The sequence below is a fragment of the Pseudomonas sp. CROZ-RG-20F-R04-15 genome, from assembly GCF_022662375.1.
Taxonomy (GTDB): domain Bacteria; phylum Pseudomonadota; class Gammaproteobacteria; order Pseudomonadales; family Pseudomonadaceae; genus Aquipseudomonas.
The window spans coordinates 57672-114379 of sequence record NZ_JAKNQL010000011.1; the positions used below are offsets into that span (position 1 = coordinate 57672).

Annotated in this window: 56 protein-coding genes (2 of these 56 cut by a window edge); 31 read left to right on the forward strand and 25 right to left on the reverse strand. The window is 59.1% G+C overall.

The window, feature by feature from the left end; translation table 11 throughout:
- Positions 1–540, forward strand: partial view of a TSUP family transporter gene (locus L8H52_RS17575; RefSeq protein WP_242208090.1) — the 3' portion only. 240 nt of this gene lie to the left of the window's left edge; only the last 540 of its 780 coding nucleotides appear in the window; its start codon lies off the left edge, out of view; its stop codon occupies positions 538–540.
- Here L8H52_RS17575 and nudC read toward each other — a convergent pair.
- The 4 genes from nudC to L8H52_RS17595 all read right to left on the reverse strand — a co-directional run bounded on the left by nudC (position 508) and on the right by L8H52_RS17595 (position 4867).
- Entirely contained in the window at positions 508–1338 is an 831-nt protein-coding gene (nudC, locus tag L8H52_RS17580) for an NAD(+) diphosphatase (RefSeq protein ID WP_242208089.1), read from the reverse strand. The genes L8H52_RS17575 and nudC overlap by 33 nt on opposite strands.
- Positions 1339–1344: 6 nt before the next feature.
- Positions 1345–2157, reverse strand: a complete 813-nt coding sequence (locus L8H52_RS17585; RefSeq protein WP_242208088.1) for a crotonase/enoyl-CoA hydratase family protein — start codon at positions 2155–2157, stop codon at positions 1345–1347.
- 204 nt (positions 2158–2361) lie between these two features.
- Positions 2362–3285 carry a magnesium transporter CorA family protein gene (locus L8H52_RS17590; protein WP_242208087.1) on the reverse strand — a complete coding sequence of 308 codons (924 nt, stop codon included), beginning with the start codon at positions 3283–3285 and terminating at the stop codon, positions 2362–2364.
- Between the two features lie 7 nt (positions 3286–3292).
- Positions 3293–4867: a RimK family protein gene (locus L8H52_RS17595; protein WP_242208086.1), complete on the reverse strand. Its 1575-nt coding sequence runs from the start codon at positions 4865–4867 to the stop codon at positions 3293–3295.
- Positions 4868–4959: 92 nt separating this feature from the next.
- On the opposite strand from L8H52_RS17595, the gene L8H52_RS17600 reads away from it, so the two are divergent.
- Positions 4960–6060 carry a peptidase C39 family protein gene (locus tag L8H52_RS17600; RefSeq protein WP_242208085.1) on the forward strand — a complete coding sequence of 367 codons (1101 nt, stop codon included), beginning with the start codon at positions 4960–4962 and terminating at the stop codon, positions 6058–6060.
- A gap of 108 nt (positions 6061–6168) precedes the next feature.
- Here L8H52_RS17600 and L8H52_RS17605 read toward each other — a convergent pair whose 3' ends face one another.
- Together L8H52_RS17605 and L8H52_RS17610 are read right to left on the reverse strand one after the other, a co-directional pair.
- Complete coding sequence (locus L8H52_RS17605; RefSeq protein WP_242208084.1) at positions 6169–7323, reverse strand: PQQ-dependent sugar dehydrogenase; 1155 nt, start codon at positions 7321–7323, stop codon at positions 6169–6171.
- Between the two features lie 53 nt (positions 7324–7376).
- The gene (locus L8H52_RS17610; protein WP_242208083.1) at positions 7377–7697 is read right to left on the reverse strand and encodes a hypothetical protein; all 321 of its coding nucleotides are present in this window, start codon (positions 7695–7697) and stop codon (positions 7377–7379) included.
- Between the two features lie 189 nt (positions 7698–7886).
- Between L8H52_RS17610 and L8H52_RS17615 the strand changes: the two genes are divergently transcribed.
- The gene (locus tag L8H52_RS17615) at positions 7887–8753 is read left to right on the forward strand and encodes a Ku protein (protein WP_242208082.1); all 867 of its coding nucleotides are present in this window, start codon (positions 7887–7889) and stop codon (positions 8751–8753) included.
- Positions 8754–8917: 164 nt separating this feature from the next.
- Here L8H52_RS17615 and lpxO read toward each other — a convergent pair whose 3' ends face one another.
- Positions 8918–9817: a lipid A hydroxylase LpxO gene (gene lpxO / locus L8H52_RS17620; RefSeq protein WP_242208081.1), complete on the reverse strand. Its 900-nt coding sequence runs from the start codon at positions 9815–9817 to the stop codon at positions 8918–8920.
- A gap of 380 nt (positions 9818–10197) precedes the next feature.
- On the opposite strand from lpxO, the gene L8H52_RS17625 reads away from it, so the two are divergent.
- Together L8H52_RS17625 and L8H52_RS17630 are read left to right on the forward strand one after the other, a co-directional pair.
- A complete protein-coding gene (locus L8H52_RS17625) occupies positions 10198–11784 on the forward strand; it encodes an ABC-F family ATPase (protein WP_007914779.1) in 1587 nt (528 codons plus the stop codon).
- A gap of 681 nt (positions 11785–12465) precedes the next feature.
- The gene (locus L8H52_RS17630; RefSeq protein WP_242208080.1) at positions 12466–13653 is read left to right on the forward strand and encodes an MFS transporter; all 1188 of its coding nucleotides are present in this window, start codon (positions 12466–12468) and stop codon (positions 13651–13653) included.
- A gap of 125 nt (positions 13654–13778) precedes the next feature.
- On the opposite strand, the gene L8H52_RS17635 is transcribed toward L8H52_RS17630, so the two are convergent.
- Together L8H52_RS17635 and L8H52_RS17640 are read right to left on the reverse strand one after the other, a co-directional pair.
- Complete coding sequence (locus L8H52_RS17635) at positions 13779–14816, reverse strand: dienelactone hydrolase (RefSeq protein ID WP_242208079.1); 1038 nt, start codon at positions 14814–14816, stop codon at positions 13779–13781.
- A gap of 234 nt (positions 14817–15050) precedes the next feature.
- Entirely contained in the window at positions 15051–15662 is a 612-nt protein-coding gene (locus L8H52_RS17640) for an FMN-dependent NADH-azoreductase (protein WP_242208078.1), read from the reverse strand.
- 127 nt (positions 15663–15789) lie between these two features.
- Between L8H52_RS17640 and L8H52_RS17645 the strand changes: the two genes are divergently transcribed.
- Positions 15790–16698, forward strand: a complete 909-nt coding sequence (locus tag L8H52_RS17645; RefSeq protein WP_242208077.1) for a LysR substrate-binding domain-containing protein — start codon at positions 15790–15792, stop codon at positions 16696–16698.
- Positions 16695–17054, forward strand: coding sequence for an MmcQ/YjbR family DNA-binding protein (locus tag L8H52_RS17650; protein ID WP_242208076.1), 360 nt, complete (start codon positions 16695–16697; stop codon positions 17052–17054). Before L8H52_RS17645 ends, L8H52_RS17650 begins: the two co-directional genes overlap by 4 nt.
- 117 nt (positions 17055–17171) lie before the next feature.
- On the opposite strand, the gene L8H52_RS17655 is transcribed toward L8H52_RS17650, so the two are convergent.
- Together L8H52_RS17655 and L8H52_RS17660 are read right to left on the reverse strand one after the other, a co-directional pair.
- The gene (locus tag L8H52_RS17655; RefSeq protein ID WP_242208075.1) at positions 17172–17603 is read right to left on the reverse strand and encodes a DUF1294 domain-containing protein; all 432 of its coding nucleotides are present in this window, start codon (positions 17601–17603) and stop codon (positions 17172–17174) included.
- Positions 17600–18430 carry an undecaprenyl-diphosphate phosphatase gene (locus L8H52_RS17660; protein ID WP_034153937.1) on the reverse strand — a complete coding sequence of 277 codons (831 nt, stop codon included), beginning with the start codon at positions 18428–18430 and terminating at the stop codon, positions 17600–17602. Before L8H52_RS17660 ends, L8H52_RS17655 begins: the two co-directional genes overlap by 4 nt.
- A gap of 304 nt (positions 18431–18734) precedes the next feature.
- Between L8H52_RS17660 and L8H52_RS17665 the strand changes: the two genes are divergently transcribed.
- From L8H52_RS17665 to L8H52_RS17705, 9 genes are all read left to right on the forward strand, one after another.
- The gene (locus L8H52_RS17665; protein ID WP_242208074.1) at positions 18735–20369 is read left to right on the forward strand and encodes a methyl-accepting chemotaxis protein; all 1635 of its coding nucleotides are present in this window, start codon (positions 18735–18737) and stop codon (positions 20367–20369) included.
- Between the two features lie 255 nt (positions 20370–20624).
- Complete coding sequence (pnuC, locus tag L8H52_RS17670) at positions 20625–21188, forward strand: nicotinamide riboside transporter PnuC (RefSeq protein ID WP_242208073.1); 564 nt, start codon at positions 20625–20627, stop codon at positions 21186–21188.
- Entirely contained in the window at positions 21185–21709 is a 525-nt protein-coding gene (locus L8H52_RS17675) for an AAA family ATPase (RefSeq protein ID WP_242208133.1), read from the forward strand. The genes pnuC and L8H52_RS17675 overlap by 4 nt, the downstream gene beginning before the upstream one ends.
- A gap of 357 nt (positions 21710–22066) precedes the next feature.
- A complete protein-coding gene (locus L8H52_RS17680; RefSeq protein WP_242208072.1) occupies positions 22067–22519 on the forward strand; it encodes a hypothetical protein in 453 nt (150 codons plus the stop codon).
- A 1-nt stretch (position 22520) separates the two neighbouring features.
- Positions 22521–23096 (forward strand): adhesin, encoded by a 576-nt coding sequence (locus L8H52_RS17685; protein WP_242208071.1) that lies wholly within the window; start codon positions 22521–22523, stop codon positions 23094–23096.
- A 71-nt stretch (positions 23097–23167) separates the two neighbouring features.
- Positions 23168–24172 (forward strand): heme utilization protein, encoded by a 1005-nt coding sequence (locus tag L8H52_RS17690; RefSeq protein WP_242208070.1) that lies wholly within the window; start codon positions 23168–23170, stop codon positions 24170–24172.
- Positions 24173–24235: 63 nt separating this feature from the next.
- On the forward strand, positions 24236–24916 hold the full coding sequence (locus L8H52_RS17695) for a C39 family peptidase (protein ID WP_242208069.1): 681 nt from the start codon (positions 24236–24238) through the stop codon (positions 24914–24916).
- A 44-nt stretch (positions 24917–24960) separates the two neighbouring features.
- A complete protein-coding gene (locus tag L8H52_RS17700; protein WP_242208068.1) occupies positions 24961–25707 on the forward strand; it encodes a hypothetical protein in 747 nt (248 codons plus the stop codon).
- Between the two features lie 45 nt (positions 25708–25752).
- Positions 25753–27060: a hypothetical protein gene (locus L8H52_RS17705; RefSeq protein WP_242208067.1), complete on the forward strand. Its 1308-nt coding sequence runs from the start codon at positions 25753–25755 to the stop codon at positions 27058–27060.
- A 65-nt stretch (positions 27061–27125) separates the two neighbouring features.
- Here L8H52_RS17705 and L8H52_RS17710 read toward each other — a convergent pair whose 3' ends face one another.
- Positions 27126–28451 carry a sigma-54 dependent transcriptional regulator gene (locus L8H52_RS17710; protein ID WP_242208066.1) on the reverse strand — a complete coding sequence of 442 codons (1326 nt, stop codon included), beginning with the start codon at positions 28449–28451 and terminating at the stop codon, positions 27126–27128.
- Positions 28452–28806: 355 nt separating this feature from the next.
- On the opposite strand from L8H52_RS17710, the gene L8H52_RS17715 reads away from it, so the two are divergent.
- From L8H52_RS17715 to nhaB, 4 genes are all read left to right on the forward strand, one after another.
- Complete coding sequence (locus tag L8H52_RS17715) at positions 28807–29073, forward strand: hypothetical protein (protein WP_242208065.1); 267 nt, start codon at positions 28807–28809, stop codon at positions 29071–29073.
- Positions 29074–29352: 279 nt separating this feature from the next.
- The gene (locus L8H52_RS17720; RefSeq protein WP_242208064.1) at positions 29353–30642 is read left to right on the forward strand and encodes a hypothetical protein; all 1290 of its coding nucleotides are present in this window, start codon (positions 29353–29355) and stop codon (positions 30640–30642) included.
- 134 nt (positions 30643–30776) lie between these two features.
- A complete protein-coding gene (locus L8H52_RS17725; protein ID WP_242208063.1) occupies positions 30777–31709 on the forward strand; it encodes a hypothetical protein in 933 nt (310 codons plus the stop codon).
- 309 nt (positions 31710–32018) lie between these two features.
- Positions 32019–33521 carry a sodium/proton antiporter NhaB gene (nhaB, locus tag L8H52_RS17730; RefSeq protein WP_242208062.1) on the forward strand — a complete coding sequence of 501 codons (1503 nt, stop codon included), beginning with the start codon at positions 32019–32021 and terminating at the stop codon, positions 33519–33521.
- Between the two features lie 124 nt (positions 33522–33645).
- Here nhaB and L8H52_RS17735 read toward each other — a convergent pair whose 3' ends face one another.
- Genes L8H52_RS17735 through gnd form a run of 3 tightly spaced genes read right to left on the reverse strand, consistent with a single transcriptional unit; the run spans position 33646 to position 36964 of the window.
- Complete coding sequence (locus L8H52_RS17735) at positions 33646–34467, reverse strand: HAD family hydrolase (protein WP_242208061.1); 822 nt, start codon at positions 34465–34467, stop codon at positions 33646–33648.
- Positions 34464–35987: a glucose-6-phosphate dehydrogenase gene (gene zwf / locus L8H52_RS17740; protein WP_242208060.1), complete on the reverse strand. Its 1524-nt coding sequence runs from the start codon at positions 35985–35987 to the stop codon at positions 34464–34466. Before zwf ends, L8H52_RS17735 begins: the two co-directional genes overlap by 4 nt.
- Positions 35984–36964, reverse strand: coding sequence for a phosphogluconate dehydrogenase (NAD(+)-dependent, decarboxylating) (gene gnd, locus L8H52_RS17745; RefSeq protein WP_242208059.1), 981 nt, complete (start codon positions 36962–36964; stop codon positions 35984–35986). The genes zwf and gnd overlap by 4 nt, the downstream gene beginning before the upstream one ends.
- Before the next feature lie 272 nt (positions 36965–37236).
- Here gnd and L8H52_RS17750 point away from each other — a divergent pair, with 272 nt between their 5' ends.
- The 4 genes from L8H52_RS17750 (at position 37237) to L8H52_RS17765 (ending at position 42146) form a co-directional block, all read left to right on the forward strand.
- Positions 37237–37419, forward strand: coding sequence for a DUF6026 family protein (locus tag L8H52_RS17750; protein ID WP_064391122.1), 183 nt, complete (start codon positions 37237–37239; stop codon positions 37417–37419).
- A gap of 209 nt (positions 37420–37628) precedes the next feature.
- On the forward strand, positions 37629–39377 hold the full coding sequence (locus L8H52_RS17755; protein WP_242208058.1) for a phosphoethanolamine transferase CptA: 1749 nt from the start codon (positions 37629–37631) through the stop codon (positions 39375–39377).
- A 145-nt stretch (positions 39378–39522) separates the two neighbouring features.
- Entirely contained in the window at positions 39523–41751 is a 2229-nt protein-coding gene (locus L8H52_RS17760; RefSeq protein ID WP_242208057.1) for a TonB-dependent siderophore receptor, read from the forward strand.
- A gap of 185 nt (positions 41752–41936) precedes the next feature.
- Entirely contained in the window at positions 41937–42146 is a 210-nt protein-coding gene (locus L8H52_RS17765; protein ID WP_123375311.1) for a hypothetical protein, read from the forward strand.
- Positions 42147–42513: 367 nt separating this feature from the next.
- On the opposite strand, the gene L8H52_RS17770 is transcribed toward L8H52_RS17765, so the two are convergent.
- From L8H52_RS17770 to L8H52_RS17790, 5 genes are all read right to left on the reverse strand, one after another.
- Complete coding sequence (locus L8H52_RS17770) at positions 42514–43011, reverse strand: GNAT family N-acetyltransferase (RefSeq protein WP_242208056.1); 498 nt, start codon at positions 43009–43011, stop codon at positions 42514–42516.
- A gap of 101 nt (positions 43012–43112) precedes the next feature.
- Positions 43113–43694, reverse strand: coding sequence for a DinB family protein (locus L8H52_RS17775; RefSeq protein ID WP_242208055.1), 582 nt, complete (start codon positions 43692–43694; stop codon positions 43113–43115).
- 17 nt (positions 43695–43711) lie between these two features.
- Positions 43712–44827: a cell division protein ZapE gene (gene zapE / locus L8H52_RS17780; RefSeq protein WP_242208054.1), complete on the reverse strand. Its 1116-nt coding sequence runs from the start codon at positions 44825–44827 to the stop codon at positions 43712–43714.
- Between the two features lie 22 nt (positions 44828–44849).
- Entirely contained in the window at positions 44850–45191 is a 342-nt protein-coding gene (locus tag L8H52_RS17785; RefSeq protein ID WP_242208053.1) for a nuclear transport factor 2 family protein, read from the reverse strand.
- A 51-nt stretch (positions 45192–45242) separates the two neighbouring features.
- The gene (locus L8H52_RS17790) at positions 45243–45959 is read right to left on the reverse strand and encodes a YafY family protein (RefSeq protein ID WP_242208052.1); all 717 of its coding nucleotides are present in this window, start codon (positions 45957–45959) and stop codon (positions 45243–45245) included.
- A 201-nt stretch (positions 45960–46160) separates the two neighbouring features.
- Here L8H52_RS17790 and L8H52_RS17795 point away from each other — a divergent pair, with 201 nt between their 5' ends.
- Positions 46161–47213, forward strand: coding sequence for an aldo/keto reductase (locus L8H52_RS17795; RefSeq protein ID WP_242208051.1), 1053 nt, complete (start codon positions 46161–46163; stop codon positions 47211–47213).
- A 99-nt stretch (positions 47214–47312) separates the two neighbouring features.
- Here the strand turns inward: L8H52_RS17795 and speB are convergent, their stop codons facing one another.
- Together speB and L8H52_RS17805 are read right to left on the reverse strand one after the other, a co-directional pair.
- Positions 47313–48272, reverse strand: coding sequence for an agmatinase (speB, locus tag L8H52_RS17800; protein ID WP_242208050.1), 960 nt, complete (start codon positions 48270–48272; stop codon positions 47313–47315).
- Between the two features lie 16 nt (positions 48273–48288).
- Positions 48289–49380 (reverse strand): polyamine ABC transporter substrate-binding protein, encoded by a 1092-nt coding sequence (locus L8H52_RS17805; RefSeq protein WP_242208049.1) that lies wholly within the window; start codon positions 49378–49380, stop codon positions 48289–48291.
- A gap of 99 nt (positions 49381–49479) precedes the next feature.
- Here L8H52_RS17805 and L8H52_RS17810 point away from each other — a divergent pair, with 99 nt between their 5' ends.
- The 4 genes from L8H52_RS17810 to L8H52_RS17825 all read left to right on the forward strand — a co-directional run bounded on the left by L8H52_RS17810 (position 49480) and on the right by L8H52_RS17825 (position 53127).
- Positions 49480–50373 carry a LysR family transcriptional regulator gene (locus L8H52_RS17810; protein ID WP_242208048.1) on the forward strand — a complete coding sequence of 298 codons (894 nt, stop codon included), beginning with the start codon at positions 49480–49482 and terminating at the stop codon, positions 50371–50373.
- 132 nt (positions 50374–50505) lie between these two features.
- Positions 50506–51972 carry a nucleobase:cation symporter-2 family protein gene (locus L8H52_RS17815; protein ID WP_034156004.1) on the forward strand — a complete coding sequence of 489 codons (1467 nt, stop codon included), beginning with the start codon at positions 50506–50508 and terminating at the stop codon, positions 51970–51972.
- Positions 51973–52039: 67 nt separating this feature from the next.
- A complete protein-coding gene (locus L8H52_RS17820; protein ID WP_242208047.1) occupies positions 52040–52513 on the forward strand; it encodes an LEA type 2 family protein in 474 nt (157 codons plus the stop codon).
- A gap of 53 nt (positions 52514–52566) precedes the next feature.
- Positions 52567–53127: a GNAT family N-acetyltransferase gene (locus tag L8H52_RS17825; protein ID WP_242208046.1), complete on the forward strand. Its 561-nt coding sequence runs from the start codon at positions 52567–52569 to the stop codon at positions 53125–53127.
- Positions 53128–53243: 116 nt separating this feature from the next.
- Here the strand turns inward: L8H52_RS17825 and L8H52_RS17830 are convergent, their stop codons facing one another.
- A complete protein-coding gene (locus tag L8H52_RS17830; protein WP_242208045.1) occupies positions 53244–54167 on the reverse strand; it encodes a carbon-nitrogen hydrolase family protein in 924 nt (307 codons plus the stop codon).
- Between the two features lie 84 nt (positions 54168–54251).
- Between L8H52_RS17830 and L8H52_RS17835 the strand changes: the two genes are divergently transcribed.
- Positions 54252–55160: a LysR family transcriptional regulator gene (locus L8H52_RS17835; protein ID WP_242208044.1), complete on the forward strand. Its 909-nt coding sequence runs from the start codon at positions 54252–54254 to the stop codon at positions 55158–55160.
- A gap of 4 nt (positions 55161–55164) precedes the next feature.
- Here the strand turns inward: L8H52_RS17835 and L8H52_RS17840 are convergent, their stop codons facing one another.
- Positions 55165–55419 (reverse strand): hypothetical protein, encoded by a 255-nt coding sequence (locus L8H52_RS17840; protein ID WP_038363082.1) that lies wholly within the window; start codon positions 55417–55419, stop codon positions 55165–55167.
- 154 nt (positions 55420–55573) lie between these two features.
- On the opposite strand from L8H52_RS17840, the gene L8H52_RS17845 reads away from it, so the two are divergent.
- Entirely contained in the window at positions 55574–55891 is a 318-nt protein-coding gene (locus L8H52_RS17845) for a DUF883 family protein (RefSeq protein WP_085731107.1), read from the forward strand.
- Positions 55892–56084: 193 nt separating this feature from the next.
- Here the strand turns inward: L8H52_RS17845 and L8H52_RS17850 are convergent, their stop codons facing one another.
- On the reverse strand, positions 56085–56708 hold the 3' portion of the coding sequence (locus tag L8H52_RS17850; RefSeq protein WP_242208043.1) for an Ldh family oxidoreductase. 417 nt of this gene lie beyond the right edge of the window; 624 of the gene's 1041 nt are visible here — the last part of the coding sequence; its start codon lies beyond the right edge, outside the window — the gene reads right to left on this strand; it ends in the stop codon at positions 56085–56087.

A 56708-nucleotide genomic window follows, 5' to 3' on the forward strand; every position in this document is an offset into this window, starting at 1 on the left:
GTGCACGCGATTGTCGGCACGCTGGTCGGCGCATTGGCCGGTGCTATCGTCGCCCATTACCTGCCGGCCGAATGGCTGAACAAGATGCTCCCGGTCATCGTCTTCGCTTGCGGTCTGTATCTGTTGTTCGGCGGCACGCCAAAAGCGCCGCTGGACAGCGATGCGCCGATCAAAAAGAAATGGCAGTCGACCCAAGGCTTCAGCCTCGGTTTCTATGACGGTGTGGCGGGGCCTGGCACTGGCGCATTCTGGACGGTGAGCAGCCTGCTGCTTTACCCGATCGACCTGGTCAAGGCCAGCGGCGTGGCGCGCAGCATGAACTTCGTCAGCAACATTGCGGCGCTGTCGGTGTTCGTGTTTTCCGGGCAGGTGGACTGGATCATCGGCCTGAGCATGGGCCTGTCGGTAATGGTCGGCGCATTCTTTGGCGCGCGCACCGCGATCAGCGGTGGCGCCAAGTTCATTCGTCCGGTGTTCATCACCGTGGTGCTGGGTTTGACCGTGCGCCTAGCCTGGCAGCACTGGTTCAGCGTGGCCTAAGCGCCGCGCCACGTAGACGTCGATCAGGTAACGGGCAATCGACTTGGACGCCGGCAGCGGCGGCAGGTCGTGCACGTTGAACCACTGGGCGTCTTCGATCTCGTCTTCCTGACAGACAATCTCGCCACCGGCGTATTCGGCATGGAAGCCGAGCATCATCGAGTGCGGGAACGGCCAGCACTGGCTGCCCAGATACTGAATGTTCTTCACCTCGATCTGCACTTCCTCGCGTACTTCCCGAATCAGGCAATCCTCGGCCGACTCGCCCGGTTCGGCAAACCCGGCCAGCGTGCTGTAAACCCCGGTGACGAAACGCGGTGAACGTGCCAGCAGAATCTCGTCGCCGCGAGTGATCAGCACAATCATGCTCGGCGAAATACGCGGATAACTGCGCAAGTCGCACGGCTGGCAATACATCGCCCGCTCGCGCGGCACCTGCGTCATCGCCTGCCCGCAGTTGCCGCAGAAGCGGTGTTCGCGAGCCCAGGTGCCGATCTGCGCGGCGTAACCGAGGACTTTGTAGATCGTGTGATCGCCATCGAGCATGAACGCCCGCAGACCTTTCCAGTTGCAACCCGGCACTTCGCTGGCACTGCGCAGTTCGAGCAGGTACACCGGCTCGCCATCGAGATGGCCAATACCGTGCTCGGCGAGGATCGACAGGTCCTGACGCTTGAGCCATTCCCGAGGGAACAACGCGCCGTTGTCATCGAACAGAAAGCCGTCCGGGCTGCGCGCCACGGCCCAGCCGCCGGGTTGATCGGTATCGAGTACTGCAGTGGTCCAGCGAGATGTCATGGTTTCTCAGTCCAGAAATTCGGGTTTCTGTTTGCTCATATGGGCCGCCATGGCCACGCGCAAGTCGGTGGATTGCAACATGGCGGCGTTCCAGGTGGCAACGTATTCGAGGCCGTCGTCGATGCGATGGTCGCGCATGTAGCTGATCATTTCCTTGGTGCCGGTGACCGCGATCGGCGATTTCGAGGCGATTTCACGGGCGATGTCGAGCACGCCTTCGAGCAGCGCGTCCTTGTCGCTGTACACGCGATTGACCAGGCCAATGCTGCGCGCTTCGTCAGCGCCGAAGGTGCGACCGGTGTACGCCAGTTCACGCAGCATGCCGTCACCGATGATCCGTGGCAACCGTTGCAAAGTGCCAACATCAGCGGCCATGCCGATATCGATTTCCTTGATCGAGAATTGCGCGTCCTCGGCGGCGTAACGCATATCGCACGCGGCGATCAGATCGATGGCGCCACCCAGGCAATAACCCTGAATCGCTGCAAGCACCGGTTTGCGGCAGTTGTCGACGGCGTTGAACGAGGCTTGCAGGGTGAGGATCTTGCGGCGCAGCAGGCGCGCGTTGCGGCCGACGTCCTTGCCCAGTTCATTGGCCACGCCGGCCAGCATCATCAAGTCGATGCCGGAAGAAAAGTGTTTACCGTTGCCACTGAGCACCACCACGCGCACTTCATCGGTATCGTCGACCCACTGGAAAATCTCGACGATCTCGCTCCAGAACGCCGCGTTCATCGAATTGATCTTTTCCGGGCGATTGATCTGCACATGGGCGATGTTATCGGCCAGTTCGACGCTGAAGGCGGAGTATTGAGTCATGGCAGTGATCCTTTACCGGGCTGAAAATGAGGCCCGAACTATAACAAGGCATCACGGCGGCGGTTCGGCCAAATGCGGGACTGTCCTGAGATTTGTGTTGTCTGTGCCGACCTCTTCGCGAGCAGGCTCGCTCCCACATTTTGAAATGCGCTCCCCCTGTGGGAGCGAGCCTGCTCGCGAAGACGTCCGATCAGTCACTACAAATCATCGAGCCAACCGCCGCAGCCCAAACAACATCCCCCCCGCCCCCAGCAACATCACCGCCAGAAACAGCGGATAGGAAATCCACCACGGCGTCCCGGCCGTCATCATGCTGAACTCCGACATCCCGCCAATGCTCGCAATCAAATTCAACGGCAGAAACACCACGTTGATCAACGTCAGTTTGCGCAGCAGGTTGTTCATGCTGTTGTTCATCAGATTGCCGCGCGCATCGATCAACCCGGAAAACACCGTTGAGTAGATCTCCGCCTGCTTGTAGCACTGGTTGTTTTCGATGATCAGGTCGTCGATCAGACCGAGCGCTTCACTGCCGAAATGCTGCTTCTCGGCATGATTGCGCAGGCGCGTCAGGACTGCGCCGTTGCTGTGCAGCGCGTTGATGTAATAGATCAGGCTTTCGCTGAGGTTGAACATCTGCACCAGATGCTGGTTCTGCATCGAGGCGTTGAATTTCTGCTGCAGTTCGCGGGCGACCAGTTTGATCACCTTCAAATGGCCGAGGTAGTGATGGATGTTGTTGAACAGCAGGTCGAGCAACACATCCAGCGGCGTATTCAACGACTGGCGGGTGCCGAGGCCGTGCAGCGGCGTGTCGTCGGTGGCGATCACCAGAAGTTGTCCCGGCGCGAACAACAATCCGCACGACGACACTTCAAACGCCAGACTGCCGCCACCGGAATAGTTTTCCGGACGCTTCCAGATCAGGAACAAATGGTCGGGGTGAAACTCGATGCGTGACACCTCGTCGGGGTCCAGCGCTGACGCCAGTGCATGCTCATCGACCTTGAAATGACTGTGCAGCAAGTCGCGCTCGGCGGCATCCGGGTTGCTGAAGAGCATGACCTCGGCGTCCAGTCGCTCGACCCGCTGCAAGGCGCCGTGGCTCAGTGCAAAGCTGTTGATCATCGGTGTTTCACCAGGCCTGACCGCGACGTTTGAGTTCCAGACGGCGCACGAACTCATCCAGCACCAGTGAATACAGATCGTCGTGCAAATAAGCGTCTTCGATGCCGGCGTCGAGGTTGGGGTTGTCGTTGACTTCGATCACCACAACCTTGTCGCCCGCCTGTTTCAGATCGACGCCGTAGAGGCCGTCGCCGATCAGATTGGCAGTCTTCACCGCCAGCTCGACCACCGCGCGCGGTGCTTCGTGGATCGCCATCGTCCGGCATTCGCCGTTGACGTCCTGGCCTTTGGCCTTGTGGTTGTAGATTTGCCAGTGACCTTTGGACATGAAGTATTGGCAGGCGAAGATCGGTTTGCGGTTGAGCACGCCGATGCGCCAGTCGTACTCGGTGTAGAAAAACTCCTGAGCCAGCAGCAATACCGAGTGTTCAAACAGTTCGGCGGTGGCTTCAAGCAAGGCCTGCTGGCTTTCGACCTTGATCACCCCACGGGAAAAACAACCGTCGGGGATTTTCAATACCAACGGAAAGCCAAGGCGCTCACCCACACGTTCGAAGTCTTCGGGTCGCTCCTTGTAGAGGATTTCGGTGGCGGGCATGCCCAACTGATGGCTGTTGAGCAGATCGGTCAGATAGACCTTGTTGGTGCAGCGCAGGATCGATGTCGGGTCGTCCATCACCACCAGACCTTCGCTCTCGGCCTTCTTGGCGAAGCGATAGGTGTGGTTGTCGACGCTGGTGGTTTCGCGGATCAGCAAACCGTCGTACTCGGCTAGCCGTGCATAATCCTTCCGTTCGATCAGCTCGACATCAATACCCATGGTTTTGCCAACCCGGACGAAATTCGCCAGTGCCTTGCTGTTGGAGGGCGGCAACGCTTCCTGTGGATCGTGCAAAATTGCCAGGTCGTAGCGCGCTACTTGCGGCGAGCGCGGCACTCGCCAGACTTTACGGCTGAAGCCGTCCAGCGCATTGGCGAATTGATCTTCCTGATCATCGCGCAACTTGTGCAAGGCGCCGGACTTTATACCTTCGATGTGCCAGCCGTTAGTTCGGCGAAACTCAACTAACAGAATCGGACAGGGAAACACTTCAAACAACTGCCGCGCCAGATCCTGTAATGGCTCGATATGTGTTCGGCCAAAATACAGGGTCAGCGTAAAACCTTCGGTATCACTGTAGAGATGATGACTGAGGGCTTTCTCCAGGGTTTTGTCGAGATCGTCCAGTGCCAGGCCGTAGAGTGATTTTTTCGTCAGTTCGCTGATGGTGCGCACCGACGGAATCACCTTGTGCCCGCGGGCTTCGGCCAGCAACGAGCAGTAGTAGCCGTGGCCGAGGTACTTGTAGCTGCGGCACAGATTGATCACCTGCACACGTTTTCCCGTCTCGCTGTCGCAGCTGTGCTCGAGGTACTCCTGAGCCGTCACGATGTCTTCACTGGGGAAGTATGAAGCCCAGTCTTCCTTGCGCTCGACAATGATTACAACCTGGCTGGATGTTTTGATCGCCGAGTTTAAATAAGTTGCCGCCGGCAAACTTTGCTCGGATACTTCGCGCCAATGACCCTGTACCGCTGACATAGAGATTGATCCGTTGGAGAACAAGACCTTTTCTATTAAGCACGAAGTTTTTCGAAAGTCTCGTTTCGTTACGTAACTTTTACGGTGGTCATATGAAGGCTGTTTTTCGTTTGGCGGTAGTTGAAGACTTGCCGGCGCTGCTGGCACTGGAAATGCAATGTTTCACCACGGACCGGCTCACCAGTCGCAGCTTTCAATGGATGATCACCCGCGCTCACGGGCGGCTGCTGGTGGCCGAGTGCGACGGGCAATTGCTGGGTTACGCGTTGGTGTTGTTTCATCGCGGCACTTCACTCGCGCGGCTGTATTCCATCGCGATCGCGGTTGAGGAGCGAGGCACCGGTCTCAGCAAACAACTGCTGCAACGTATCGAGGCGCTGGCGCTGGAGCACGACTGCGCGTACCTGCGCCTGGAGGTGCGTACCAACAACCCTGCCGCGATTGCGCTGTATGAACGCAATGGCTACCGGCGCTTTGCACTGATTCACGATTACTACGAAGACCACGCCGATGCGCTGCGCCTGGAGAAACGCATTCTTCAGCATCGCGACACGCGCAGCATCAAGGTGCCTTACTACCCGCAAACCACCGACTTCACCTGTGGCCAGGCGTGCCTGTTGATGGCCATGGGCGCACTGCAATCGGATCGTTTATTGGAGCGCCGAGAAGAACTGCAGATCTGGCGTGAAGCGACCACGGTGTTCATGACGTCCGGCCATGGCGGTTGCAGTCCGCAGGGATTGGCGTTGGCGGCGTGGCGTCGGGGCTTCAAGGTGTGCTTGCAGTTGAGTCTGGCTGGGCCGCTGTTCCTCGACGGTGTGCGTGATGCGCATAAAAAAGACGTCATGCGTTTGGTGCACGACGAGTTCACGGCGCAATTGCAGGACACCGATGTCGCGTGCGTGATCGGTGCGGCGCTGGATCTGCCGCGCTTGCTCGCTGCCGGCGGGCAGCCGCTGGTGTTGATCAGCAGCTATCGGCTGACCCGTTCCAAATCGCCGCATTGGGTGGTGGTGACCGATTGCGACGAAGATTTCGTATACCTGCACGACCCGGATGTCGACCACAGCCAGCATCGACAGCCTATGGACTGCCAGCATGTGCCGGTGAGTCATGGCGAGTTCGACAAGATGTGCCGGTTTGGCCGGGGCAAATTGCGTGCGGCGGTGGTGGTGTATTCCCGCGAAACGTAAGCGTCCACATGCAGGAGTTGCCGCAGGCTGCGATCTTTTGATTTTGAAAACCAAGATCAAAAGATCGCAGCCTCGTTGCACTCGACAGCTCCTACAGGGGAATAGCCGTCAAGGTGCGGGCTTCAGACCGATCTTGTACAGCGAGCCCTTCTCTTCATCCGTCAGCACATACAAATAGCCGTCCGGCCCTTGCCGCACATCGCGGATGCGCTGCTTGAGTTCGCCGAGCAAGCGCTCCTCGTGCACCACTTTGTCGCCATCGAACTGCAGGCGAATCAGTTCCTGAGTTACCAAGGCGCCGATAAATGCGTTGTGCTGCCACGGCTTGAAGCGGTCGGCATCGTAGAACGCCATACCGGTGACGCCCGGCGACCTCTCCCAGACATGGTGCGGCGCGACAGTGCCTTCGGCAGTTTTACCCTGGGCTTCCGGGATCGGCTGCATCGAGTAATTGATGCCGTGGGTCGCCAGTGGCCAGCCGTAATTCTTGCCGCGCTCGATGATGTTCACCTCATCGCCACCACGCGGGCCGTGCTCGTTTTCCCACAACGTACCGGTCCATGGGTTGAGCGCCGCGCCCTGCGGGTTGCGCAGGCCGTATGCCCAGATCTCGGGACGAACGCCGGACTGGCCGACAAAGGGATTGTCGTCCGGCACCTTGCCGTCCGGATAGATGCGCACGACCTTGCCTTGCAGCTTGTCGAGATCCTGCGCCGTTGGCCGGTCATTGTTCTCGCCCAGGGTAATGAACAGATAGCCATCACGGTCAAACACCAGCCGCGAGCCGAAATGGTTGCCAACCGAAAGCTTCGGTTCCTGACGGAAGATCACTTTGAAATCCTTCAGCGTCTTCAAGTCATCTGAAAGCCGTCCCCGCCCGACGGCGGTGCCTGCCTTGTCGCCGGCACCGCCGCCTTCGGCATAAGAAAGATAGACCAGGCGATCCTCTTTGAAGTCCGGCGACAGCACGACATCCAGCAACCCGCCCTGCCCTTTGGCCCAGACCTGCGGCACCCCGGAAATCGGCGCCGACAATTTGCCGTCGGCGCTCACCACGCGCAGATTGCCGGGACGTTCGCTGACCAGCATGCCTTGGCGATCCGGCAGGAACGCCAAGGCCCATGGATGCTCAAGGCTTGCGCTGATGGTCGTGACTTCGAGGGTGCCCTGTTCGCTTTGCAGCTCTTTAGCGGCGGCGGCGAATACCGGAGCGCTGATCAGCGCGCCGGCGCAGACAGTGGCTAGAAGGGTTTTACGCAACATGCACGATTCCTTTTGTTCGTTTGCAAAGGCCGGCAGAACCTCTGTTCTGCCGCTCAACGGTTGCTGTCTCCGCTACGCGAAGGAGGGTTGGGAATGAACGTGGGGGGTGTGCCCGGCACCGAGCGGATCGGCTGGCCGTTGCCAATGCCTCGGTTCTCGACCGTAGGCTGACGTGGCGTCGGCACAGTGTTCGGTCCCCGAACGGGGGGAGCGCTCGGCTGGGTGCCCTGCATGCTGTTGGGGTTGGCCCGGCGAATCGGACTGTTGTAGGGGTTATTGCTGTTGCCGGTCGGGCTTTGCGCCAACAGGACGTCGGCATGAAACAGACCGCCACTGAGGGTCAGGACGACGATGCCAAGCAGAATGCGGTTCATGACGCTGCCTCTCGATGGGCCAGGGATAGAGCCTTCGAGTCCACGCTACGCCGAGGGTTCGGATTTGTTAACCCACAAGCCTTAAACAACATGTAACACGACTTGACCGAGTCCTGGGAAACCCGCGCATTTCGGGGAAACTTTCAGCCACAGCCGCAGGTCATCCGATCATCACTCGGAGAACGCATCATGGCTCGGGCAATCTGGAAAGGCGCGATCAGTTTCGGACTGGTACACATCCCTGTCGCACTGGTCTCGGCGACCTCTTCGCAGGGCGTCGATTTCGATTGGCTCGACAGCCGCAGCATGGACCCGGTGGGCTATAAACGGGTGAACAAGGTCACCGGCAAGGAAGTCACCAAGGAGCACATTGTCAAAGGTGTGGCCTATGAAAAAGGCCGTTATGTGGTGCTCAGCGAAGAGGAAATCCGCTCGGCGCACCCGGTTTCAACGCAGACCATCGACATCTTTTCTTTCGTCGACGCCGAGCAGATTCCCCTGCAAAACATCGACACGCCCTACTACCTGGCCCCCGACAAGCGTGGCGGCAAGGTCTACGCGTTACTGCGCGAAACCCTGAGCAAAACCAATAAGGTCGCCCTCGCCCGCGTGGTGCTGCATACGCGCCAGTACTTGGCGGCGTTGATGCCGCTGGAAGATGCATTGGTGCTGGTGAAATTGCGCTGGCCGCAGGAGGTGCGTGGCCTCGATGAGCTGGAATTGGGTCCTGAAGTGACCAAGCCACAGCTGGCCAAGGGTGAACTGGACATGGCCAAGCGGTTGGTGCAGGACATGAGCGCCGACTGGAAGCCCGAGGATTACAAGGATGAGTTCGAAGACAAGATCATGGCGCTGGTCGAGAAAAAGGCCCATGAGGGCGAGATCGAGGACGTTGAAACGGTGGGTGGCGAGGAAGAACGCAAAACCGCTGATGTGATCGACTTGACCGAGCTGCTCAAACGCAGTCTGGGCGGGAAAGCGGCGGCCAAGCCGAAGGCGAAGCCTGCCAACAAGACAGCGCCAGCCAAGAGGACTAAGAAAGCCTCCGGCGAATGAGAATCCAAGTAACGTCAGGCAAATGACAGGTTGTATTTGAGAAAGTCTTCGCGAGCAGGCTCGCTCCCACAGGGTTCTGAGTCGAGTGCGAAATTCGCATTCACCCAATTCCACTGTGGGAGCGAGCCTGCTCGCGAAGGGGCCAGCCAAAGCAATGCAAAAACTCAGATCAGAATGAACACCGCCAGCAAACCGCCGAAGATCGCCCACTTTTCCATGTAGTAACGCTTGCGATTGCGCTTTTTCAGTTCTTTGCCACGCAAACGGATCTTGTAGATCCGGGTAAACAAGCGGTTGATCCCGCCAGTGCGGTCGCCGGCATCGTTCGGTGCACCGGCAGCGGACATCACCGTACGGCTGAACCAGGCGTTGCACGCTGCAGCCCAGCGGTACTTCATCGGCCGTTCAATGTCGCAGAAGAGGATGATGCGGTTCTTGTCGGTGGTGTTTTCGGCGTAATGAATAAACGTCTCGTCGAACACCACCGCTTCGCCGTCACGCCAGTGGTAGCTCTCACCATCGACGTTGATGTAGCAGCCGGCGTCGTTCGGCGTGTCCAGACCGAGATGGTAACGGTAGGAACCTGCATACGGGTCACGGTGGCGTACCAGCTTCGAACCCGGCGGCAGCTCGGCAAACATCGCCGCCTTGATCGAACCGATGCTCTGCACCAGCTCGGTGGTACGCGGGCACAGTTTCATGGCCGACGGATGGCTCTCGCCGTACCACTTCAGATAGAAACGCTTCCAGCCGCTCTTGAAGAACGAGTTGAAGCCAACATCGTCGTATTGGTTGGAGCGCTTGATTTCGCCGGCACGCAGCAGGTTTTGACCTTCTTCACGGATTTCTTCCCAGTGCGCCTGCAACGGGCTCAGATCAGGGAACTCGGCCGGGTCGAGATAAGGCTTGTTCGGCTTTTTCGAGAACAGGTACAGAAAGCAGTTGATCGGCGCGAGAAACGTCGAATGGTCGCTGAGCTGTCGACCCAGTTTGTGGCGCACACGGCCACGCAAATGAACGTATGCAATCGAAATGACATAAATAGCAGCAATGATGAGTTTCACGGAAATCGTCACACGTCAGAAGTGAACAAACTGCGCGCTTGGCGGCCTGGGGCCCAGCGTCTTATGCAGTGGTCTGAATACACATGGCACGTCCTTGAGCCCGCGCCAGAAACCGGGCGCTCGGTGAAAGATGGCATTTTAGCCACAGTTTGTAACCGATAGTGAATCTTCAACTGTGAAAAACTGTCCTGCGATCATGCCAATCGGCGATCGTGGCGTGATCGCCCTATCGTTTAAAGCGCCAGACCAGTACAATCGCCGCCAAACTTTACGCGCCCCCTTGGTTGATGACGGGACTTCCCCGCTTCAGCGCACTTTGACTCGGGCCAAGCGCTGCAGCCGCACCCTCGCTTTTTAAGAATGCTTCGCAGGAAAAACTCTTGATCTCTACAGCTAACATCACGATGCAGTTCGGCGCCAAGCCGCTCTTCGAAAACGTTTCGGTCAAATTCGGCGCGGGCAATCGCTACGGTCTGATCGGCGCCAACGGTTGCGGCAAGTCGACCTTCATGAAAATCCTCGGCGGTGACCTCGACCCGTCCGGCGGTCAGGTCATGCTCGAGCCGAACGTGCGCCTGGGCAAGTTGCGTCAGGATCAGTTCGCCTACGAAGAATTCACCGTGATCGACACCGTGATCATGGGTCACGAAGAGCTGTGGAAGGTCAAGGCCGAGCGCGACCGCATCTACTCGCTGCCGGAAATGAGCGAAGAAGACGGCATGGCCGTGGCCGAGCTGGAAACCGAATTCGCCGAGATGGACGGCTACACCGCCGAATCCCGCGCCGGTGAACTGTTGCTGGGCCTGGGTATCGGCATCGAGCAACACTTCGGCCCGATGAGCGAAGTCTCGCCAGGCTGGAAACTGCGCGTATTGCTGGCGCAGGCGCTGTTCTCCGATCCGGAAGTGCTGTTGCTCGACGAACCGACCAACCACCTGGACATCAACACCATTCGCTGGCTGGAAAACGTGCTGACCCAGCGCAACAGCCTGATGATCATCATCTCTCACGACCGTCACTTCCTGAACAGCGTGTGCACGCACATGGCTGACCTGGATTACGGCGAGCTGCGCCTGTTCCCGGGCAACTACGACGAGTACATGACCGTGGCGACCCAGTCCCGCGAGCAACTGCTGTCGGACAACGCCAAGAAGAAAGCGCAGATTTCCGAGCTGCAATCGTTCGTCAGCCGCTTCTCGGCCAACGCCTCGAAAGCCAAACAGGCCACGTCCCGCGCCAAGGCGATCGACAAGATCCAGCTGGCCGAGGTCAAGCCTTCCAGCCGCGTGAGCCCGTTCATCCGCTTCGACCAGAACAAGAAGCTGCACCGCCAGGCGGTCATCGTCGAAAAAATGGCCAAAGGCTTCGACGGCAAGCCATTGTTCAAAGACTTCAGCTTCCAGGTTGAAGCGGGCGAGCGCGTAGCGATCATTGGCCCGAACGGTATCGGTAAAACCACCCTGCTGCGCACCCTGGTCAACGAACTGACCCCGGACGCCGGCAGCATCAAGTGGACCGACGCGGCCGAACTGGGCTACTACGCTCAGGATCACGCGCACGACTTCGAAGACGACGTCACGCTGTTCGACTGGATGGGTCAGTGGACTCAGGGCGAGCAGATGATTCGCGGTACTTTGGGCCGCATGCTGTTCTCCAACGACGAGATCCTCAAGTCGGTCAAGGTCATCTCCGGTGGTGAGCAAGGTCGCATGCTGTTCGGCAAGCTGATCCTGCAAAAGCCGAACGTGCTGATCATGGACGAACCGACCAACCACCTGGACATGGAATCCATTGAAGCGCTGAACCTGGCGCTGGAAAACTACCCGGGCACGCTGATCTTCGTCAGCCACGACCGTGAGTTCGTATCGTCCCTGGCCACGCGCATCATCGAGCTGAGCCCGGATGGCGTGACCGACTTCAGCGGCACTTACGATGACTACCTGCGTAGTCAGGGTGTGGTGTTCTAAAAGCAGCCTCAAGTATTGAGCTGCTAGCTTCAAGCTAAAGCCCTGTCCATGTGACGGGGCTTTTTGCATTCCAAGGTGAGGGATTTGCTGGTGCGGCTACCTTCGCGAGCAAGCTCGCTCCCACAGGGGAATGCATTTCAAGGTGAGGGATTTGCGGGTGCGGCCACCTTCGCGAGCAGGCTCGCTCCCACAGGGGAATGCATTCCAAGGTGAGGGATTTGCGGATGCGGCCACCTTCGCGAGCAGGCTCGCTCCCACAGGGGAATGCATTTCAAGGTGAGGGTTTTGCTGGTGCGGCTACCTTCGCGAGCAGGCTCGCTCCCACAGGGGAATGCATTTCAGGGTGAGGGATTTGCTGGTGCGGCTACCTTCGCGAGCAGGCTCGCTCCCACAGGGGAATGCATTTCAAGGTGAGGGATTTGCGGGTGCGGCCACCTTCGCGAGCAGGCTCGCTCCCACAGAGGAATGCATTTCAAGGTGAGGGTTTTGCTGGTGCGGCTACCTTCGCGAGCAAGCTCGCTCCCACAGGGGAATGCATTTCAAAGGTGGGAGCGAGCCTGCTCGCGAAGGGGCCATCAGCAGCTACATCAATCCTCAGGGAAATTAGTTAGCCTGCTTTCTTTTATATGACGCTCAAGCCATGATGCGAGCTCTCCCACCGCCGCCCGCGAACGAGTCCTCATGTCTGCGCAGCAACAGCCACCGCAAAGCTCCATGGCGATCACCCTGCAGATCGTCTCCATCGTTTTCTATACCTTTATTGCCTTCCTCTGTATCGGTCTGCCAATCGCGGTGTTGCCCGGTTACGTGCATGAGCAGCTTGGTTTCAGCGCGGTCGTTGCCGGGCTGGTGATTGGCTCGCAGTATCTGGCCACCCTGCTCAGCCGGCCAATGGCCGGGCGCATGTCGGATACGGTCGGAACCAAGCGGGCGATCATTTATGGCTTGTGGGGTATTGTCCTCAGCGGCTTGCTGACGCTGCTTTCCACGCTGTTGCAGAGTTTCCCGCTGGCCAGCCTGATCATTCTGATTATCGGCCGTTTGCTGCTCGGCATCGCGCAGGGTTTGATCGGCGTCGGCACGATCAGTTGGTGCATGGGCCAGGTCGGTGTCGAACACACGGCGAAATCCATCGGCTGGAACGGCATCGCTTCCTATGGTGCGATTGCGATTGGTGCGCCACTGGGCGTGGTGATGGTCGCCGATTACGGTTTCACCAGCCTCGGCATCGCGTTGGCGGTACTGGCGGCCAGCGCACTGCTGCTGATCCGCAACAAACCGTCGGTGCCGGTGATCCGTGGCGAACGCCTGCCATTCTGGGCAGTGTTCGGGCGGATTGCCCCGTACGGCGCCAGCCTGACCCTGGCCTCGATCGGTTACGGCACGCTGACCACGTTTATCACCCTGTATTACCTCAACCGTGGCTGGACCGGCGCGGCGTATTGCCTGACGGTGTTTGGCGTGTGTTTCATTCTGTCGCGGCTGCTGTTTATTTCGGCGATCAGTCGCTTTGGTGGCTTCAAATCGGCGATCGCCTGCATGACCATCGAAACCGTCGGGCTGGTGATGTTGTGGCTGGCGCCCTCCACCGCATTCGCGTTGATCGGCGCAGGACTGGCGGGGTTTGGCCTGTCGCTGGTGTACCCGGCGCTGGGCGTCGAAGCGATCAAACAGGTGCCCAGCTCCAGCCGAGGATCCGGTTTGGGCGCGTATGCAGTGTTCTTCGATCTGGCGCTGGCGATTGCCGGGCCGTTGATGGGCGCGGTGGCGTTGAATCTGGGATATTCGTGGATATTCTTCTGTGCGGCGCTGTTGTCGGTGATTGGGTTGGGGCTGACGTTGCTGCTCCAGCGCCGGGCGATTTCCTGAATCATCGACGCAAAACCAATGTGGGAGCGAGCTTGCTCGCGAAGGCGGTGAATCAGTCAGCACATGTATTGACTGACACTACGCTTTCGCGAGCAAGCTCGCTCCCACAGTGGTTCTGTGGCTGACTATTGATCTGCGGTTTGCATGCCGGCCCGGGTCGGCTTGCCCAGCGTGTGCGAGAAGAAACGCCCGGCTTCAGAGATCAGGTTGCGATGGATATCCTCGCGATCCACGCCATCAGCATCGGTACACAACGCCGGCATGGCGCGAATCTGCTCTTCATTACACGGCGCCATGAAGACGAAGTGCCCCGCCCCGGCCAGTAATTTGAAATCCGGCGCTGTCGGCAGTTTGCGCGCCAGCGCTGCCGCGTTCTTGTCGAAGGCCACCAGTTTGTCGCCATCGCCGCTGTAGAGCAGCACCGGCACATGCACATCGGCCAGAGTGTGCCGGCCGAACTTCAGGCTTAGCGGCGCCATCAACAGCAAGGCATGAACGCGCGGATCGGCCACCGGTTGCAGGTCATCGCGATCGACGATCAGTTCACCCTGCGTATTACAGGCATCACGATCATCCGGACGTTCCTGGCAGTAACGCCGCAGACGATCCAGATCCGGTTGCGCCCCGGACAGGATCAACGCCGTTTCGCCGCCCGCCGAATAACCGATCACCCCGACCTGATCGGCATTGACGTACGGCGCGAGCATGCGGTCGCCAAGGGTCGCGGTAATCGCTTCGGAAATCTGGATCGGCCGCCCGTACAGGTTGCTCAGGGTGCCGAGTCGGCTGTGGTCTTTGGAGTTGTCACCGGGATGGATCACCGCCACCACGACAAAACCTTTGCGTGCCAGCGACGTGGCGAGGTCGTGCAAGGCCAGCGGCGTGCCAGTGTTGCCATGCGAGAGCATCAACATCGGAAAGCGGCCGATGGCGACTTTGGTGTCTTCGCCGGCCTCGACCGAGTAGCCCTCGAGCAGGCTCATGTGTTCGCGGTCGCTGGAGGGATAGAACGCGATGGCGCGCATCGGTTGCAGATCCAAGGGGTCGAGGAAGGTCATCTCGTGATAACCGACGCTCCACACAGGGTGTCGCCCAGGCGCAGCATGCACTGTGTTAAGGCTGCCAAGCAGGCAAATCAGTAACGTTGCACAAAGACGCATCATGGGATGCCCCACCCTGTTGTTACTCAATCGAAAGATCCGTTGCGTGGCGGGCCAGAAACCCCGGGAATCGGTGCTTCGGTACGACATGCATTCAGACACTGATTGTTCGACTGCATAACCCGGGCCAGATTATGTAACAGTCAGAAACAAAAAACTCCGTATTCGCCCCTTGCGGAACCAGAATACAGAGTTTTTTGGGTGTTACCTGAACATCAGCTGTTCTTTACGCAAGCCTTACGCTGCGGCGAACAGTTGCTCGCTGATTTTTGCCTGGGCAGCGGTCATGGCGTTGTTGCGCACTTCTTCGCCATACGCCAGGCCTTCGGCACGGACGATTTCGATGTCGGTGATGCCGAGGAAGCCCAGTACCAGCTTCAGGTATTCTTCGTGAGCGATGCCGCTGGCCTGACCGGCGTGGATGCCACCCGAGGTGGAAACGATCACCACTTTCTTGCCACCGCACAGGCCTTCAGGGCCGGCTTCGGTGTAACGGAAGGTCTGACCGGCAACTGCAACGCGATCGATCCACGCTTTGAGTTGGGTCGGTACAGTGAAGTTGTACATCGGTGCGGCGATCACCACGGCGTCGGCAGCGATGAACTCGGCCAAAGTCGAAGCGCTCAGATCGGCTTCGTGCTGTTGTGCGGCATTGCGCAGTTCAGCGGTGGTGCCAGCGGCGACCAGCGTGGTCGACGAGAAGTGGCTGATGGCATCGGCGGCCAGGTCACGGTAGGTCACCACGGCGCTTGGCTCGGCGGCCTGCCAGGCTTTGACGACTTCGCTGCTCAACTGACGGGAAGCCGAGTTGTCGCCCAGAATGCTCGAATCGATATGCAGCAGTTTCATGTGGAATCTCCTGGAAGGAATCGCCAGTGGCGACGGAATGGAGACAATCCTACGCAAGAAACCAATGGATGATTAGCCGCCTGAAATGCGATAGTTTGTCCCACTGATAGAACAGTTGGATTTCCCTATGCAAGACCTCAACGATCTCTACTATTTCGCCAAAGTCGTCGAGGCCGGCGGTTTTGCCGCGGCCGGGCGTTTGCTGGGCATTCCCAAGTCACGGCTGTCACGACGGATCGCCGAACTGGAAGAGCGTCTTGGCGCGCGTTTGCTGCAACGCACCACCCGGCAACTCAACCTCACAGCGGTGGGAGAACGTTATCTGCGTCATTGTCAGGCGATGTTGCTCGAGGCGGAGATGGCCGATGAAGCGGTGGCGAGCATGTCCAGCGAGCCGCGTGGCCGACTGCGGGTCTCCTGCCCCACCGGTCTGGCGCGGGAAATGTTGCCGTGGGTCATCAGCGAATTCCTTGGCAAATTTCCTCAGGTGCAACTGGAAGTCGTCTTGCTCAATCGCCGGGTCGATCTGGTCGGCGAAGGCTTTGATGTGGCGCTGCGTGTGCGTGAACACGGTGACGAAGATCCGTTGCTGGTGACGCGGCGCTTGCGTCAGGCGCAAATGGTCGTGGTCGCCAGTCCGGATTTTGTACAGGGCCAGTCGATCAACCATCCGCAAGACCTGAAAAATCTGCCGGTGCTCGGCGCGCTGGAGGCTGATCGCATGGTGCATGTGCGCTTGCTTGATCAACAGGGTGAAAGCTTCGAGTTGAACATGGAAGCGCGCCTGGGCATCGATGACTTTATTGTGCGCAAAGCCTGCGTGCTGGCCGGTCAGGGTTTTACCTTGCTGCCGATGATGTACTGCGAAGAAGAACTGAGAAACGGCACGCTGGTGCAATTGCTGCCAGAGTGGTCGCTGCCTGGCGGCTGGCTGCAAGCGGTGTATCCGCATCGGCGCGGGGTGATGCCGGCGGTGCGTGCCTGGATCGATCATCTGGTCGAGTCGTTCAATGCCTGTGGGGAGCGGTTGTTATGAGCAAGGGAAAGATGAACGAAGCCGACGTCGCGGCGTTCTGCCTGGAACTGCCGGGCGCTCGGGAAGATTACAAATGGGGCGGCGTGCGGGTGTTCTCGATTGCCGGCAACAAGATGTTTGCCTTGCAGGGGCTGCGCGGCGATTCGCTGGCGTTCAAGGTCGACAAGGATCTGTTTCTCGGCCATTGCGACCGTCCGGGGATTCACCCGGCGCCGTATCTGGCGCGGGCGCAGTGGATCATCATGCACCCGCCCTACCCGTTGGGTGCTGAGGAATTGCGTGGGCTGCTGCAACGTTCGCATCAACTGGTGGTGAGCAAGCTACCAAAGAAAACCCAAATCGGTTTATTGCTGTAAACCAGATCCCTGTAGGAGTGAGCCTGCTCGCGATAGCGGTGGATCAGTTAATGAGAGGTCGACTGACACTCCGCTATCGCGAGCAGGCTCACTCCTACAAAGGGAGTTGTGGCGTATTCAAAATAGCGCCAGCAAGTTGGAGCCAAGAAACAGCTGGTCGATCCAGAACACCTGATGCAGCAGCACAATCACCCAGAACAGAATCTGGAACGACACCTTGCGTGTCTTGTGCCGGAACACCTGCTGGGCGATCAACGCGCCCGGCCAGCCGCCGGCCAGTTCCACGGCATGCAGGATGTTCTCCGGGGTGCGCCAGGCATCAGCGCGCGCCTTGCGCTTGTCGGCCCAGTACATGAAGAACGCCAGCACGCTGACAACCCCATAGGCTGCCAACGGCACCCGCGAAATCCCGCGCAGCCACATCGACACAGAACCGAACAACGGCAGCGCGCAGACGACCAGCAGAACCACCAGTTTCAACTTCAGATGCTGGATGTTGTTGCCACCGGAAGGTCTTCCTTCCGGCCGGCGTGCGCGGGAATCACTCATGGCTTGGCCGCCGCCCAATCGATCCAGCCAAACTGCCACGTCGCCAGAATGACCAGACCAAACACGATCCGATACCAGGCGAACGCCGCATAGCTGTGGCTGGCGATGAACTTGAGCAAGCCACGCACGGCAATCATGGCGAAGATGAACGCGGTGACAAAACCGATGGCAAACACCGGAAAGTCCGCCGGCACAAACAGGTGGCGATACTTGTAGCCCGAGTAGACCGCCGCACCGACCATGGTTGGCATGGCAAGAAAGAACGAGAACTCGGTGGCGGTCTTGCGCGACAGGCCGAACAGCAGGCCGCCGATAATCGTCGAGCCGGAACGCGAGGTGCCGGGAATCATCGCCAGACACTGGGCGAAGCCAACTTTCAGGGCATCTTTCCAGGTGATCTCATCGACCGTTTCGGCGTGCACTTCATGCTGACGCTTTTCCGCCCACAACATAATGATGCCGCCCACGACCAGCGCGGTCGCGACGGTAATCGGGTTGAACAGGTATTCATGGATCAGGTCGGCAAAGATCACCCCCAACACCACGGCGGGCAGGAAAGCGATCAGCAGATTGGCGGTAAAACGCCGTGCGCTCGGCTGGGTCGGCAAACCGATGACCACGTCGAGAATCTTGCGCCGAAACTCCCAGACCACCGCGAGGATCGCGCCGAGCTGGATGATGATATTGAATGCCATGGCCCGTTCGCCGCCGAAGTTCAGCAAGTCGGCAACGATGATCTGGTGTCCGGTACTGGAAATGGGCAAAAACTCCGTGAGCCCTTCTACAACTCCTAGTATCAGTGCCTGCAAGGCCGTCCAAAGATCCATCAATCCCCCAAAGAGCGATGCGCGTCGGCATGCCCCGATAGTATTTTTTTACGTTCACTGCGATCAGCGTAGCTGGTTATGGCTGTACCGATTCCGCACGCACAGGATCCACACGAAACGGTCAAAATTCCGTGAAATTTCAATTTGGATTCAGGTTTTCACGCGCGGGGCCGAAATCCTAACAGACAAGCCTTAATAGCGCTGCCGCGTTATACGACTTGGGTCGCGTATGCCTCACCGCGAAATCGTGGTTGGATGCTGGCGGTCGTTTATTACAAGAAAAAGAATCCGGAGTGACAGCGTTATGAACAGCTTGCGCAGTGTGTCGATCAGCCGACGCTTGTGGCTCATCTTGATTGTGGCGGTGGTCATGTTGCTGACCTTGGGCATGTTGATGCTCAAGCAGATCCACGACGACCTGTATCACGCCAAGGCCCAGAAAACCCAGCACGTGGTGCAGACGGCCAGTGGCCTGTTGACCTACTACCACGACCTCGAAACGGCCGGCACGTTGAGCAAAGACGCGGCGCAGAAACAGGCCCTGACAGCGATTCGCGGCCTGCGCTACGACCAGAGCGATTATTTCTGGATCAACGACCTCACGCCCGTGATGGTCATGCACCCGACCAACCCGAAACTCGAAGGCCAGAACCTCTCGGCGATCCGCGATCCGGACGGCTTTGCGGTGTTCAACGAAATGATTGCCATCGCCAAGGCCAAAGGCGCCGGCATGGTCGACTACCGTTGGCCGAAACCGGGTGCCAGCGAGCCGGTAGCCAAGACCTCCTACGTCAAACTGTTCGAGCCTTGGGGCTGGGTGCTCGGGTCCGGGGTTTACGTCGATGATGTGCAGGCAGAATTCCAGGGCCAGGTGATCAAAGCGACGGTTATCGGTTTGGCGATTGCCGTGATCATGGCGTTGCTGGTGATCCTGATCGCGCGCAGCATCGTGCGTCCGCTGCAGGAAACCGTGAACGCCATGGCCAACATCGCCAGCGGCGAAAGCGACCTGACCCGCAGTCTCGATACCCACGGCAAGGATGAAGTCACCGAACTGGCGCATCACTTCAACGCCTTTACCGCCAAACTGCGGCGGGTGATCGGCGATTTGCAGGTGTCGGCCAGCGCTTTGGGGCAATCGTCCAGCGAACTGGGCAACGACGCCACGCAGGCCCAGCAGCGCAGCCAGCAGCAATCGCAACAGATGGAACTGGTGGCCACCGCGATCAATGAAGTGACCTATGGCGTGCAGGATGTGGCGAAGAACGCCGAGCATGCCGCCGCTGAAATGCGTGATGCCGAAGCGCAGGCGCAACAGGGCCAGATCAACATCGACGGCAGTTTGCAGCAGATCGACAAACTGTCCGGGACCATCGATCAAGCGGTTGAAGTGATTCGCACCCTCGCGGCCGAAAGCACGCAGATCGGCAGCGTACTGGAAGTGATCCGCTCGATTGCCGAGCAGACCAACCTGCTCGCGCTCAACGCCGCGATCGAAGCGGCGCGGGCCGGTGAGCAAGGTCGCGGGTTTGCCGTAGTGGCGGATGAAGTACGCCTGCTGGCGCAGCGGACGCAGAAGTCGACAGCGGAAATCCAGTCGATGATCGAGCGCCTGCAGAACCATTCCGAAGCCGCCGTGAAGGTCATCGGCGACAGCAGCAAGGCGTCGCAATTGACCATCGAACAAGCCGGGCTGGCCGGTGCCAGCCTGAATGCGATTGGCCAGGCACTGCGTAATCTCAATGGCCTGAATGCGTCGATTGCCAGCGCCACGCTGCAACAGGCGCATGTGGTCGAGGACATCAATCAGAACGTCACCCAAGCGGCCGGTCTTTCGCACAGCACGGCGATCGCTGCCGAACAGTCGAGTGCGGCCAGCCTGAAACTTGGCCAACTGAGCGAACAACTCAACGGCCTCCTGCGCCAGTTCCGCGTCTGACCCGTGCAATTCTGGTGAGCCCACCCCTCACCCCAGCCCTCTCCCCGAGGAGAGGGGGCCGACCGAGGTGTCTCAAGCTATACGTCGACCTGAACAATCGAGTCGATTATGGATTCAACGCAGAAAGATCAGGTCGGCGTATCTCGAACATCCAACTCGGTCAGTCCCCTCTCCCTCAGGGAGAGGGTTAGGGTGAGGGGTTTGGCCCAATGCAGTACAATCCGCCCCCTCCTCAATTTCCCCCAAGGAATCTACATGTCCGGGCTTGAACTGTTTGCCGCCGCCCTCGGTGTGATCGCCGTCTGGCTGACGGTCAAACAGAATCCGTGGTGCTGGCCGATCGGGCTGGTCATGGTGCTGCTCTATAGCTGGATCTTCTTTGAAGTTAAGCTGTATTCGGACATGTTGCTGCAAGTGATCTACGCCGCATTGCAAGTCTATGGCTGGTGGCAATGGACCCGCGCCGGGACGATGCATGATGGCCGTGAAGTCACGCGTCTCGATCAGCGCTCGATCCTGCTCGGCCTCGGCGTCGGTGCAGTCGGCAGCGTGTTGCTCGGTGCGGCCATGGCCCATTGGACCGACGCCGCGCAACCGTGGCTCGATGCGGCGCTCACCGGTTTCAGCCTGGTCGCACAATTGTGGATGGCGCAGAAACGCCTGCAATGCTGGGCACTGTGGTTTGTGCTCGATGTGATCTTCGTCGGCTTGTTCATCTATAAGGGGCTGTACCTCACCGCTGCGCTGTACGGTCTGTTCACCCTGCTGGCCATTCAAGGTTTTCGCGAATGGCGCGCCGATCCGGCGTTGCGCACATGAAGGTCGTGGTCCTGACCGGTCCAGAATCCACCGGCAAGAGTTGGCTGGCGGCGGGCCTGCAACAACGCTTTGGCGGTGTACGCGTGGATGAGTACGTGCGCCGCTTTATCGAACTCAATCCCCGCGACACCTGCCTGGCTGACATCCCCGAAATCGCTCGCGGTCAACTGCATTGGGAAGATCAGGCACGGGCGCAACAGCCGCCGCTGCTGATTCTCGACACCCATTTGCTCAGCAATATGCTGTGGAGCCAGACGCTGTTCGGCGACTGCCCGGACTGGCTGGAATCGGAATTGTTGGGGCGGCATTACGACCTGCACCTGTTGCTCTCGCCAGAGCAGGTCGACTGGAGCGATGACGGCCAGCGCTGCCAACCCGATCTGGACGAGCGCCTGGTGTTTTTCCGGGCCACACAAAGTTGGCTGGAAAGCCACCACCAGCGTGTTCAGGTCATTCAGGGCGATTGGGCCGATCGCCAGACTCAAGCCTTTGCCGCCGTCGAGCAATTGCTGGCTGAATGACCCGGTCAGCGGGTCAGACTACCCGGCAACTTCCCCCGTTGTGGGGGCAAAGTGTCCGTTCCTGAAACACCCCGCCAGTTGCAAAGTGCCCGTTTCAGCACTGTTCACTGCTTTGTCATCCGAGTTGTTACGCGGCTGATACACAGCGCTGCAAACCCTTGTTCCAGAGCATTGTTCAGCCAGTAGACAGGTCGACGTGGTAGTGCGTGTTTCAGCGCTGAAACAGCTTGTGTATCAGGCGTGCGCGTTTATTTCCCAACTCATTGAAAATTAAAAACATTTAAAAAGCGGCACAGCTTTCGCTCTCTCCTTCACAACGCTGACTCGGGCCAGCCCACTGAAGAAGGAATTGCAGCCGTGGGGAACATCCAAAAAGGTTTGACCTGCCTTCTGCTGATCGGATCAGCAGCCAGTGTGTTGATCAGCTTCAACGTGCAGGCAGAAGGCAATGGCGTGATTGTCCTCAATCGCGATGTTCAGCCAATTCCCATCGGTCGCAGCGCACCCGGCAAAGACCCCTACCCGACCACCGTCAACGCCAACCCTTCGGCACGCATCAATCAAGCGATGAACAGCACCGAACTCAGTGACGGTGACTTCGCCGCGATCGCCAGCGGTTCGTCCATCCGCAACACGATGTCGACAACCACCGGCAGTCTGCCGGGCACCAATGTGCTGACCAACCCTAACGGCTTGCCCGGCATGAGCGGAGGTCACGGTGGCGGTGCCGGCAGTTCGATTTCCAATACCGTCAACCGCGCAATGAGCACCGGCCTTGCCCCGCTGACCCGCATGGCTGGAGGCCAATAAGATGAATCGCACTCTGCTCCTGCTTGCCCTCCTCGGTTGCACCAGCGCCATGGCCGCCGATCCCAGCTCAGTGAACAACGCGAACATTCAGGACACCGGCATTCAGTACCGCGGCAACTACAACATCAACCAGGCCGCCGGCGACCAGATGCAGCAGACCAACACCAAGGCGATCGCCATCGGCACCTCGGCCAGCGCCACCACGATTGTCCGCCAGCACATCGACACCCCAGGCAATCCGTCAACGAACGCCAGCGCGACCATTGGCGGCAACTCTTTCAGTAATGGCAACGGGATTCTGGGCGTGAACCAGGGCGCCGGGGCCAACAACCAGATGGCCAACGTCACGCGCGTCAGCATCAGTGCTGCCCCGCAGAGCGTTGACGACAGTGCCCTTTCGCAACAGAACGTGGCGCTTCTACCGAGCTCAGGAGCAACTGGTACCTCACCCGGCAGTCGCCAGGTCACGACAAGTGATCAGGCCTTCACCGGCAGCCGCGGGGTAATCCAGGTGAACCAGAGTGCTGGGGTGGGGAACCGTATGGCTAACACCCTGAGCATCCGGGTCGCTGACTGACCCAAACAACAAAAGCAGTGCAATTAGAAAGTACCAACACTTAACCAACTAATTAAGCACGGAGAAACACCATGAAAACTACAATGGCTCTCAAACCACTGGTTTTCGCACTTGCAGCAGTAATGGCAATGGCAGCGCAAGCAGGCGGCAACGATCATGGTAACAACGGCGGTCATGGTCATCAGCCTCCTCCACCAAAAGGTCCAACCCTCGAAGAACTGCTGCAAATCGGCGCAGGTGCCGGTGCTGCAGTACTCGACGTGCAAAACAGCCAGGGCAACGTAGTCGGTAACCAAGGCACAAAAAATAGTGCCGGTATCGAAAACTCGGCAAATGGCTCGAACGGCAACGTGGGCATGAACAACACCGCAGGCGACGGCAACCAGCAAGATAACGCTGCTGCTCTGGCAACCGCTGACGAAAGCTTCATCTTCGGTTCGGCTGTGTCTGCTTCCAGCGCTACTCAGGTCAACTCGGGCAACTCCGTTGCCAACTACTCCACCACCAACACTGCGGGCATGAACAACGTCGGCAACAGCGGTTCCGGCAACATCGGCGTCAACAACAGTGCCGGCAACTTCAACCAACAGAAAAACAACCTGGCAATCGCCGTATCCGGTGGCCGTGTGGCCCAGGCTGCTGCAGCTGCCAACCAAAGCTCTACCGGTCTTAACGTAGGCAACTACGGCACTCAGACCTACAAAACCAATACCCTCACTGGCACTGTTGCTGCTGTCGGCGTGTTCGGCGCCGTGGGTGAAGCTACCATCAAAGATGACGATCACGGTCACGGTGGTGGCGGTTATGGCAACAACGACAAAGGGCATGGCGGCAGTGGCGGTAGCAAAGATCAGAAAGCTACCTTCGAAGCTGTGGGTGTCTTCGGTCTGGCGGGTGTGACCACTCAACAAGTGATGACTCCAGACGGCTGGAAAAACCCTGTGACCAACAATGCCGCTGTCAGCAACGTTGGCAACAACTTCTCCGGCAACGCTGGCTTCAACAACGCCGCGGGTGTTGGCAACCAGCAAAGCAACTCGCTGTCCATCGCTGCAGGTTGCAAAGCCTGCATGTAATCGCGATCGAAACGAAAGCCCCGGAAACGGGGCTTTTCCTCAGTCCGCAAAGGCGTATCGATCATGCGTAAGACTGCCCTTATCGCTTTGCTTTGTCTGTCTGGCCTGACCCAGGCCGCCCAGATGCCCGTGGCTGCCCTCCCCGGCGGCACACTCATCTACAAAAACGTGCAAAGCATCCGTGAGCGCAAGTTTTCCGACATCGTCGAACAGAAAACCGATTTCAGCTGCGGCGCTGCTGCACTGGCCACGGTGTTACGCCAGGCTTATTGGCTCGACGTCGATGAGGAGCACATCATCAAAGGCATGCTGGTCAACGCTGACCAGGACCTTGTTCGTACTCAAGGGTTTTCCATGCTCGACATGAAGCGCTACATAGAAAGCATCGGCATGCGCGCCAGGGGTTACAAGATTCCACCGGAAAAACTCGACGCTGTAACGATCCCGGTGGTGGTACTGATGGAAATTCGCGGCTACAAGCATTTCGTGGTTCTGCAGCGTTCGGACAAGGATTGGGTTTACATCGGAGACCCGGTTCTAGGCCATAAGCGCTACAAACACGATGACTTTGTCAAAGGTTGGAACGGCATAGTCTTCGCCATCGTCGGCCCCGGTTATGACAAAACCAATGCCTTGCGCAGCCCGCCGACACCGCTGACGGCCAAGAACAAGCTGGATAACTTCAACCCTGTCAGAGATGCTGAATTGATGGACTTCGGGTTCATACAGAGCGACTTCTTTTAATCGCCGATTATAAAGAATGGGGCTGGATGTCCCGGGAGCAGCAAATGAAAACCTCATACTGGCTGGCCGCCGCCTGCCTGGCAGCGAGTGCGTCAGGCTATGCCAATGCAGGATTCAAACCTATCGAGATACAGGACAAGGAACTGTCCGAACTACGTGGTCGTTATGTGATGCCGGGGCGGATTATCAGCTTCGGCATTGTCATGAGCAGTACCTGGCGCAACGCCAGTGGCGATCTGATCGGGGCGGCAACCTCGATGCAACTTCAGGCAGCAACGATCAAACCCGAATTCTACGTGCAGACAATCAAGGAGCACGGCAACGGCAGCGTCCTGCCAACGGGCACCGGCACGATCACTGGTGGCGCTGGACTTGACAGCAGCCAGGGCGTAACGCAAAGCGTGCGTGCCGCCGGCGACAGCAATACGGCCTACAACAATGTTGCCATCAACGTTTCGGAAGCCAATCAGGCGCCGGCGCTGGTGCCCGCACAAGGGCAGGCCTTGATGGCCGGGCAGACCATCGGCGGCAGCAATGCGGCGGGCAGCGTCACTGTCTCGGCGAGCGGAGGCGGTATACAAATGGCCATTCAAGCCTCCGGCAATCAGGGCACAGCCCTGCAACAGGTCGCTCAGGGCGGCTTGCTGCAGAACACCCGTTTGCTGGGCAGCGCCAACGTGGTCAACAACATGACTCAACTCAACGTCGTCCTGAACAATAACGGCATGAGCGCCGGCGCACTGGATTGCAACCTGACTCAACTCAGGGCACTACGCACTATTGGATATTGAACTACGCTGAGTCTCGATCATTGGGCTTAAAGGGACGGCTTATTCATGTATCGATCAGTATCACTGCGTGCCGCTGTTTGTTTGAGCACTCTTCTACCTGCAGCGATGCTGCAAGCGGCACCGGACGCCGATGTAGAAGTCTTGAAGCAAGAACTGCTGGAGCTGAAGCAAAGATACGAAGTACAACAAAAAGCCTTGGCGGTACTCGAACAACGGGTCCGCCAGGTCGAAGATCAACCGGCAGCGCCGCCGCCCAAAAGGTTGGCCAAGTCGCCGGCGGATTTGAAAGGCAATCCAAAAGTGGCCACCGGCACCGGGGCCGCAGCAGCGTCGGGGGGCGCAGCCGGGGGCAGCGGTGCTTCTTACGGGCAATCGCTGGCAGATGATTCGCAACCGGCACAGAGCGTGTCCAACCTGTACGACGAGGCCAGCGGCTTCTTCGGCGGCGGCAAATTCAGTTTCGAAACCGGTATCACCTATTCGCGCTACGACACCCGTCAGCTGATTCTCAACGGCTTCCTGGCACTCGACTCGATTTTTCTCGGCAACATCAACCTTGACCGGATCAAGGCCGATACCTGGACCCTCGACCTCACGGGCCGCTACAACTTCGACAATCGCTGGCAGTTCGACCTGAACGTGCCGGTGGTCTACCGCGATTCGACTTATCAGTCGGGCGGCGGCAACCAAGGGGCAGCCAACGTCACGACCGAGCAGGACGTGACGCGCGATCCAACCATTGGCGACGTCAACTTCGGCATCGCCTACAAGTTCCTCGACGAGTCGGCCAACACGCCGGATGCGGTCGTGACCTTGCGCGTCAAAGCCCCAACCGGCAAGGATCCGTTCGGCATCAAGTTGCGCCAGACCGATGCCAACTCCAACCTGTTCGTGCCTGACACCCTGCCCACCGGCAACGGCGTCTGGTCGGTCACGCCGGGCATCTCGCTGGTCAAGACGTTTGACCCGGCAGTGCTGTTCGGCAGCCTGTCCTACACCCACAACCTGGAGGAGTCGTTTGACGACATCAGCTCGACGGTCAACCAGAAAACCCCGGGCAAGGTACAGATTGGCGACAGCTTCCAGATCGGCGCCGGCATCGCGTTTGCGCTGAACGAGAAGATGAGTATGTCGTTCTCGATGTCTGACCTGGTACAGCGCAAAAGCAAGCTGAAACAGGATGGCGGGGATTGGCAATCGGTGGTGTCCAGTGACGCCAACGCCGGTTACTTCAACGTCGGCATGACCATTGCGGCCACCGACAACCTGACCATCGTGCCGAACCTGTCGATCGGTTTGACCGACGACGCCCCGGACTTTTCCTTCAGCCTGAAATTCCCGTACTACTTCTAACCATTCGGAAAACGAAAAAGGCCCGTTGCGATCACCCCGCAACGGGCCTTTTTCGTTCCCCCGCCCTAGCGGATTTGATGCTTGTGCAGCAAACGGTAGAACGTCGGCCGGGACACGCCGAGCACTTTGGCGGCGACGCTGAGATTATCGCTGTGCCGGTTCAACACATCGCACAACGCCTGGCGTTCGGCGCGGGTCTTGTAATCTTCCAGGGTCCCCATCGGTGTGGCGATCGAGTGCTGGCTGATCAAGCCCAGGTCGCGGGCCTCGATCTGCCGCCCCTCGGCCAACACCAGTCCACGTCGCACCCGGTTGGCCAGTTCACGGACGTTGCCTGGCCAGTCGTGTTTGCCCATGGCAATCAGCGCATCTTCACTGAAACTGCGCGGACGGCGGCCGGTTTCGTGGCTGTAGAAGTGGGAAAAATGATTGGCCAGCATCGATAGATCACCGTGGCGCTCGCGTAAAGGCGCGGTGACCACTTGCAGCACGTTGAGCCGGTAATACAGATCTTCGCGAAAACGTTTCTTTTCGATCGCCGACTCAAGGTCGACGTGAGTTGCCGCCAGCACCCGCACATCCACCGGAATCGGTTGACTGCCACCGACGCGCTCGATGTGCTTTTCCTGGAGAAAGCGCAACAGATTGGCTTGCAGCTCCAGCGGCAAATCACCGATCTCATCGAGAAACAGCGTGCCGCCATTGGCAGCTTCAATGCGCCCGACCTTGCGCTGATGGGCGCCGGTAAACGCGCCTTTCTCGTGACCGAACAGCTCGGACTGAATCAGGTGTTCGGGAATCGCCCCGCAATTGATCGCCACAAACGGTTTGCTGTGACGCTGGGATTGCCGGTGCAGGGTGCGGGCGACCAGTTCTTTGCCAGTGCCGCTTTCGCCGCGAATCAACACCGGCGACTCGGTCGGTGCCAGTTTGCTGAGTAATTTGCGCAGCTCGCGGATCGGCTTGCTGTCACCGAGCAGTTCATGTTCGGGCTGATCGACGTGGATCGTGCCTTGCCCGCGCAAACGCGCCATACCGAACGCGCGTCCGAGGGTCACCTGCACCCTTGAGACGTCGAACGGCAAGGTATGAAAGTCGAAAAACCATTCACAGACGAAGTCACCGACGTTCTGTAAACGCAGGACTTCCTGGTTGAGGACGGCGATCCATTCGGTGCCGCTGCGGCTGATCAGTTCTTTGACGGCTTCGGGACGTTCGAGGTGAAACGGCTGTAATCGCAACAAGCCAACGTCACAACTGCGATCGGCGGCGTTTTCCAGGGTACAGCTGTCGACATCCCAACCTACGGCGCGTAATCCGGGCAATAAGCGGTGGCAGTCGTCGCACGGATCGACCACCAGTAAACGTCGTAACGCAGGCGCTTCGCTCATGACTGTTCCTTGGCGCCAAATTATTAGAAATGATTGTAAAAACAGTCATTTGGCAGACCCGACTGTAACATTAGCAAGATTTTGACAGCGCCTTGTATCGATTGCTTATAGGTGTACAAGCAAACACGTTATAAGAAACGAAGTTGTTAGTGAGCTATCGACTAATTTCTAGTCCCAAGCTTTCAACACGCTTTCAAAAACCGCGTAAAAAGCAATTTCATGAAAGAAAGTTGAAATTTCTTTGTTTCATGTGTGACCCGTCGACAGGTTCGGTGCATCAGTACAAGTAACCAGCCGCACGGTAAGCCCAACCGACGGCACATCACTTGATTGGGCAACCTGGAGAGAACACCCCATGACCGCCCCGCTCCGTATCAACGAAGCTCTTTTGATTGCCAACCACGCGTTCAAACCTTTCCAGTGCGTGGCCTGGGCGCCACAAGACGGCAATGGCGAACTGAGCCTTACCGTCATCGACCGAACCAATTCGCACATCGGTCGCCAACAGATCCCAAGCAGCGCCTACTCCGATCCAGCGCAACTCGAGCAACTGCTGCAGCAGGCTCGCGCTGAACTCAGTAAAGAAGGTTACAGCCTGCAATCGTGGTCGATGCCACACTAACAGCCGGGCGATGCGGATGACTTTCAGGTCATCCGCCCTCTTCGCTTAGTTGTAAGCTTTTAAACACCTGCTACTTCTGTACAACTCTTTGCAACGTACCCAGACATAACTGCTTGGCCGGCTTGCTATTGGTTCAAAAAGACACTGTTCTGGCACAGTGCGACCCTCCACCTGTTAGTTCTTACAGTTGTACTTCTCCCGGTTCAGGGATTGAATGTTCCGCTCATGCAGTTACCCACCCGGTTTCCGGTACAGGTCAACTCGCAAGGAGATGCGTGCATGTCCACTCTGAACACTTTTGCGCTGCCGGCGTTATCGGCGTCTGCCGGCCAACTCGATAAAACATTCGCCACCACCGGCATCGCCCAAGTGTATTTCGCTGGCAGTCTGTCCAGCCTGACCGAGAATATCGCCCTCGATGCACAGGGACGGATCCTCGTCGCGGCGAAAGTCGGCGTTGCTGCCGGCAACCGGTTCGGACTGGCGCGAATGCTCGCCGATGGCTCGGCCGATCTGGCCTTTGGCGATCAAGGCAGCGTGATCGATACCTTTGCTCCTGGCTTCGAAGCCACGGCCGGCAAAGTCCAGGCACTGCCCGACGGGCGCATCCTGCTCGCCGGCCTGCACTATGAAAACGCTCATCGCACCCTGCCCGCACTTGCGTTGTTCGACGCTCAGGGCAAGCCGGATTTGCGCTTCGGCGACAACGGTCGTCAAGTGGTGCGCCTGCCCGGCGACCTGTCCATGGGCAGTCGTGACAGCTGGCTGCCGCCGGGTGTACCGGGCGCCGAAGCCTGCGATTTCGTCGTGCAGGACGACGGCCATATTCTGTTGATCGCCAATCACCACTTCGAACTGGCCGACCATGCCGGCATGCTGATTCGCCTCAAACCCGATGGCAGCCTGGATGAAACCTTTAATGGCCGCGGTTTTGTGATGATTCGCCACTTGCTGCTCAACACCTGGCTGAGCAGCCTGCTGGTGCAACAGGACGGGCGGATCGTGGTGGCAGGTTCCATCGACTTTCCGCAGGAAGGTCTGTTGGCGCGCTATCTGCCCGACGGGCGCCTCGATGAGCGCTTCGCCGTGGACGGTTTCATGACCTTCAAGGCACACGGCAACAGCGCTCTGGTCAGCCAGGTTCTTGAGTCCGCCGACGCGCTGCACTGTTTCGGCAGCAGTCGCGACCCGATCCGTTGCCTCGCTTTCAGCCCGCACACCAATGGCCGCCCCAATCTGCACAACCATGGCGGCCAGCCACACCTCCTGGAAATCGGCCCCAGCGGCTGCCAGTGGAGCGCCGCCCAGCGCATGGTGGACGGCCGCATCATCGCGGTCGGTGCAACCATTGGTGGAATCGAAGCGGATTTCATCGTCGCTCGCTACTTGAGTGATGGCGACCTGGATCACAGTTTTGGCGACGGTAAAGGCTGGCTGCGCACGCGGCTGGGCCGAAGTCTGGACACGGCCAATTCGCTGGCCGTGCAGGCGGATAATGCCATTCTCGTGGGCGGTTATTCACTGGATGGTAACTATCGGGCGATGGTGGCGCGGTATCTAAATTCATAGGCGAGCCGTATTAACCGTTCGTCGGGAATGGGGCTGTACCTGTAATTTCTGACAGTAGACGCAAACCTTGATCGGGCATCAGATAGCAGAGCGCGCAGAACACTGCGTGCTCTACCCGAAAAAGGAATTTTGATATGAACGATCAAGTGACTTTGTCTGAACAGCGTAAGGCTGTGGATACTCCGGACAAGCGTACGAACACAATTCCCGTCATAAGAACCATCAAAAATGGCAAAGGCGACTACATTGAGCCTGGGGGCACTTCCACAAGCCCTCATTTGATTATTGACGGCACAGTCGCGCCTGCTCAAAAAGTGGAATTACTGAGGCACGGTATTCCTATCGGCGAACCGGTTTTTGCTGACGGAGGCGGTAACGTCCGATTCTATCTGGCGAATCAGGAACGGGGATTTCACGAATACAAGTTGGAAAACTCCGATAACAACGTGTCAGCGGGATATGCTGTCTTCGTGGATGTGGAGGAAAAAGCATCAATCAGCTACGTTACCGATCCTGAGGGTAAACTCATCGAACCCGGTGGCAGCACTTTGCATAGTAGTTTGAGCTTCGTCGGTCGAGGTGTAGCCGGCACGAAAGTCAAACTTCTGGTCAATGGCAAAGAAGAGCAAGAACTCAATGTGGATGATCATAGCCATTGGAGTGCTTTAGTCGAGAGTTTGGTGCCAGGCAGCCATGAGTTCATCGCGCGAGGGGAAAATAGCCAATCAGATCCCTGGAACATTCGGATCAAAGAACCAGCTCTACTCAGGATTCAATTTGTATGGGCCAATGAAGCTTTTCAATTGATCGGAAATCATGAGTCCACGACCGATAGATCGGTGACATTGGTGGGCACGGCAAACCCTGGTGAAACGGGTTGGGTTGTCGACTACCAGGGTGATCTGGAGCCCTTCGCTGCAAATAATTACGGCATTTACTCCGTAGCAATCAATGGCCTGGAACCAAACCGGGTACACACCTTCAGGCTCCGATCTGATCGCGATCACCTGCGGATCTCAACGCCATGGGCGATTAGGGTTGTTTCGTCGAAATTGCAAAAAAATTAGGTTCCTTACATCAAGCAAAACAAATCCGCCGAGTCATGACTCGGCGGATTTTTTTCGTTTCGGAATAGATAAAAGGCATTCGCCGTTCGTCGGGAATAGGCCTGTACCTGTAATTTCTGACAGTAGACGCAGACCTTGATCGGGCATCTGACCTCAGCCCCGCCGAGTCATTACTCGATGGGGCTTTTTCATGCAGCGTCGATAAGGCGGTTCCTTTTCCATGCAACATCCACGTTAAATCCAGTTACACCTTGAACTTGGACCGCACATCCGGCAATTTGCGCGCTTCGATAAAACAAGGAGCAACCGATGTCCGGTTCAATGGCCCAGGCGTTCGCGCACAATTTTCTCGGGCAATCGCCACGCTGGTACAAGGCGACCATCGTCGGTTTTCTGATCCTCAATGCGCTGGTGCTGTTCACGGTTGGCCCGGTCGCGGCCGGCTGGCTGCTGGTGATCGAATTCATCTTTACCCTGGCGATGGCGCTCAAGTGCTATCCGCTGATGCCCGGCGGCTTGCTGCTGATCGAAGCGCTACTGCTGAAGATGACCACGCCGCAAGCCCTTTACGATGAGTTGGTACACAACTTTCCAGTGATCCTGCTGCTGATGTTCATGGTGGCCGGTATCTACTTCATGAAAGATCTGCTGCTGTTTCTGTTCTCGCGCCTGTTGTTGGGCGTGCGCTCAAAAGCGGCGCTGGCGTTGATGTTCTGTTTTCTTTCCGCGTTTCTCTCGGCGTTTCTGGATGCCCTGACGGTGACGGCGGTGATCATCAGCGCGGCGGTCGGCTTTTATTCCGTCTATCACCGCGTCGCGTCCGGCAACGATCCGCGTCAGGACAGTGAATTCGCTGACGACCAGAACCTGCCGAAACTGCATCACGATGATCTGGAGCAGTTCCGCGCCTTTCTGCGCAGCCTGTTGATGCACGGCGCGGTCGGCACGGCGCTGGGCGGTGTCTGCACGCTGGTGGGCGAGCCGCAGAACCTGTTGATCGGCCACGAAATGGGCTGGCACTTCGGCGAGTTCTTCACCAAGGTTGCGCCGGTTTCGCTGCCGGTGCTGGCGGCCGGTCTGGTCACCTGCGTGTTGCTGGAAAAACTGCGCTGGTTCGGTTACGGCACACTGCTGCCGGACAATGTTCGCGCCGTGCTGGCCAACTACGCCGCCGAAGACAACGCCGAACGCACGGCGCGCCAACGCGCAGCACTGCTGGTGCAAGGCGCTGCGGCATTGATCCTGATCGGCTGCCTGGCCCTGCACATCGCTGAAGTCGGTCTGATCGGTTTGATGGTGATTGTGTTGATCACCGCGTTTACCGGCATCACTGACGAGCATCGTTTGGGCAGTGCCTTCAAGGACGCCATGCCGTTCACCGCGTTGCTGGTGGTGTTTTTTGCAGTGGTCGCGGTGATTCACGATCAACAGCTGTTTGCGCCGTTGATCCAGTGGGTCCTGGCCCTGCCGGTCGAACAACAACCGGGCATGCTGTTTATTGCCAACGGTTTGCTGTCGGCGATCAGTGACAACGTGTTTGTCGCGACGATCTACATTACCGAAGTGAAGCAGGCGTTCCTCGCCGGACACATGAGCCGTGAGCATTTCGAAACATTGGCGATTGCGATCAACACGGGGACGAACCTGCCGAGTGTGGCGACGCCGAATGGTCAAGCCGCGTTTCTGTTCCTGCTGACCTCGGCGATTGCGCCGCTGGTGCGTCTGTCGTACGGGCGCATGGTGTGGATGGCGCTGCCATACACCTTCGTGATGGGATTGCTGGGCTGGTATGCGGTGAGCTACTGGCTCTGATCAACACTGAATAAACCTGTGGGAGCGAGCCTGCTCGCGAAGAGGGTGTGTCAGACAACAGATTCGTTGAATGACACACCGCTTTCGCGAGCAGGCTCGCTCCCACATTGGGTTTTGTATGTGTTCAGCGTGGCAGGATGTATTTCTCGATCGCCTGAGCCACGCCGTCTTCGGTGTTCGGCGCGGTGACCACGTCGGCCTGGCGCTTCACCGCCTCCTCCGCCTGCCCCATGGCAATCGAAAAGCCTGCGCAATGAAACATTGCCGGGTCGTTGCCGCCATCACCGATGGCAGCAGTCTGCTCCAGCGGTATGCCCAAGTGCTCGGCCAAGGTCGCCAGCGCGGTGCCCTTGTTGGCCTCCAGTGCCGTCACGTCGAGATACACCGGTTGCGAACGTGACACTTGCGCCATACCGTTGACCTTCGGCAACAGTCGCGCTTCCAGTTCGATCAGCAGGTCAGTGTTGTTGCTGGTCGCGACAATCTTGTCGATGCGTTCCAGATACGGTTCGAAACTCTCGACCACCACCGGCGGATAACCGAGGCCATGCTGTTCGCGTGGCACCATCGGCCCGTGCGGATCCTTGAGCAACCAGTCGCCGCCACTGAACACCCAGATTTCCACATCCGGCTGATCGGCAAACGTTGCCAGCGCAATCAGCGCAGTGGTGGCCGGCAGGTAATGCGCGACCAGCAAACTGCCATCCGGATTGACGATCGTGCCGCCATTGAACGCTGCCGTCGGCAAATCAACGCCCAAGGCTTCGATCTGCTGCAGCATGGCTTTCGGCGGTCGCCCGGTGGCGAGACTGAACAGCACGCCGGCCTCGCGCAGCGAACGCACCGCATCGATGGTGCGCTGGCTCAGCGTGTGATCGGGCAGCAACAGTGTGCCGTCCATGTCACTGAGCAGAAAACGGATGGGGTGTTTCGGCGCGTCACTCATCCGAGACCATGCCAGACGCGACCATCGCGAGTCAGCAGATCTTCGGCAGCTTGCGGGCCGTCTTCACCGGCGGCATAGGTCTGCACGCTCGCGTCCTGTTGCCAGGCATCAAGGAACGGTTGCACCGCGCGCCAGCCGTTCTCGATGTTGTCGGCGCGCTGGAACAGCGTCTGATCGCCGGTCAGGCAGTCATAGATCAGGGTTTCGTAACCGGTCGACGGCTGCATCTCGAAAAAGTCTTTATAAGCAAAACCCAGCTCGATGTTGGCCATGTTCAACGCCGGCCCCGGCCGTTTGGCCAGCAGGTCGAACCACATGCCTTCGTTCGGCTGGATCTGAATGCGCAGGTACGTCGGCTGCAATTCGTCGACTTCGGTGTCACGGAACTGCGCGTACGGCGCCGGTTTGAAGCAGATGACGATCTCGGTGTCGCGCACACTCATGCGCTTGCCGGTGCGCAGGTAGAAAGGCACGCCGACCCAACGCCAGTTGTCGATCATCACTTTCAGCGCGACGTAGGTTTCGGTGCTGCTGTCAGGCGAAACGTTAGGCTCTTGGCGATAGCCGTTCAGCGCTTTGCCGTCGACTTCGCCGGCACTGTACTGACCGCGCACCGAGTTGGCCCGAGCCTCTTCAGTTGTCCAGGGACGAATCGCGCCCACCACTTTGGCCTTCTCGCCCCGCACCGCATCGGCGCCGAACGCAGCCGGCGGCTCCATGGCAACCATGGCGAGCAACTGGAACAAGTGATTGGGCACCATGTCGCGCAATGCACCGGTGTGTTCGTAAAAACTGCCACGGGTTTCAACGCCGACGGTTTCGGCGGCGGTGATCTGTACGTGGTCAATGTAGTGGTTGTTCCAGAACGCTTCGAACAGGCTGTTGGAGAACCGGCTGACCAGAATGTTCTGCACGGTTTCCTTGCCCAGGTAATGGTCGATCCGATAGATCTGCTTCTCGGACATTACCTTGAGCAGGCAGGCATTCAATGCCTCGGCGGTTTGCAGATCGGAGCCGAACGGCTTCTCGATGACCACCCTTCTGAACGCTTCCGGGGTTTCTTCAAGCAAACCGGCGCTGCCGAGTCGGCGCACCACTTCACTGAAGAAACGCGGCGCGGTGGCCAGGTAGAACACCGCATTGCCGGTGCCGCTGTCGGCGATTTTCGCCGCCAGCGCGGAATAAGTGCTGTCGTCCAGAAAGTCGCCCTGGACGTAGCTGATACCTTTGGCGAGCTTGGCCCACAAGGCCGGATCAAGCATCTGATCGCCCTTGCCGACCTTCGCCGCCACTTCGGTACGGATGAAGTCTTCGAGTTTCTGCGCAAAGGCTTCATCGGTAATGGCGTTGTGGTCAACGCCGACGATCCGCAGGTTTTCGTCAAGCAAGCCGTCGCGACTGAGGTTGTACAGCGCCGGCATCAGCAAGCGCTTGACCAGGTCGCCGTGGGCACCGAACAGAAACAGCGTGGTCGGTGGTGCGGGTTCTGCCTTGGATTTCCTGCGGATCGTATGGGTCATTTCTTCGGTGTCTCCACGTGGCCGCCGAAGCCGAAGCGTTGGGCCGAAAGAATCTTGTCGCCAAAGGTGCCCTGACCGCGCGAGCGGTAGCGCGAGAACAGCGAGTTGGACAGCACCGGTACCGGCACCGCTTGTTCCATGGCCGCTTCGATGGTCCATTGACCTTCGCCGCTGTCCGCGACGGAACCGGAGAAGCCGTCAAGCTTCGGATCGCTGGCCAGTGCATCGGCGGTCAGGTCGAGCAGCCACGACGAGACCACGCTGCCACGACGCCACACTTCAGCAATGTCGGCCACGTTCAGATCAAAACGCTGATCTTCCGGCAGGCGTTCACTGGACTTGGTCTTGAGGATGTCGAAGCCCTCGGCGAACGCGGCCATCATGCCGTACTCGATGCCGTTGTGAATCATCTTCACGAAGTGCCCGGCACCGGCAGGACCGGCGTGGATGTAGCCGTGTTCGGCACGGTGATCGTCGGACTTGCGATCCTTGGTGCGCGGGATGTCACCCATGCCCGGCGCCAGTGCGGCGAACAGCGGGTCGAGGCGCTGCACGGTTTCAGCGTCGCCGCCGATCATCATGCAATAGCCGCGTTCCAGGCCCCAGACGCCACCGGAAGTACCGACGTCGATGTAGTGCAGGTCCTTCTCGGCCAGGGTCTTGGCCCGGCGAATGTCATCCTTATAGTTGGTGTTGCCGCCGTCGATGATGGTATCGCCGGCTTCGAGCAGATCGCTCAGGGTGTTGATGGTGTCTTCGGTCGGTGCGCCGGCCGGCAACATGACCCATACCGCGCGCGGTTTGGCCAGGCCGGCAACCAGTGCCGGCAAGTCGGCGACGCCGGTGGAGCCCTCGGCGACCAGGTTATCGATGAAAGCGGTATTGCGGTCGTAAACAACGGTGGTGTGCCCGTTGAGCATCAGACGTCGCGCAATATTGCCGCCCATGCGGCCCAGTCCAATAATCCCGAGTTGCATGTGCTGATGCTCCTTACTACAAATAAATGTGTGTCATTGGTTATAGCCCAACGCAGTTGATGGAGGTTAGTCCAGAGCGTCGCGATGAAGTTTCCGGGCATTGTGCCCGATCCAGACTGATAACGCCCCGAATCATGCCGAAGACACACCGACCATGAAAAATAAAAAAGTTCCATTCACAGGCAAAAGAAATCAAAATCGGCGCCGATAGTAGATCAGTACCGTAAATCGGGACGACCTACAGTTGATGCACGCCATTTGCGAGGTGAGCAATGGGCACAGTACACACAGCAATGCCGCCACAAACCCTGTACGTGACGATTCGTCGCGATGAATTGCGCCAGTTGAAAGACGAACGCGACCAATTGAAGCAGGAACTGGCGCAGTTGCGCGCTTTGACTCAGGGCGCTCAGCCCAAACCCCTGCCGGTCGTTCAGCGCCACCCGCACGCTTGATCCCCGCCTGATTCGGGAACGGCAAATGCGGTTCCCGACCCGCTGTATACCTGCCCGCTTCGCTCTGCAAAAAGCGGCAACTCACAAACTTTTCACATTCTCTTCGTAATACTCCGCCCCCATTCTGGCCGTACCTGCGCGTACGGCCTCCGTTCGTCGGTTTCTCGGATGTTCCGGCGGTGGTTGTAACGAGTAAGCTGGAGCGCCGAATGGCATTGTTCAAACGCAGCAAAACGACTGCGACAGGTTTCGATTGGGCCGGTCTTCTCTGGCTGTTTGTGTTTTTCTGGTACTTCTCTGGTATCACCCAACTGCTGATCCAGCTGACCGGCACCTCCGGTTTCAGCGGATTCCGCCAGGCGTTCTTCATGAGCGCGCTGTGGCTGGCGCCGATGCTGTTGTTCCCCAAACGCACCAGACTTCTCGCTGCGCTGATCGGCGTGGTGCTGTGGGCTTGCTCGATGGCCAGCCTCGGTTACTTCTTCATCTATCAGCAGGAATTCTCGCAAAGCGTCATCTTCATCATGTTCGAGTCGAACATCTCTGAAGCTGGCGAATACATGACCCAGTATTTTGCCTGGTGGATGGTTGCCGCATTCCTCGCCCATACCGCGTTCGCCTACTTCCTGTGGACGCGCCTGCGCCCGGTGTACATGCCCCGTGGCCGCGCGCTGGTCGCAGCACTTGCGATCGTGATTGCCGTGGTCGGTTATCCGCTAGTCAAACAGACTCTGCGCATGGGTACGTTCGCCCAGGGTTTCGAAAAGTTTGAAACCCGCATCGAGCCTGCAGTGCCATGGCAGATGGCCGTGGCCTATCACCGTTACCTGGAAACCCTCGCCGACATGCAGGGCATGCTGCATGACGTCGCCAAGATCCCGCCGCTGAAAAACCTCAAGGACGCCTCGGCCGATCAGCCGAAGACCCTGGTGCTGGTGATCGGCGAATCGACCAACCGTCAGCGCATGAGCCTCTACGGCTATCAGCGCAACACCACGCCGGAACTGGACAAGCTCAAGGATCAACTGGCGATCTTCGACAACGTCGTCACCCCGCGCCCGTACACCATCGAGGCGTTGCAGCAGGTTCTGACCTTCGCTGACGAAGAGCATCCGGATCTGTACCTGTCGACGCCGTCGCTGGTCAGCATGATGAAACAGGCCGGTTACAAGACCTTCTGGATCACCAACCAGCAGACCATGACCAAGCGCAACACCATGCTCACGACCTTCTCCGAGCAGGCTGACGAGCAGGTGTACCTGAACAACAACCGCAACCAGAACGCCGCGCAATACGATGGCGACGTGATCGAGCCGTTCAACAAGGCTCTGGCTGACGCGGCACCGCGCAAGCTGATCGTTGTGCATTTGCTCGGCACACACATGAGCTACCAGTACCGCTACCCGCCGACGTTCGACAAGTTTCAGGACCGCAACGGCGTGCCACCGGGTGTGCGTGATGACCAGGTGCCAACCTACAACAGCTACGACAACGCCATGCTGTACAACGACTTCGTGGTGTCGAGCCTGATCAAGGATTACGCCAAATCCGATCCGAACGGCTTCCTGCTGTACCTCTCCGACCACGGTGAAGACGTGTTCGACTCGGTCGGCCACAAGACTCTGGGCCGCAACGAAAACAAGCCGACCGCGCCGATGTACACCATCCCGTTCATGGCCTGGGCGTCGCCGAAGTGGAAGGAAAGCCACGACTGGAACTTCGCCGCTGACCTTGATCGTCCGTACAGCAGCTCGCACTTGATCCACACCTGGGCGGATCTCGCCGGTTTGAGTTTTGATGAACTCGACCACAGCAAAAGCCTGGTCAGCGACAGCTTCAAGGCGCGTCCATTGCTGATCGGCGACCCGTACCAGACCGAGCAGCGTGCGCTGATCGACTTCAGTTTGATGAAGCCGAAGAAGCCTGACGCCGCACCGTCTGGCGTCGCACAGCAGTAACACCAGAAGGGGCCGACACCGGCTCCTTTTTCATGCAAGACACATCTACAAATAACAATATTTCTCGTTTGATACTAAATCCCCGCCCTACCCCTCGTCTTTGAACAAACGGAATTTTTCCCTCGAAGACAAGGAGTCGGCTGCGATGTTCGCGCCTATTACCCGTTCCATGACCCTCACCCTCGGCCTGTGCAGTGCTGCGTTCAGCGCCGATCTGCTGGCTGAAACCGAAGCCGAAAAGCCGCCGCAGCCCGACAACACAGCGCTGGAGCTGGCCGCGACCAACGTCAGCGCGCAAGGCCTGGGCACCACCACCGAAAACACCGAGTCTTACACCACCGGCGCGATGAGCACCGCGACGCGGCTGAATCTGTCGATCAAGGAAACCCCGCAATCGGTGTCGGTGATCACGCGTCAGCAGATGGATGATTTCAAACTCGGTACATTGTCCGAGGCCATGCGCCAGACCACGGGCATTGTCGTGCAGCATCTGGATTCCGATCGGGTCAGCTATTCGTCGCGCGGTTATGCGATCAACAACTTCCAGATCGACGGGATGCTCAACACCTTCGATCGCATGAAGTCCGACTCCGACACGATCATTTACGACCGTATCGAGGTGGTGCGCGGTGCTACGGGGTTGACCACGGGGGCGGGTGATCCGTCGGCGACCATCAACATGGTGCGCAAGCGCCCGACCGCAAAATGGCAGGCGCTGGCCGGGGTCAGCGGCGGCAGTTACGACAATTACTACAGTTATGTCGATGTCGGCGGGCCGTTGGCTTTCGACGGTCGTCTTCGCGGGCGCACGGTGCTGGCCTACCGCGATAACCAGTCGATCAAGGACAAATACGCGCTGCAACGGGAAGTCGGTTATGGCGTGCTCGAGGCAGATCTGAGCGATTCCACCGTGCTGGCGGTCGGTTACGATTATCAGAACAAGCATGTGCAGGGTTCATCCTGGGGCACCGTGCCCTACTGGAATGCCGATGGCAGCAAGGCCGGTCTGGGTCGCTCGACCAACATGGCGACGTCGTGGAGTTCCTGGCCGCTGCAGGACAAAACCGCGTTCGCCACGCTCGATCAGCAACTGGCCGGCGGCTGGCGCCTGAAAGCGGCGTATACCCACCGCGAGAGCAATACCGACGGCAAGGTCTATTACGCTGGCACTGGATATCCCGAGCCCGACCGCAGTGGCATGAGCGCCTACATCTCGCACATGATCGGCACGCAGAAAATGCAGGCGTATGACTTCAATGTCTCCGGCCCCTACTCGCTGCTGGGCCGCGAGCACGAAATGATGTTCGGCTACGGAGAGGCCGAGCGCCGCTCGAACTCTCCTTACACCATTGCCGGTGCGCGCCCCAAGGGCTACGGGTCCATTCGCGACTGGAAATACATGGGCGACATCGGCAAGTTCAGCGACACCGTTACCGACCTCACCGGTTCGAAAGACGATACCCGGCAGAAAGCCGGATACATCGCCACACGCCTGAGCCTGACGGATGAGCTGCACGCGGTGTTGGGCAGCCGTTACGGCAGTTGGGAAGCGTCCAAAACCGAAAACAGCTACAACGCCAACCGGCAGTTGACCAAGGTCGATTACACCAGCCAGAAACAGAACGACGTCTGGACGCCTTACGCCGGTCTGCTGTATGACCTGACCCCGGAATACACGGCGTACGTGAGTTACACCGACATCTTCAAACCCCAGGGCAACCGCGATAAAGATCGCAAATACATCGACCCTGTGATTGGCAAGAACTATGAAGTAGGCGTTAAGGGCAGTTTGCTCGAGGAGCGCCTTAACCTGTCCACGGCGCTGTTCTGGAGCAAGCAGGATAACGTCGCTGAAGTCGATAACTCGGTCCCGGCGGATCCGGTTACCCGCGAGCAGTTCTACAAATCCGGCGGCAAGGGCAACAAGGTCAACGGCTTTGAAGCCGAAGTGTCCGGGGAAGTCCTGCGTGGCTGGAACATGACCGCCGGATACACCTACACCCACTCGGTCGACGGTGAAAGCGAGCGAACCAACACCAATCAGCCGATGAACCTGTTGCGCGTCTCCACCGCGTATCGTCTGCCGGGCGAATGGCAGGCTCTGACCGTCGGCGGCGCGGTGAACTGGCAAAGCGATATGTATGGCACCGCGCCCCGACCGGTTGGCCTCGACACTGAAGAGACGCGCATCAACCAGAGCGGCTACACCGTGGTCAACCTGATGTCGCGGTATGAATTCGACAGGCACCTGTCAGCATCGCTGAACGTCAACAATCTGTTCGACAAGAAATATTACGACAACGTCGGCTTCTATGACGGCGTGTATTGGGGTGATCCGCGCACACTAACGGTGAGTCTCGACTGGAAGCTTTGACGTTTGCTTTCTGACGCGGTGCACCTTCGCCCGATGGGCGCCGCGTCTGTCCGATATCGCTCTGCAACATGCTGCAAAACCTACACTGAACGGGCGTTAACCCCGTGTTAATTCACACGGGAGAGACTCCTCTCGAGTTCTGATTCATGGATGAAACGGCTCCCACTTGTTCAGTAGGAGGCACCATGAAAATCACTACCGTAATCCTTGCCGGGCTGTTTGCCCTGGGTTCTGCCAGCGTCTTCGCCGAAGGCGGCGCTGAGCGCATGCGGTATTACTACGACAACTTCCCGGTCCACCACGCCCAGAGCGCGCAGCAGAGCGACGCCAACGCGAAAGAAATTCGCGTTCCCGCCGACCAGACTGCGCAAGTGACCGAGTCCTACCGCGACTGAGATTGACCGAGCAACCGATGGACCTTCCGTGGCTCCGCTCTGGCCTGGGAGAAGACAGTTTGGCGCCCTGATTGGGGGCGCCTTTTTTTTGGGGCATTGAGATGGATGTTCGGCTTTCTACTGTGGTGAATTCGCCCCTCATCGGAACGCCGCCCGCCCAGCCCTCTCCCGAAGGAGAGGGAGCTGTTTTGTGGTTTTTTCGGGATCGGCGGTTGCCTGTAGGCCGGATGGGTGTCCGGCGTTTGATTTGTGGTTTTTTTCAAACCTGAGTTCGGCTCGATGTTTCAGGTCGGCGTACCTTGCCCAAACACCTCGGTCAGTCCCCTCTCCCTCCGGGAGAGGGTTAGGGTGAGGGGCTTTCAGGCTTTCAGTCCTGCAGATTCTTGATCCAGAACAGCATGCGCCCGTGATTCGGGTCGAACATGCCCGGCGCGAAGCCAAATTTGCCGTAAGCATTCTGCGCGACGGCGTTACCTTCCAGCACTTCAAGGGTGATCTTGCAGCAGCCGCGCTGGCGGGCAATCTCTTCAACTTTCTGGAGCATTTTCTGGCTCAGGCCGAGACCACGAAACTTGCCCACCACCGCCACATCGTGGACGTTGACCAATGGTTTACAGGCAAACGTGGAAAAGCCTTCAAAGCAATTCACCAACCCCGCCGGCTCACCATCGGCGAAGGCCAGCACGCTGAACGCATGCGGTCGCCGGGCCAGCTCTTCGGGCAGTCGACGCAGCAGATCGGGGTCGAGCGAATGACCGCCGCCCATAGGATCTTCTGCATAATGATTGAGCACGATACCGATGGCCTCGGCGTGCGTTGGATTGCTGTAGCTGGCTTGAAGTACAAGAATCTCTGCGGAATCCATTTCCATCCCCGAACACACAAAAGCCCCGGCGCGCAAAGTGCGTGCTGAAAGGCTGTCTGACCTTAGCGCGAGTGTGGACCGGCCGACAATCTTTTGTCTCGTCAGTGCCCCCAGATCAGTTCTTCAGTCCAGCCCAGTTCGGCAAAGTCCTCGGCGCGCAGGCCGCTCTCACCGACACAGAAAAACTCATCCAGTTGCGGCGGTTTCACCGACGTGTCGCTGAGCATCGCATGCACCTGGCCACGATGATGAAGTTGATGTTCGAACAGGTGCGACAGCATGCGCAGACGGCTGTCGTGCTGCGGTGTGTCGCGGGCGATAGTGACGATTCGGGCCAGATCGGCATCGCGCAGTTGCTCGCAATAGGCGATCAGCCGCCGATCAACGTGCGCCTGCTCTTCGCGCAGTTCTGGACCGTCGGTAAATGGCTCGTCCGCATTGAAAAACACATAGCAGTCGGGATGCGGCTCGTCCCCGCGCAACTCGCGTTCCAGTGCATCGACGTAGAACCAGTCGCAGGTGAGGATGTGATTGAGGGTCAGACGAATGCTCGGAAAGAAACTTACCCGGGGCGCGCCCAGATCTGCCGCTTCGAGCTGGCTCCAGGCCTTGGCCAGACGATGATTGGCCCAGGCATTCTGGTAGGCCATGGTCAGCAAGTGATGGGAAAGCGGTTGGCTCATGTCGGTACCCTCTTCACTCAAGCTTCGGCAAAGCGCTGCAGCTGCATCTCCTGCAAGCGACTGAGGGTGCGGCGGAACGGGAATTCCAGATAACCCTCGGTGTACAGCGCAGCCATTGGCACTTGCGCCTCGATGTACAGCGGCACTTTGCGGTCGTAGCACTCGTCGACCAGCGCGATGAAACGCCGCACGCCGTCATCGTGAACCGACAATTGCGGCAACTCGCGATCACCGGCCACCACCCGCTCGGCGCCATCTTCGGTGCCGCGGGCGATGCGCCCTTCGCGCTTTTGGGCGCTGAGGTTCGGCACTTCGCTCAACAGAATAGCCTTGTAGCGATCGCACAGCGCGATGAAATCCATGGCGGCGAACGGTTGTTCGCAGAGATCCGCATAGCGACACCACACCACCGTTTCGCTGGCCTGCACCACGTTCAACTGGCGATGACCGACCGACACCGCTTCGGCGCTGGCTGACTGCCCGGCGTTCAACGCCTGAAAAACTTCGTCCAGCGCACTGACCCCGGATGTGGCAACAAAGTAGCGTTGCAGGCCCGCGCCGGGATGCAAACGATGATCCTCGGCGCCATTCACCGCGACCACCTGCATATGCGCCTTGATCGCGGCAATCGCCGGGACAAAACGGTCGCGGTTGAAGCCATCGGCGTACAAATCATCCGGCGGCAGATTGGAGGTGCAAACGATCACCACGCCTTCATCGAACATCACCTGAAACAGCCGACCGAGAATGATCGCGTCGCCGATGTCGTTGACGAACAGTTCATCGAAGCACAGCACCCGCACCTCGGATGCCAGCTCTTTGGCCAGCACACGCAACGGATCGGCAATCCCGGTCAATTGGAACGAACGCTGATGCACCCAGCCCATAAAGTGATGAAAGTGTTGGCGTCGCGCCGGCACCCGCAAGCTCTGATAGAACTGATCCATCAGCCAGGTCTTGCCGCGACCGACCGGGCCCCACAGATAAACGCCGGTGACCGAACGGGCACCGGCGTGCAGGGCTTCATGGCATTTTTGCAGCGCAAAGACCGCGTGTTCCTGGGCTTCATCCTGGATGAAGCCCTTGTGTTGAACGGCGTGTTGCCAGGCGCTGAGGGGGGAGTCGAAAGTCATGCGCGGCAGTATGCCACGATGCTTACAGGGAAATATCCAGCCGGGCGATTTTCCCCTGTTCGTTCAAGCGAAACGTGTATCGCAACTGGGCCGGGCTGCCGGGGAATGTCCCGGAAATCAGCCCGTGCACCAGCACTTTGCCGGTGCGCTGCTGGACGTCGAGCACTTCGACCCGTGGCTGATAGCGTTGCCCGGTATCCTGCATCCATTGCGTAATGGCGTTCGCGCCGACCTGATGCTGGCCTTCATCGAACACGTTGGCATCCTCGGCAAAAAAACTGGCGACCCGCGAGGTGTCGCGTGCGTTGGCCGCATCGATATACGCAGCGATGGCCGGGGCCAGCGTTGAGGCGGGATGAGACATGATTGCAGCTCCTTTTGTGTGGTTCTGCTCACATCGTAAAACAGCCCTGCGTCAGTTTTTGTCAGGAGTGAAACGCCCGCTTTCATCCAGTTGCATCTGCTCGCGCCAAGTGCGCAACCAGTCGCTGCGGCGCCCCGGATAAATGTCGCCCTGACGGCTGGCGGCGCTGATCCGATCGGTACGAAAAGTGCGGTAAGCGCTGCGCAATTCGCACCACGCGACAATGATCCGCACCTCATTGAGAAAACCCAGCGCCAAAGGCCAGATCAGGCGCTGACTGGGCACCTGTTGCGCGTCGGCGTAATCGATGTGCAGTTTGGCCTGATCGCGAATGGCGTGGCGGAACACGTTCAACGGCACGGCGTTTTGCGGGAAACCATAGCCCGGCGGGCCCGGCATCACCGTGGGATTGCGCAGCGCTTCCTGGGCCTGCGGATCGAGCACGGCGGCAATTTTCGCCAGCGCATCCGCCGCCGCTTTGCCGAGCACTTCATCACCGCGCTGATCAACGTAGCGCAGGCCGAGAACGATGGCTTCGGTCTCGTCGGCGTTGAGCATCAGCGGCGGCAGAAACAAGCCGCTGCGCAGCACATAACCAATCCCCGCCTCGCCATGGATCGGCGCGCCGAGGGCGGTCAGTTCAGCGATATCTCGATAGAGCGTGCGCTCCGACACTTCCAGCTCGGCGGCTAGGATCGCCGCCGTCACCGGACGTTTCTTGCCGCGCAGCACTTGCAGCAAAGTCAAAAGACGAGTGGTACGCGACACGATCGGCGGACTCTGGAGGGAAAAGATTCCGGAGCTTAGCAGAGGCTGGTGTCAGAAAATGGCAGGAGTGTGGCGACGATGATGCGCAGGTTTGACCGTTGAGCGACGAGCGTCTTGACACTGAATATTATCAACATCATATTGGCTTGATATTTCGATCGTAATTTTTATATCACGCGAATTTCCATCGAGGACGTTGCCATGCACTACAAGGTTTTTGGTCGCAAAACCGGCCTGCGTGTTTCTGAACTGGCGCTGGGCGCCGGCAATTTCGGCACCGGTTGGGGCCACGGCGCCGAACGTGACGAAGCCAAGCGGATCTTTGATGGTTTCCTCGATGCAGGCGGCAACTTCATTGATACCGCCAATGGTTATCAGGGCGGGCAGTCGGAATCGATGCTCAGTGAGTTCATTGCCCCGGAGCGTGATCGTCTGGTCATCGCCACCAAATACAGCATGGGCACGACCCCGGCCGAAGGCATTTCCCACACCGGCAACAGCCGTAAGAACATGGTTCGCGCAGTAGAGGAAAGTCTTAAACGTTTGAACACCGATCACATTGATCTGTTCTGGGCGCACGTGACCGATGGCGTGACGCCGATGGAAGAAATCCTGCGCGGTTTTGATGATCTGGTGCGGGCCGGCAAAATCCACTATGCCGGGTTGTCGAACTTCCCGGCGTGGCGCGTCTCCCGCGCTGACGTGTTGGCTGAACTGCGCGGCTTTGCACCGATCGCCGCAATTCAAGTCGAATACAGCCTCGCCGAACGCAGCGCCGAGCGTGAGTTGCTGCCAATGGCCGAGGCACTTGGACTGGCGGCAACCCTGTGGTCACCTCTGGCCGGCGGGTTCCTTACGGGCAAATATCGCGGCGGCGATGACAACAACCGGGCGAGCAAACTCGGCATGTTGGTGCACGCGGAAAAAAGTGCCCGCGAAACCGCCCTGCTCGATACGTTGCTGGCGGTGGCCGCAGAAATCGACGCCAGCCCGACCCATGTCGCTATTGCCTGGTTACGTGAGAAGGCCCGGCGCTCGACGACCGCGCTGATCCCGATCCTCGGCTCGCGTACCCGCGAACAACTGGATGCCACCCTCGGCGCACTTGAGGTGCAATTGAGCGAACAGCACATGGCGCGTCTGGATGACATCAGCGTCGTGGCGGCCGGTGTGCCGCACGAGACGATTGCCGGTTCAGTCGCGCGTTACACCGGACCACAAACCCTCGACCTGCCGATGATCCCGGTAGCCTGACGCGACTGTGAGGGCTTGCTTGCGAAAGCAGCGGGTCAGTCGACAAGAGGTTGGCTGATCTGACGCCTTCGCGAGCAGGCTCGCTCCCACAGGGTTGCGTCAAATATCAACCTTGTGGCGGGCGGCGTAGAGGCAGAGCATTTCCATGGCCAGTGTGGCAGCGGCAAGTGAGGTAACGTCGGCGTGATCGTATGCCGGGGCCACTTCGACAACATCCATGCCGACCAGATTGATCCCGCGTAAACCGCCGAGAATCTCCAGCGCTTGCACGGTGCTCAAACCGCCGCAAACAGGCGTGCCGGTTCCGGGTGCAAACGCCGGATCCAGGCAATCGATGTCGAACGTCAAATACACCGGGCTGTCGCCCACGCGCGCGCGGATCGCTTCGACAATCGCTTCGCAACCGCGCCGGTGCACCTGCCGGGCATCCAGTACCTGAAAGCCCATGTGATCGTCATTGGTGGTGCGCAAACCGATCTGTACCGAGCGCGCCGGATCAACCAGCCCTTCGCGCGCCGCGTGCCAGAACATGGTGCCGTGGTCGACCCGCTTGCCCTCCTCGTCCGGCCAGGTGTCGCTATGCGCATCGAAGTGGATCAGCGACAGCGTGCCGTGCTTGCGCGCGTGGGCCTTGAGCAGCGGATAGCTGATGAAGTGATCACCGCCAAACGTGAGCATGGCGCTGCCGGCGTTGAGAATGCGCTCGGCGTGAGCTTCGATACTTTCCGGGATGCTGTGGGGCGAGCCGTAATCGAAGTCGCAGTCGCCGTAATCGATGACCGCCAGATGATCGAACGGATCGAACGTCCACGGCCAATGACGTTCCCAAGCGATCCCGGTGGAAGCCGCACGAATCCCCCGTGGCCCGAAACGAGCGCCGGGGCGGTTGCTGGTAGCGGTGTCGAACGGCACGCCGCTGACCGCGACATCGACGCCGCGCAAGTCACGGCTGTAGCGCCGCCGCATGAAACTGGTGATGCCGGCGTAGGTACTTTCGGCGGCAGTGCCATAAAGGCTGTCACGGGTCATGGCCTGATCATTCTGCATGGGCACATCCATCGTGGTGCTCCTGTTGTTATTGATGGCTACGGAAAGTGGTCCACAGACGCGTGCGCTGACGCATGTCCTTGAGGCTCATGCTGCGGTCGGCATAGAGCCGCGCACGCACGTCACTCGGCGGATAAATGTCGGGATCGTTGCGCACCGCCTCATCCACCAGCGGCGTCGCGGCCTGGTTGGCGGTGGCAAAAAACAGCGTATTGGTCAGCTCGGCCACCGAGTCGGGGCGCAGCATGAATTCGATGAACGCCCGCGCGGCTTCGGGGTGCGGCGCGTCTTTGGGGATGGCCAGATTGTCCTGCCACACCAGCGTGCCTTCCTTGGGAATGCGGTACGCCACTTCGAACGCTTTGTTGGCTTTGCGCGCCTGATCAGCGGCCATGCTCGCGTCGCCGTTGTAGGTCAGTGCGAGACACACATTGCCGCTGGCCAGATCATTGATCTGCCGGCCGGTGGCGACGTAGAGCACCGACGGTTGAAGCTTCTGCAACAACGCTTCGGCGGCAGCCAGATCATTCTTGTCGGTGCTGTAGGGATCTTTACCCAAGTAATGCAAGGCCAGGCCGATGACCTCCTGCGGCGAATCGAGAATGGCGATGCCGCAATCCTTGAGCTTGCTGGCGTTCTCGGGCTTGAACAGCAGATCAAGGCTGTTCAGCGGTACTTCAGGCAGACGCTGCTTCACCGCCTCGACATTCATGCCCAGCCCCAATGTGCCCCAGGTGTATGGCACGCCGTAGCGATTGCCGGGGTCGACGGCGGCCATTTTCTCCAGCAAGTCGGGATCAAGATTGGCGTAACCCTTGAGGCCCTCGTGGGGGATTTCCTTCAATGCGCCGGCCGCGAGTCCACGGGCGAGAACGCTGGACGACGGCACCACCACGTCATAGCCGCTGCCGCCGGTGAGCAATTTGGTCTCCAGCACCTCGGAAGTATCAAAGGTGTCGTAACGCACATGGATACCGGTTTCCTGCTCGAACCGTTGCAGGGTTTGCGGCGGCACGTAGTCGGCCCAGCTGTAGAGATTGAGGGTCTTGTCCTCGGCCTGAGCCTGAAGAGCCACGGACAACAACAGCGCGGGGAAACACAGCTTGAACACGGGAGCCATGACGAACACCTGACCGGAGGAAGTGGTTGCAGGATGCGCCGTCGGATACATTAGAAAAATAGCCGAATAATTATCCTGACTTTACCCCGGAGTAATGTGATGTTGGGTCAACTGCACGACGTGGATTTGCAACTGTTGCGCCTGTTTGTGCGGGTGGTCGAGTGCGGTGGTTTCAGTGCCGCCCAAGGCGATCTGGGCCTGAGCCAGTCGAGCATCAGCCAGCAAATGGCCAAACTGGAAACCCGTCTCGGCTACCGTTTGTGCAGTCGCGGCAAGGGCGGTTTCAGTGTCACGCCCAAGGGCGAGCAATTGCTGATTGCTGCGCGCGCGTTGTTTGAATCGATCGAAACCTTCCGCCATCAATCCAACGGCGTCGCCGGCCGCTTGATCGGTGAGGTGCGTCTGGGGATTTCCGAGTCGGTCGATCAATCGGTGTTGCAACGGGTGGCGGCGGCGATCCGGCGTTTTCGCGAACGCGATGAGTCGGTGCGCATCGAGCTGATCAGTGCCATGCCCGGCGAAATGGAACGACTGCTGCTGCAACAACGCCTGGATCTGGCAATCGGCTATTTCTCGCAAGTGCAAAGTGCGTTCGACTACCACCAGTTGTTCAGCGAAACCCAGCATTTGTACTGTGCCGCCGGCCATCCATTGTTTACCGATGAAGCGCCAAGCGATGCCGCGTTGCAGGCCTGCGACCGGGTCGATCATCCCTATCGGTTTTTACGCAGCGACGAGCCGTTTCAGGGCAAGCTCTGCTCGGCGCGATCGGAACAGGTCGAAGGCACGCTGACGTTTATCCTGTCCGGCAAACATGTCGGCTATCTGCCCGATCACTATGCGCGGAGCTGGCAAGCGAAGGGTTTGCTGCGACCGCTGCGTGAAGGCGCGTTGAGTTTTGACGTGGCGTTTCATCTGGCCCGACATCGGGCGCAGGTGCCGGGGGATGCGCAAAAAGCCTTTGAAGAAGATCTGCTCAGCGCATTTGCATGAATCGATTTAGCGAGCAGCGCCCGCAAAACCTGACCTTTCAGGCAGTTATTGCTCGTTGCCCTCGCCGCCCTCTTCCGGCATCCTGCGCCTCCATTTTCTGACCCGGCCCCGCCTTGCGGCGCGCAAAACACCATGACCGCCTCTGAAAAAGCCCCGCGCAACAACGACCTGATCTACGGCCTCAACGACCGCCCGCACCTGACTGCTACCGTGTTTGCCGCGCTGCAACACGTGCTGGCCAGCTTCGTCGGCATCATCACCCCGACGTTAATCATGGGCGGCGCCCTCGGTCTGCAAAGTGAAATCCCCTACCTGATCAGCATGGCGCTGTTCGTTTCCGGCCTCGGCACCTTCGTCCAGGCCAAGCGCTTCGGCCCGGTCGGTTCGGGATTGTTGTGCCTGCAAGGCACCAGTTTTTCCTTTATCAGCGTGATTCTCAGCGCCGGTTTCATGGTCAAGGCGCGCGGTGGCGGCACCGATGAAATTCTCTCGACGATCTTCGGCGTGTGCTTTTTCGCCGCGTTCATCGAAGTGGTGCTGAGCCAGTTCATCGGCAAACTGCGCATGCTGATCACCCCGGTGGTCACCGGCACCATCATCACGCTGATGGGCCTGTCGCTGATCAAAGTGGCGATGACCGACATCGCCGGCGGCTTCGGCGCGCCTGATCTGGGCGCCGCCAGCCATGTGTTTCTGGCAGCGCTGGTGATCGGCACCATCGTCGTGCTGAACCGCGTCGACGTACCGTTCTTGCGCCTCGGCGCGATCGTCATCGGCCTGACGCTTGGCTATGTAGTGGCGTGGCTGATGGGCACGGTGGATTTCGCCTCGATGCCCGAGGTGCCGCTGGTCAGCGTGCCGGTGCCGTTCAAGTACGGTTTCAACTTCGACTGGGTGGCGTTCGTGCCGGTGGCGGTGATTTTCCTCGTGTCGCCGCTGGAAGCTGCAGGAGATCTGACCGCCAACTCGATGATCTCGCGGCAACCGGTCAAAGGTCCGCTGTACATCCGCCGGATCAAGTCCGGCCTGCTTGCCGACGGCCTCAACTCAGCCATGGCGGCGGTGTTCAACAGCATGCCGATGGTGACCTTCGCGCAGAACAACGGCGTGATCCAGCTCACCGGTGTGGCCAGCCGCTACGTTGCCTTCTTCATCGCCGGTTTGCTGGTGTTGCTGGGGCTGTTCCCGATGATTGGCGCGGTGCTGCAACTGATGCCGAAACCGGTGCTTGGCGGCGCTGAACTGGTGATGTTCGGCACCGTCGCGGTGGCCGGGATCAAGATCCTCGCCGAAGCCGGCCTGCATCGGCGCAACATGCTGATCGTGGCGATTTCGCTGGGCATGGGCCTGGGCATCGCCGCTGTGCCGGAAGTCTTGCGCGAACTGCCGCAGGCGCTGCGCAACATCTTCGAATCGCCGATCACCGTCGGCGCGTTGTGCGCTATCGTGCTGAACATCTTCCTGCCAGAAGAATTCATCGAGCTGGAAGAAGACGATTTCGACCCGGAAGCCTCTATTCTTCAGGTCATGGAAAACCCGGACATGCCGGCCAAAGGTGAACCTGCCCCAGCGGCGGCTGTCGCACAGTTGAACCGCTAACGTCTGGCCTTTGACACAAAGGGCTGAGCCGGCGACGGTTCAGCCCTTTTTTGTCGAGAGACCGTTTATGCGCCGTTTCCAAGCCGTCATGCTGTCACTGCTCCTGCTGTCCCTCAGCGCTTGTGCGCTATTCCCCAATCGCGACCCGGTGAACATCAACGTGGTCGGCCTCGAACCGCTGCCGAGCCAGGATCTGGAAGTGCGCTTCGCCATCAAGATTCGCGTGCAGAATCCCAATGAGACGGCCATCGACTACAACGGCATCGCCCTGGACCTTGAGGTCAACGGCCATTCACTGGCCTCGGGTGTCAGCGATCAGAGCGGTTCAATCCCACGCTTTTCCGAAACCATCGTCAGCGTACCGGTGAGCATCTCGGCATTCTCGGTGCTGCGCCAGACCCTCGGCCTGAGCCAGACACAAACCCTCGACAACCTGCCTTACGTGCTGCGCGGCAAACTCGCCGGCGGCCTGTTCGGCACCATGCGTTTTGTCGACAGCGGCAAGCTCAGCCTGCCCAAGACCAGTGCCGCGACGTGGTAAAAATGCGTTAGCCTGCCTCGTTCCTTAAAGATACTTATGGAGGCTGCAGGTTTATGGAAAACATGCCGACGCTTTACACCGAACGACTGATCCTGCGCCCGTTGCAACTGGCGGATGCCGAAGCCGTGCAGCGCGAATTTCCGCATTGGGACGTGGTGCGTTATCTGAATGCGGCCGTGCCATGGCCGTACCCGGAGGACGGTGCCCTCACCTACTTGCGCGACATTGCTTTGCCGGCCGTGGCGGCGGGCAAGGAATGGCATTGGACGATTCGCCTCAAGTCCGCGCCGGAACAGTTGATCGGCAACATCAGCCTGATGGATCAAGCGGACAACCACCGCGGCTTCTGGCTGGCGCCGGCGTGGCAAGGCCAGGGATTGATGACTGAAGCCAGCGTGGTGGTGACTGATTACTGGTTCAACGTTCTTCAACGCCCAGTGATGCGTGTGCCGAAAGCCGCGCCGAACATTGGCTCGCGCAAGCTCTCGGAGCGGGCCGGGATGCGTTTGATTCGCACCGATGAAGATGACTTTGTCAGCGGGCGTTTTCCTCGGGAGCTATGGGAAATCACCCGGGAAGAATGGCAGCAACGCCAAAAAAACCTAGCCTTGTGAGGCCCCCTGTGGGAGCGAGCCTGCTCGCGAATGCGTCGTCACACTCAATATTTTCGTTGACTGACACTCCGCTTTCGCGAGCAGGCTCGCTCCCACAGGTTCTCTATAAGACGGGGTTATGTGTTGAAGCGCACGCCCGGTTTGGCCCGCTCATCCACACTCAACTCAAACACATCCGGCCGCGCATAGTGGCCGACCACATCATAGTCATACCGCGCGCGCACCAGTTCATCGGTATCGATTTCCGCCGTGAGCAAGCCCGCCTCGCCGCGCAACGGCCCCGCCAGCACATCGCCCATCGGCCCGACAATCACGCTGCCTCCAGCAATCAGCGGACGCTCCGCCGGCCAATTGGCGATCTCCACGCCTAGCTCGCTCGGCGAGGCCTGCACTTGACACGCGCTGACCACAAAGCAGCGGCCTTCATGGGCGATGTGACGCATGCTGACCTGCCACATCTCACGCTCATCGACGGTCGGCGCGCACCAGACTTCGATGCCTTTGGCATACATCGCCGTGCGCAGCAGCGGCATCATGTTTTCCCAGCACACCACCGCGCCGAGCTTGCCGACCTGTGTGTCGAACACCGGCAAGGTCGAGCCATCACCCTTGCCCCAGATCAGCCGCTCGGTGCCGGTGGGCATCAGTTTGCGATGTTTACCGACGAGCCCTGCCTGCGGATCGAAATACAGCGCCGTGCAATACAACGTGCTGCCAGCGCGTTCGATTACGCCGATCACCAGATTGGCCCCGGTGCGCGCCGACAGCGCCGCCAGCGCTCCCGTCTCGGCGCCCGGCACATCGATCGCATTGGCGAAATAGCGGGCGTAGGCTTCGCGGCCCTCAGGCAAGCGATAACCCAACTGCGTGCCGAAACCCTCGCCCTTCGGATAACCGCCCAGCAACGCTTCCGGCATTACCACCAGCGCGGCGCCGGCCTCGATGATCGCGCCTTCCCAACTCAGAATCTGCTCCAGGGTCGCGCCTTTGCCTTCGGGCAAGGCGCCGATTTGCAGCGCAGCAACAATTGATTTGGCCATCGCAATAACTCCGTCAGGTTCAGTGGTTGCCGATTCTGCGGCGCCACGCGATCATGAATAAAGCCCCGTTCACTGCTGAATGATATGAGCCAAATGAATATCGCCACCGTCGACCTCAACCTGCTGAAAGTCTTCGAAGCTCTGCATGAAGAATCCAGTGCCAGCCGCGCAGCGTTGCGCCTGGGCGTCACGCAATCGGCGGTCAGTGCGGCGTTGCGCCGGTTGCGCGAGGTCTACGGCGATCAATTGTTCGTGCGCACCGGGCGCGGACTGGCACCGACGCTCAAAGCCAATCAACTGAAACCGGTGGTCAGCGAAGCATTGAACAAGTGCCGGCAAAGCCTGGCGATGGTCGACCCGACGGCCAATCAATACGAGGGTCGCTCGGTTACCGTGGGCCTGTCGGATGACTTCGAGATCGCCTACGGTCGCCGCCTGATCGAGGAAATTGCCCGCAGCGCACCGAATCTGCGGCTGATTTTTCGGCAGACCCACAGCCAGATTGTCGCCAGCGCCCTGATGGAGCGCAGCATCGATCTGGCGATCACCGCCGGCGGTTTTGCCGAACGCTTGCTCAGTCGTCAGGTGTTGGGCGAAGGCGGCTACGCGTGTCTGCTCGATCCTGCGAGCCTGGCGCCCGGCCAGCAGCAGATCGATCTTGAAGAGTTCGTCGCCCGCGAGCACATTCTGGTGTCGTCCGGCGGATTTATCGGGATTACCGATGAAGGCTTGGCGGCGCTAGGCCTGAGCCGACGAGTGTGCGCCTCGACCACGCACTTCGCCGCGCTACCGTATCTGCTCAAGGGCAGTCAGGCGCTGGCGACGATTCCGGCGCATGCCGCCGAGAGCATCGCGGCACTCAGCGGTCTGGCACTGCTGCCCTGCCCGCTGCAATTGCCGCGTTACCCGATCGAAATGGGCTGGCGCACCAGCGCGCAGATCGATCCGGTGGTGGTCAAGGTTCGCGAGGTGATTGCCGCGACCTTCACCTGAGGCATTACTTGTTGGCGGCCATCAGTCGATTGACTTCACTGCGCACCATGTTGGCGAACTCCGGCGGCGACATGCCGTCCAGTTCGGCGCGGACCCACTCGGCCCACTTGCCTTTGCGTTTGGCGCGCTCGCCGAACAAACGCGCGGCTTCGCCTTTGGCCTTGCCGAGGTTGTTCTGCCAGAGTTCGAACAGACGGGACTTCTCGTCCTCCAGCGCGGCGCGCTCTGCGAGTGATTTGTCGGCCAGATTGAAACTCATCGGGAATTATCCTGCTGCGTAAAATGGCGACATCTTACACGCTCGACGGAAATCTCCCGCGCAGGTTTTTCTTTCCGGCCTAAATTCAGTGCAACTTTTTGCTCAGCCCCACACTCCATTGATCACTGTCCATTCAACTGCAAGGAGTCACCCAATGGCCCGCAAAACCGCCGTGCAAGCCGCCGAAGATCAAATCAAGGATCAGGCCTTCAGCGAACTTCAGGCTCTGATTGAAGAGTCGGACAAACTGCTCAAGAGCAGCGCCTCACTGGTCGGCGAAGAAGCGGAAACGCTGCGTGGACAGATCGCCCTGAAACTGCAGCAGGCGCTGGACTCGGTATCGAGCGTGCGTGATCGCACCAAACCGGCGGTCGATGCCACTGAAAGTTATATCGGCGGTCATCCGTGGCAGACCGTGGCGATCTCTGCCGGATTCGGTCTGGTGGTCGGCTTGCTGCTCGGCCGTCGCTGATTCAAGCGCGCAAAAAAGGCGAACCCAATGGGTTCGCCTTTTTTATGCCTGCGAGTTTTTTGCTGTTCATATCCTGAATTCAGCTAGGTATCCCACGTCGGCGTACATCCCCCACTCACCGCGGTCAGTCCCCTCTCCCTACGGGCGGTCCGACGTTTCGGGAGGGCTAGGGTGAGGGGCCTTTGCTCTTTTCTCACTCCCCCGCCATTTCACGCAACTGCGCCAACGTCTGCCCATCCAGCACAATCCCCTCAGCCAGCGACTTACTGCGCTGCCAATGCCGACGATCCCCCGGCAAACGCTTGAGCCCGACGCCGTGCATCTGCCGCACCAGCTCGCCACTGCGCTCGGCAAAACTCTGCCCGGCGGCTTTGCTCGGATCAATAACAATCAACAACTGCCCGGTCCACGGCGTTTTCGCCCCGGGATGATTGGACCAATCGAACTCAAAGGAAAAATTGCCCCCCGTCAATGCAGCCGCCAGCAGTTCGACCATCATCGACAGCGCTGAGCCTTTATGGCCACCGAACGGCAACAACGCCCCGCCCTCAAGAATCGCTTTAGGATCCTGGGTTGGCTGGCCGAGGCTGTCCACGCCCATTCCGGCCGGCAGCCGTTCGCCTTTGCGCGCAGCAATCTGCACGTCGCCATGGGCAATCGCGCTGGTGGCCAGATCGAAGACAATCGGCGCAGCGCCCGCGCGTGGCGCGGCAAAGGCAATCGGGTTGGTGCCGAACAGCGGCCGGTCAGCGCCATGTGGCACCACGCAGGTCATGCTGTTGACCACGCTGAGCGCCACCAGACCTTCGTCAGCGAA

Bases quoted from the DNA above. Each gene is read 5' to 3' on its own strand.
- L8H52_RS17785 (WP_242208053.1), bottom strand. From the start codon at position 45,191: ATGTCTCATCCCGCCTCAACGCTGGCCCCGGCCATCGCTGCGTATATC.
- zwf (WP_242208060.1), bottom strand. From the start codon at position 35,987: ATGACCCATACGATCCGCAGGAAATCCAAGGCAGAACCCGCACCACCG.
- L8H52_RS17840 (WP_038363082.1), bottom strand. From the start codon at position 55,419: ATGAGTTTCAATCTGGCCGACAAATCACTCGCAGAGCGCGCCGCGCTG.
- L8H52_RS17675 (WP_242208133.1), top strand. From the start codon at position 21,185: ATGAAGGTCGTGGTCCTGACCGGTCCAGAATCCACCGGCAAGAGTTGG.
- L8H52_RS17610 (WP_242208083.1), bottom strand. From the start codon at position 7,697: ATGAACCGCATTCTGCTTGGCATCGTCGTCCTGACCCTCAGTGGCGGT.
- L8H52_RS17760 (WP_242208057.1), top strand. From the start codon at position 39,523: ATGTTCGCGCCTATTACCCGTTCCATGACCCTCACCCTCGGCCTGTGC.
- L8H52_RS17805 (WP_242208049.1), bottom strand. From the start codon at position 49,380: ATGGCTCCCGTGTTCAAGCTGTGTTTCCCCGCGCTGTTGTTGTCCGTG.
- L8H52_RS17665 (WP_242208074.1), top strand. From the start codon at position 18,735: ATGAACAGCTTGCGCAGTGTGTCGATCAGCCGACGCTTGTGGCTCATC.
- L8H52_RS17650 (WP_242208076.1), top strand. From the start codon at position 16,695: ATGAGCAAGGGAAAGATGAACGAAGCCGACGTCGCGGCGTTCTGCCTG.
- L8H52_RS17710 (WP_242208066.1), bottom strand. From the start codon at position 28,451: ATGAGCGAAGCGCCTGCGTTACGACGTTTACTGGTGGTCGATCCGTGC.
- L8H52_RS17590 (WP_242208087.1), bottom strand. From the start codon at position 3,285: ATGATCAACAGCTTTGCACTGAGCCACGGCGCCTTGCAGCGGGTCGAG.
- L8H52_RS17845 (WP_085731107.1), top strand. From the start codon at position 55,574: ATGGCCCGCAAAACCGCCGTGCAAGCCGCCGAAGATCAAATCAAGGAT.
- L8H52_RS17685 (WP_242208071.1), top strand. From the start codon at position 22,521: ATGAATCGCACTCTGCTCCTGCTTGCCCTCCTCGGTTGCACCAGCGCC.
- L8H52_RS17605 (WP_242208084.1), bottom strand. From the start codon at position 7,323: ATGTTGCGTAAAACCCTTCTAGCCACTGTCTGCGCCGGCGCGCTGATC.
- nudC (WP_242208089.1), bottom strand. From the start codon at position 1,338: ATGACATCTCGCTGGACCACTGCAGTACTCGATACCGATCAACCCGGC.
- L8H52_RS17655 (WP_242208075.1), bottom strand. From the start codon at position 17,603: ATGAGTGATTCCCGCGCACGCCGGCCGGAAGGAAGACCTTCCGGTGGC.
- L8H52_RS17770 (WP_242208056.1), bottom strand. From the start codon at position 43,011: ATGGATTCCGCAGAGATTCTTGTACTTCAAGCCAGCTACAGCAATCCA.
- L8H52_RS17775 (WP_242208055.1), bottom strand. From the start codon at position 43,694: ATGAGCCAACCGCTTTCCCATCACTTGCTGACCATGGCCTACCAGAAT.
- L8H52_RS17585 (WP_242208088.1), bottom strand. From the start codon at position 2,157: ATGACTCAATACTCCGCCTTCAGCGTCGAACTGGCCGATAACATCGCC.
- pnuC (WP_242208073.1), top strand. From the start codon at position 20,625: ATGTCCGGGCTTGAACTGTTTGCCGCCGCCCTCGGTGTGATCGCCGTC.
- L8H52_RS17715 (WP_242208065.1), top strand. From the start codon at position 28,807: ATGACCGCCCCGCTCCGTATCAACGAAGCTCTTTTGATTGCCAACCAC.
- L8H52_RS17600 (WP_242208085.1), top strand. From the start codon at position 4,960: ATGAAGGCTGTTTTTCGTTTGGCGGTAGTTGAAGACTTGCCGGCGCTG.
- L8H52_RS17825 (WP_242208046.1), top strand. From the start codon at position 52,567: ATGGAAAACATGCCGACGCTTTACACCGAACGACTGATCCTGCGCCCG.
- L8H52_RS17705 (WP_242208067.1), top strand. From the start codon at position 25,753: ATGTATCGATCAGTATCACTGCGTGCCGCTGTTTGTTTGAGCACTCTT.
- L8H52_RS17640 (WP_242208078.1), bottom strand. From the start codon at position 15,662: ATGAAACTGCTGCATATCGATTCGAGCATTCTGGGCGACAACTCGGCT.
- gnd (WP_242208059.1), bottom strand. From the start codon at position 36,964: ATGCAACTCGGGATTATTGGACTGGGCCGCATGGGCGGCAATATTGCG.
- L8H52_RS17695 (WP_242208069.1), top strand. From the start codon at position 24,236: ATGCGTAAGACTGCCCTTATCGCTTTGCTTTGTCTGTCTGGCCTGACC.
- nhaB (WP_242208062.1), top strand. From the start codon at position 32,019: ATGTCCGGTTCAATGGCCCAGGCGTTCGCGCACAATTTTCTCGGGCAA.
- L8H52_RS17660 (WP_034153937.1), bottom strand. From the start codon at position 18,430: ATGGATCTTTGGACGGCCTTGCAGGCACTGATACTAGGAGTTGTAGAA.
- L8H52_RS17815 (WP_034156004.1), top strand. From the start codon at position 50,506: ATGACCGCCTCTGAAAAAGCCCCGCGCAACAACGACCTGATCTACGGC.
- L8H52_RS17795 (WP_242208051.1), top strand. From the start codon at position 46,161: ATGCACTACAAGGTTTTTGGTCGCAAAACCGGCCTGCGTGTTTCTGAA.
- L8H52_RS17755 (WP_242208058.1), top strand. From the start codon at position 37,629: ATGGCATTGTTCAAACGCAGCAAAACGACTGCGACAGGTTTCGATTGG.
- L8H52_RS17615 (WP_242208082.1), top strand. From the start codon at position 7,887: ATGGCTCGGGCAATCTGGAAAGGCGCGATCAGTTTCGGACTGGTACAC.
- L8H52_RS17690 (WP_242208070.1), top strand. From the start codon at position 23,168: ATGAAAACTACAATGGCTCTCAAACCACTGGTTTTCGCACTTGCAGCA.
- L8H52_RS17630 (WP_242208080.1), top strand. From the start codon at position 12,466: ATGTCTGCGCAGCAACAGCCACCGCAAAGCTCCATGGCGATCACCCTG.
- zapE (WP_242208054.1), bottom strand. From the start codon at position 44,827: ATGACTTTCGACTCCCCCCTCAGCGCCTGGCAACACGCCGTTCAACAC.
- L8H52_RS17735 (WP_242208061.1), bottom strand. From the start codon at position 34,467: ATGAGTGACGCGCCGAAACACCCCATCCGTTTTCTGCTCAGTGACATG.
- L8H52_RS17750 (WP_064391122.1), top strand. From the start codon at position 37,237: ATGGGCACAGTACACACAGCAATGCCGCCACAAACCCTGTACGTGACG.
- speB (WP_242208050.1), bottom strand. From the start codon at position 48,272: ATGGATGTGCCCATGCAGAATGATCAGGCCATGACCCGTGACAGCCTT.
- L8H52_RS17720 (WP_242208064.1), top strand. From the start codon at position 29,353: ATGTCCACTCTGAACACTTTTGCGCTGCCGGCGTTATCGGCGTCTGCC.
- L8H52_RS17595 (WP_242208086.1), bottom strand. From the start codon at position 4,867: ATGTCAGCGGTACAGGGTCATTGGCGCGAAGTATCCGAGCAAAGTTTG.
- L8H52_RS17820 (WP_242208047.1), top strand. From the start codon at position 52,040: ATGCGCCGTTTCCAAGCCGTCATGCTGTCACTGCTCCTGCTGTCCCTC.
- L8H52_RS17725 (WP_242208063.1), top strand. From the start codon at position 30,777: ATGAACGATCAAGTGACTTTGTCTGAACAGCGTAAGGCTGTGGATACT.
- L8H52_RS17835 (WP_242208044.1), top strand. From the start codon at position 54,252: ATGAGCCAAATGAATATCGCCACCGTCGACCTCAACCTGCTGAAAGTC.
- L8H52_RS17830 (WP_242208045.1), bottom strand. From the start codon at position 54,167: ATGGCCAAATCAATTGTTGCTGCGCTGCAAATCGGCGCCTTGCCCGAA.
- L8H52_RS17700 (WP_242208068.1), top strand. From the start codon at position 24,961: ATGAAAACCTCATACTGGCTGGCCGCCGCCTGCCTGGCAGCGAGTGCG.
- L8H52_RS17765 (WP_123375311.1), top strand. From the start codon at position 41,937: ATGAAAATCACTACCGTAATCCTTGCCGGGCTGTTTGCCCTGGGTTCT.
- L8H52_RS17645 (WP_242208077.1), top strand. From the start codon at position 15,790: ATGCAAGACCTCAACGATCTCTACTATTTCGCCAAAGTCGTCGAGGCC.
- L8H52_RS17810 (WP_242208048.1), top strand. From the start codon at position 49,480: ATGTTGGGTCAACTGCACGACGTGGATTTGCAACTGTTGCGCCTGTTT.
- L8H52_RS17635 (WP_242208079.1), bottom strand. From the start codon at position 14,816: ATGATGCGTCTTTGTGCAACGTTACTGATTTGCCTGCTTGGCAGCCTT.